General features: G+C 70.1%; 51 protein-coding genes (2 of these 51 cut by a window edge). 27 read left to right on the top strand and 24 right to left on the bottom strand.

What is annotated here, in order from left to right; all coding sequences use genetic code 11:
- A protein-coding gene (locus tag U9J66_RS22205) for a cystathionine gamma-synthase (RefSeq protein WP_017535852.1) crosses the window boundary here: on the top strand, window positions 1-475 show its end. Its footprint begins 671 nt before the window's first position; the window shows 475 of its 1,146 coding nt (coding positions 672-1,146); its start codon lies beyond the left edge, outside the window; it ends in the stop codon at window positions 473-475.
- 132 nt (window positions 476-607) lie between these two features.
- On the opposite strand, the gene U9J66_RS22200 is transcribed toward U9J66_RS22205, so the two are convergent.
- Window positions 608-865: a hypothetical protein gene (locus U9J66_RS22200; protein ID WP_017535851.1), complete on the bottom strand. Its 258-nt coding sequence runs from the start codon at window positions 863-865 to the stop codon at window positions 608-610.
- Between the two features lie 301 nt (window positions 866-1,166).
- Between U9J66_RS22200 and U9J66_RS22195 the strand changes: the two genes are divergently transcribed.
- Together U9J66_RS22195 and U9J66_RS22190 are read left to right on the top strand one after the other, a co-directional pair.
- Entirely contained in the window at window positions 1,167-1,898 is a 732-nt protein-coding gene (locus U9J66_RS22195; protein ID WP_017535850.1) for a GntR family transcriptional regulator, read from the top strand.
- An 8-nt stretch (window positions 1,899-1,906) separates the two neighbouring features.
- Window positions 1,907-2,701, top strand: a complete 795-nt coding sequence (locus U9J66_RS22190) for a GntR family transcriptional regulator (RefSeq protein WP_014908515.1) — start codon at window positions 1,907-1,909, stop codon at window positions 2,699-2,701.
- A 1-nt stretch (window position 2,702) separates the two neighbouring features.
- Here U9J66_RS22190 and U9J66_RS22185 read toward each other — a convergent pair whose 3' ends face one another.
- Together U9J66_RS22185 and U9J66_RS22180 are read right to left on the bottom strand one after the other, a co-directional pair.
- On the bottom strand, window positions 2,703-3,809 hold the full coding sequence (locus U9J66_RS22185) for a VWA domain-containing protein (protein ID WP_326338588.1): 1,107 nt from the start codon (window positions 3,807-3,809) through the stop codon (window positions 2,703-2,705).
- Window positions 3,793-5,214, bottom strand: a complete 1,422-nt coding sequence (locus U9J66_RS22180) for a sigma 54-interacting transcriptional regulator (protein ID WP_326338587.1) — start codon at window positions 5,212-5,214, stop codon at window positions 3,793-3,795. The genes U9J66_RS22185 and U9J66_RS22180 overlap by 17 nt, the downstream gene beginning before the upstream one ends.
- A gap of 133 nt (window positions 5,215-5,347) precedes the next feature.
- On the opposite strand from U9J66_RS22180, the gene U9J66_RS22175 reads away from it, so the two are divergent.
- Both U9J66_RS22175 and U9J66_RS22170 read left to right on the top strand, forming a co-directional pair.
- Entirely contained in the window at window positions 5,348-6,502 is a 1,155-nt protein-coding gene (locus tag U9J66_RS22175; protein WP_017535847.1) for an FIST signal transduction protein, read from the top strand.
- Window positions 6,503-6,644: 142 nt separating this feature from the next.
- Window positions 6,645-7,991, top strand: coding sequence for a hypothetical protein (locus U9J66_RS22170; RefSeq protein WP_326338585.1), 1,347 nt, complete (start codon window positions 6,645-6,647; stop codon window positions 7,989-7,991).
- Between the two features lie 243 nt (window positions 7,992-8,234).
- Here the strand turns inward: U9J66_RS22170 and U9J66_RS22165 are convergent, their stop codons facing one another.
- The 3 genes from U9J66_RS22165 to U9J66_RS22155 form a co-directional block, all read right to left on the bottom strand.
- The gene (locus tag U9J66_RS22165; protein ID WP_161111252.1) at window positions 8,235-8,771 is read right to left on the bottom strand and encodes an RDD family protein; all 537 of its coding nucleotides are present in this window, start codon (window positions 8,769-8,771) and stop codon (window positions 8,235-8,237) included.
- A gap of 208 nt (window positions 8,772-8,979) precedes the next feature.
- Window positions 8,980-9,480, bottom strand: coding sequence for a transcription elongation factor GreA (gene greA / locus U9J66_RS22160; protein ID WP_014913051.1), 501 nt, complete (start codon window positions 9,478-9,480; stop codon window positions 8,980-8,982).
- A gap of 154 nt (window positions 9,481-9,634) precedes the next feature.
- Window positions 9,635-10,051 carry a DUF4307 domain-containing protein gene (locus tag U9J66_RS22155; protein ID WP_026125238.1) on the bottom strand — a complete coding sequence of 139 codons (417 nt, stop codon included), beginning with the start codon at window positions 10,049-10,051 and terminating at the stop codon, window positions 9,635-9,637.
- 158 nt (window positions 10,052-10,209) lie between these two features.
- Here U9J66_RS22155 and mca point away from each other — a divergent pair, with 158 nt between their 5' ends.
- On the top strand, window positions 10,210-11,088 hold the full coding sequence (gene mca / locus U9J66_RS22150) for a mycothiol conjugate amidase Mca (protein WP_017535844.1): 879 nt from the start codon (window positions 10,210-10,212) through the stop codon (window positions 11,086-11,088).
- Between the two features lie 5 nt (window positions 11,089-11,093).
- The gene (locus U9J66_RS22145; protein WP_036568452.1) at window positions 11,094-11,360 is read left to right on the top strand and encodes a hypothetical protein; all 267 of its coding nucleotides are present in this window, start codon (window positions 11,094-11,096) and stop codon (window positions 11,358-11,360) included.
- 184 nt (window positions 11,361-11,544) lie between these two features.
- Here U9J66_RS22145 and U9J66_RS22140 read toward each other — a convergent pair whose 3' ends face one another.
- A complete protein-coding gene (locus tag U9J66_RS22140) occupies window positions 11,545-12,123 on the bottom strand; it encodes a TetR/AcrR family transcriptional regulator (protein WP_017535842.1) in 579 nt (192 codons plus the stop codon).
- Window positions 12,124-12,289: 166 nt separating this feature from the next.
- Between U9J66_RS22140 and U9J66_RS22135 the strand changes: the two genes are divergently transcribed.
- A complete protein-coding gene (locus U9J66_RS22135; RefSeq protein WP_326338582.1) occupies window positions 12,290-13,315 on the top strand; it encodes an NAD(P)-dependent alcohol dehydrogenase in 1,026 nt (341 codons plus the stop codon).
- A 60-nt stretch (window positions 13,316-13,375) separates the two neighbouring features.
- The gene (locus U9J66_RS22130) at window positions 13,376-15,409 is read left to right on the top strand and encodes a thioredoxin domain-containing protein (RefSeq protein ID WP_161111254.1); all 2,034 of its coding nucleotides are present in this window, start codon (window positions 13,376-13,378) and stop codon (window positions 15,407-15,409) included.
- A gap of 52 nt (window positions 15,410-15,461) precedes the next feature.
- Here the strand turns inward: U9J66_RS22130 and aztA are convergent, their stop codons facing one another.
- Entirely contained in the window at window positions 15,462-16,139 is a 678-nt protein-coding gene (aztA, locus tag U9J66_RS22125; RefSeq protein WP_014910477.1) for a zinc ABC transporter ATP-binding protein AztA, read from the bottom strand.
- Between the two features lie 73 nt (window positions 16,140-16,212).
- Here aztA and aztB point away from each other — a divergent pair, with 73 nt between their 5' ends.
- The 4 genes from aztB to aztD all read left to right on the top strand — a co-directional run bounded on the left by aztB (window position 16,213) and on the right by aztD (window position 20,464).
- The gene (aztB, locus tag U9J66_RS22120) at window positions 16,213-17,097 is read left to right on the top strand and encodes a zinc ABC transporter permease AztB (RefSeq protein ID WP_326338579.1); all 885 of its coding nucleotides are present in this window, start codon (window positions 16,213-16,215) and stop codon (window positions 17,095-17,097) included.
- A complete protein-coding gene (locus U9J66_RS22115) occupies window positions 17,094-18,278 on the top strand; it encodes an ABC transporter (RefSeq protein WP_326338578.1) in 1,185 nt (394 codons plus the stop codon). The genes aztB and U9J66_RS22115 overlap by 4 nt, the downstream gene beginning before the upstream one ends.
- Window positions 18,272-19,216 (top strand): zinc ABC transporter substrate-binding protein AztC, encoded by a 945-nt coding sequence (aztC, locus tag U9J66_RS22110; RefSeq protein ID WP_161111258.1) that lies wholly within the window; start codon window positions 18,272-18,274, stop codon window positions 19,214-19,216. The genes U9J66_RS22115 and aztC overlap by 7 nt, the downstream gene beginning before the upstream one ends.
- A gap of 72 nt (window positions 19,217-19,288) precedes the next feature.
- Window positions 19,289-20,464, top strand: a complete 1,176-nt coding sequence (aztD, locus tag U9J66_RS22105; RefSeq protein WP_326338577.1) for a zinc metallochaperone AztD — start codon at window positions 19,289-19,291, stop codon at window positions 20,462-20,464.
- Window positions 20,465-20,480: 16 nt separating this feature from the next.
- On the opposite strand, the gene U9J66_RS22100 is transcribed toward aztD, so the two are convergent.
- A complete protein-coding gene (locus tag U9J66_RS22100; protein ID WP_017535834.1) occupies window positions 20,481-21,845 on the bottom strand; it encodes a serine/threonine-protein kinase in 1,365 nt (454 codons plus the stop codon).
- Between the two features lie 311 nt (window positions 21,846-22,156).
- Between U9J66_RS22100 and U9J66_RS22095 the strand changes: the two genes are divergently transcribed.
- The 3 genes from U9J66_RS22095 (at window position 22,157) to U9J66_RS22085 (ending at window position 25,285) form a co-directional block, all read left to right on the top strand.
- A complete protein-coding gene (locus U9J66_RS22095; RefSeq protein ID WP_014908249.1) occupies window positions 22,157-22,771 on the top strand; it encodes an RNA polymerase sigma factor in 615 nt (204 codons plus the stop codon).
- 93 nt (window positions 22,772-22,864) lie between these two features.
- Window positions 22,865-23,626, top strand: a complete 762-nt coding sequence (locus U9J66_RS22090; protein ID WP_014910910.1) for an isoprenyl transferase — start codon at window positions 22,865-22,867, stop codon at window positions 23,624-23,626.
- A 306-nt stretch (window positions 23,627-23,932) separates the two neighbouring features.
- Window positions 23,933-25,285 carry a PhoH family protein gene (locus U9J66_RS22085; protein WP_014910017.1) on the top strand — a complete coding sequence of 451 codons (1,353 nt, stop codon included), beginning with the start codon at window positions 23,933-23,935 and terminating at the stop codon, window positions 25,283-25,285.
- A 93-nt stretch (window positions 25,286-25,378) separates the two neighbouring features.
- Here the strand turns inward: U9J66_RS22085 and U9J66_RS22080 are convergent, their stop codons facing one another.
- Window positions 25,379-28,612 carry an SCO7613 C-terminal domain-containing membrane protein gene (locus tag U9J66_RS22080; protein ID WP_326338575.1) on the bottom strand — a complete coding sequence of 1,078 codons (3,234 nt, stop codon included), beginning with the start codon at window positions 28,610-28,612 and terminating at the stop codon, window positions 25,379-25,381.
- 413 nt (window positions 28,613-29,025) lie between these two features.
- On the opposite strand from U9J66_RS22080, the gene U9J66_RS22075 reads away from it, so the two are divergent.
- Together U9J66_RS22075 and U9J66_RS22070 are read left to right on the top strand one after the other, a co-directional pair.
- Window positions 29,026-29,751 (top strand): lytic transglycosylase domain-containing protein, encoded by a 726-nt coding sequence (locus U9J66_RS22075; RefSeq protein WP_326338574.1) that lies wholly within the window; start codon window positions 29,026-29,028, stop codon window positions 29,749-29,751.
- 43 nt (window positions 29,752-29,794) lie between these two features.
- Window positions 29,795-30,481 (top strand): transglycosylase SLT domain-containing protein, encoded by a 687-nt coding sequence (locus U9J66_RS22070; protein WP_014913563.1) that lies wholly within the window; start codon window positions 29,795-29,797, stop codon window positions 30,479-30,481.
- 97 nt (window positions 30,482-30,578) lie between these two features.
- Here U9J66_RS22070 and U9J66_RS22065 read toward each other — a convergent pair whose 3' ends face one another.
- From U9J66_RS22065 to glpX, 7 genes are all read right to left on the bottom strand, one after another.
- On the bottom strand, window positions 30,579-32,333 hold the full coding sequence (locus U9J66_RS22065) for a serine/threonine-protein kinase (protein WP_026125234.1): 1,755 nt from the start codon (window positions 32,331-32,333) through the stop codon (window positions 30,579-30,581).
- Between the two features lie 164 nt (window positions 32,334-32,497).
- The gene (locus U9J66_RS22060; RefSeq protein WP_014913620.1) at window positions 32,498-33,886 is read right to left on the bottom strand and encodes a class II fumarate hydratase; all 1,389 of its coding nucleotides are present in this window, start codon (window positions 33,884-33,886) and stop codon (window positions 32,498-32,500) included.
- A gap of 223 nt (window positions 33,887-34,109) precedes the next feature.
- Complete coding sequence (locus U9J66_RS22055; protein ID WP_017535830.1) at window positions 34,110-34,541, bottom strand: RNHCP domain-containing protein; 432 nt, start codon at window positions 34,539-34,541, stop codon at window positions 34,110-34,112.
- A 2-nt stretch (window positions 34,542-34,543) separates the two neighbouring features.
- A complete protein-coding gene (locus tag U9J66_RS22050; protein WP_326338571.1) occupies window positions 34,544-34,909 on the bottom strand; it encodes an RNHCP domain-containing protein in 366 nt (121 codons plus the stop codon).
- 320 nt (window positions 34,910-35,229) lie between these two features.
- Window positions 35,230-36,153, bottom strand: a complete 924-nt coding sequence (locus U9J66_RS22045) for a lytic polysaccharide monooxygenase auxiliary activity family 9 protein (protein WP_161111265.1) — start codon at window positions 36,151-36,153, stop codon at window positions 35,230-35,232.
- Window positions 36,154-36,694: 541 nt separating this feature from the next.
- Window positions 36,695-38,209, bottom strand: coding sequence for a hypothetical protein (locus tag U9J66_RS22040; RefSeq protein ID WP_017535828.1), 1,515 nt, complete (start codon window positions 38,207-38,209; stop codon window positions 36,695-36,697).
- A gap of 443 nt (window positions 38,210-38,652) precedes the next feature.
- Window positions 38,653-39,678: a class II fructose-bisphosphatase gene (glpX, locus tag U9J66_RS22035; RefSeq protein WP_014912764.1), complete on the bottom strand. Its 1,026-nt coding sequence runs from the start codon at window positions 39,676-39,678 to the stop codon at window positions 38,653-38,655.
- A 171-nt stretch (window positions 39,679-39,849) separates the two neighbouring features.
- On the opposite strand from glpX, the gene U9J66_RS22030 reads away from it, so the two are divergent.
- Both U9J66_RS22030 and U9J66_RS22025 read left to right on the top strand, forming a co-directional pair.
- Window positions 39,850-40,464: a TetR/AcrR family transcriptional regulator gene (locus tag U9J66_RS22030; protein WP_014911597.1), complete on the top strand. Its 615-nt coding sequence runs from the start codon at window positions 39,850-39,852 to the stop codon at window positions 40,462-40,464.
- A gap of 221 nt (window positions 40,465-40,685) precedes the next feature.
- On the top strand, window positions 40,686-41,255 hold the full coding sequence (locus U9J66_RS22025; RefSeq protein ID WP_036568433.1) for a DUF4245 domain-containing protein: 570 nt from the start codon (window positions 40,686-40,688) through the stop codon (window positions 41,253-41,255).
- 76 nt (window positions 41,256-41,331) lie between these two features.
- Here the strand turns inward: U9J66_RS22025 and U9J66_RS22020 are convergent, their stop codons facing one another.
- On the bottom strand, window positions 41,332-42,303 hold the full coding sequence (locus U9J66_RS22020) for a 4-hydroxy-3-methylbut-2-enyl diphosphate reductase (protein ID WP_187294454.1): 972 nt from the start codon (window positions 42,301-42,303) through the stop codon (window positions 41,332-41,334).
- 295 nt (window positions 42,304-42,598) lie between these two features.
- Between U9J66_RS22020 and U9J66_RS22015 the strand changes: the two genes are divergently transcribed.
- Window positions 42,599-43,255 carry a hypothetical protein gene (locus U9J66_RS22015; RefSeq protein ID WP_326338567.1) on the top strand — a complete coding sequence of 219 codons (657 nt, stop codon included), beginning with the start codon at window positions 42,599-42,601 and terminating at the stop codon, window positions 43,253-43,255.
- A gap of 135 nt (window positions 43,256-43,390) precedes the next feature.
- Here U9J66_RS22015 and U9J66_RS22010 read toward each other — a convergent pair whose 3' ends face one another.
- Entirely contained in the window at window positions 43,391-44,014 is a 624-nt protein-coding gene (locus U9J66_RS22010) for an isochorismatase family protein (protein WP_326338566.1), read from the bottom strand.
- 77 nt (window positions 44,015-44,091) lie between these two features.
- Window positions 44,092-45,084, bottom strand: coding sequence for a GlxA family transcriptional regulator (locus tag U9J66_RS22005; RefSeq protein WP_326338564.1), 993 nt, complete (start codon window positions 45,082-45,084; stop codon window positions 44,092-44,094).
- A 146-nt stretch (window positions 45,085-45,230) separates the two neighbouring features.
- Between U9J66_RS22005 and xseA the strand changes: the two genes are divergently transcribed.
- Entirely contained in the window at window positions 45,231-46,655 is a 1,425-nt protein-coding gene (gene xseA / locus U9J66_RS22000) for an exodeoxyribonuclease VII large subunit (protein ID WP_442789867.1), read from the top strand.
- Between the two features lie 2 nt (window positions 46,656-46,657).
- Window positions 46,658-46,906: an exodeoxyribonuclease VII small subunit gene (locus tag U9J66_RS21995; RefSeq protein WP_014909480.1), complete on the top strand. Its 249-nt coding sequence runs from the start codon at window positions 46,658-46,660 to the stop codon at window positions 46,904-46,906.
- Between the two features lie 19 nt (window positions 46,907-46,925).
- Here U9J66_RS21995 and U9J66_RS21990 read toward each other — a convergent pair whose 3' ends face one another.
- The 3 genes from U9J66_RS21990 to U9J66_RS21980 all read right to left on the bottom strand — a co-directional run bounded on the left by U9J66_RS21990 (window position 46,926) and on the right by U9J66_RS21980 (window position 50,162).
- On the bottom strand, window positions 46,926-47,486 hold the full coding sequence (locus tag U9J66_RS21990; protein ID WP_014912325.1) for a DUF6542 domain-containing protein: 561 nt from the start codon (window positions 47,484-47,486) through the stop codon (window positions 46,926-46,928).
- Window positions 47,487-47,786: 300 nt separating this feature from the next.
- Window positions 47,787-49,022 (bottom strand): DNA recombination protein RmuC, encoded by a 1,236-nt coding sequence (locus U9J66_RS21985; RefSeq protein ID WP_161111268.1) that lies wholly within the window; start codon window positions 49,020-49,022, stop codon window positions 47,787-47,789.
- Window positions 49,023-49,190: 168 nt separating this feature from the next.
- The gene (locus U9J66_RS21980) at window positions 49,191-50,162 is read right to left on the bottom strand and encodes an FkbM family methyltransferase (RefSeq protein ID WP_326338561.1); all 972 of its coding nucleotides are present in this window, start codon (window positions 50,160-50,162) and stop codon (window positions 49,191-49,193) included.
- Between the two features lie 264 nt (window positions 50,163-50,426).
- Between U9J66_RS21980 and ychF the strand changes: the two genes are divergently transcribed.
- The 3 genes from ychF (at window position 50,427) to U9J66_RS21965 (ending at window position 53,921) form a co-directional block, all read left to right on the top strand.
- A complete protein-coding gene (gene ychF, locus U9J66_RS21975) occupies window positions 50,427-51,512 on the top strand; it encodes a redox-regulated ATPase YchF (protein ID WP_326338559.1) in 1,086 nt (361 codons plus the stop codon).
- Window positions 51,513-51,681: 169 nt separating this feature from the next.
- Window positions 51,682-52,125 (top strand): hypothetical protein, encoded by a 444-nt coding sequence (locus U9J66_RS21970; RefSeq protein ID WP_326338557.1) that lies wholly within the window; start codon window positions 51,682-51,684, stop codon window positions 52,123-52,125.
- A gap of 407 nt (window positions 52,126-52,532) precedes the next feature.
- Complete coding sequence (locus U9J66_RS21965) at window positions 52,533-53,921, top strand: NAD(P)/FAD-dependent oxidoreductase (RefSeq protein ID WP_326338555.1); 1,389 nt, start codon at window positions 52,533-52,535, stop codon at window positions 53,919-53,921.
- Between the two features lie 86 nt (window positions 53,922-54,007).
- Here U9J66_RS21965 and U9J66_RS21960 read toward each other — a convergent pair whose 3' ends face one another.
- Window positions 54,008-55,597 carry an MFS transporter gene (locus tag U9J66_RS21960; RefSeq protein ID WP_326338553.1) on the bottom strand — a complete coding sequence of 530 codons (1,590 nt, stop codon included), beginning with the start codon at window positions 55,595-55,597 and terminating at the stop codon, window positions 54,008-54,010.
- A 361-nt stretch (window positions 55,598-55,958) separates the two neighbouring features.
- Between U9J66_RS21960 and U9J66_RS21955 the strand changes: the two genes are divergently transcribed.
- Window positions 55,959-56,792 carry the 5' end (the start) of a BTAD domain-containing putative transcriptional regulator gene (locus tag U9J66_RS21955; protein ID WP_326338552.1) on the top strand. It continues 2,400 nt past the right edge of the window, so the window shows 834 of its 3,234 coding nt (coding positions 1-834); its start codon is at window positions 55,959-55,961; the stop codon falls past the right edge of the window.

Genomic DNA, 56,792 nt, shown 5'->3' with positions numbered 1-56,792 from the left:
GGCCTTCCACCAGAACACCATGGGCGCGGTCGCGGGCCCCTTCGACGCCTGGCTGACGTTGCGCGGGGTCAAGACCTTGGGCGTGCGGATGGACCGGCACAGCGAGAACGCCGAGCGGGTCGTGGCCGCGCTCGAAGGGCACCCGGCGGTGCGGCGCGTGTACTACCCGGGGCTGGACTCCCACCCGGGCCACAAGATCGCCGAGCGGCAGATGCGCGCCTTCGGCGGGATGGTCTCCTTCGAGCTGCGCGACGGTGAGAAGGCTGCGCTGGAGCTGTGCGAGCGGACGAAGGTCTTCACCCTGGGCGAGTCCCTGGGCGGGGTCGAGTCGCTCATCGAGCACCCGGGCCGGATGACGCACGCCTCGACGGCGGGTTCGGCGCTGGAGGTCCCGGCGGACCTGGTGCGGATCTCGGTGGGCATCGAGTCCGGTGACGACCTGGTCGCCGACCTGGAGCAGGCCCTGGAGGGCTGAGTCGTGGGCCCGCGCGGCGCTGCCGCGCGGGTGCCCCGGCTTTTCGGCCGGGCCCGGCGCGGCGTCCTCGGGGTTCGTCCCCCGCGTGGTCCCGGCGGGGTGGGCGTGGTCTCGGGCGGGGTGGTCCGGTGCTCAGGCCGCGGTCGGAGCGCGGTCCTCCGAGGGGGCCGTGAAGGGGGCCGCGGCGGGGCGTCGCTCGCGGAAGCGCAGGCCACAGATGTAGCGCCCGGTGTTGCCCAGGGTGCTGTCGAGCTCCTCATCGCGCAGGGAGCGGTAACCGCCTCGACGGTCCTGGCGGCGGATCCCGATGGAGATGGCCAGGAGGAAGCCGGCCGACAGGCCGAGCAGGACGATGCCGACGAGGATCAGAACGATGAACGTGGTCTCCACGGTGTTCTCCTTTGGGGAAGGGGTGGGGTCAGCTCCTGTACGGCCCCCTCGTGCGTGAGGGAGACGTGGCAGCGGTTCTCATCTTTTCCCTGTTCCAGTGGGGTGTGAGAGGCCTCTGTGGTGGCGGTGCCCGGTGGGGTCGGAACCGGGTCGTCAGGGGTGAACTCGGTGTGTACCGAGAGTGGCGTTCCTCTATAGGATGGGCTCGATCGAACCCGATGGACCTGTTCTGTTGGCAATACCGCTCAGCTTGTTGGTACAAGCTGAGGTGTTGGTCTTATACCCTCGAGGGGGCGGACTTATGCGGGCCGAAAGCCGATATCGACAGATCGCTCGAACCCTGCGCAGGGAGATCCAGGGCGGAAGCCTTCCTCCCGGCGGCCAACTCCCCTCGGAGAAGCAGCTGGAGGAGCGCTTCGAGGCCTCGCGCAACACCGTCCGCCTGGCCCTGGGAATGCTCCGCAACCAGGGGCTCATCGTGAGCAGGCCGGGGCGTGGACACTACGTCCAGGACGTCGTACCGGAGACCTTCTACGCCACCCGGGGCAAGGGCGGGCCCGGTGGGCTCAACGAGTCGAACATGAGCGGCCTGACCCTGGAGGAGCTCCAACTCCTCAGCGCCGACACCGCCGTCGCCTCCCGCCTGCGCGTCCCCGAGGGCACCATGACCGTCGTGCGACGCATGCACCGGTTCTCCGGCGGCCGTTCCGGATCGATCAGCTCCGCGTTCTATCCGATGGACCTGGTCGAGAACACCCCGCTCATGCTGCCTGAGGACGTGGAGAGCGCCCTGGAGGTCCTCATGGAGCACGGACACCGGCAGGTGGGCTACGTGGACGAGCTGGCCACCAGGATGCCCACTCCCCAGGAGGTCGACGAACTGGAGTTGCCGCCCGGCGTCCCCGTCCTGACCGTCCACCGGACCGACTATTCGACGGAGCGGCCCATCCGCCTGGTGCACACTGTGTACGCCGGGCACAGCATCCGCTACCAGTTCGAGCACGGCGACCTCAAGGCCTACCACCGGGATTGACACAGCGTATGAGCATGTCGAAGAAGACCCTTGTCGCCGATCATCTCCGCGAGGCCCTGGCCAAGGGCGACTTCGAACCGGGCCAACGACTGCCGGGGGAGGAGGAGCTCGCCGAGGAGCTGGGCGTCTCCCGGGCCACCGCCCGTCTGGGGATGCGCCTCCTCCAGGACGAGGGACGTATCTCCATCGTCGCCGGCCGCGGTGCCTTCGCCGCCGACCCCCGGCCGATCATCCACCTGGCCACCCCCCTCTCGGGGGAGGACTCCGAACGTTTCGAGAGCGGTTACCGCGCCCACCTCCGGAAGGCCGGTCACCTCGACGTCGACGAGAGGGTCAAGGTCAGCCTGGACACCATGCGGGCCAAGGTGGCCCGACGTCTGGGCGAGAAGCCCGGGAGCGGACTGGTCGTGATCCGCTCCTCGAACCGCTACGTCGACGGGGCCCTGTGGCAGTCCCAGATCACCTACCTGCCCTTCGGGATCGCCGGAGGCACCGTGCTGATGTCCCCGGAGCACCTGAACGAGGGGGTCGGGGCGGCCCTGCGCGAACTCGGCTTCCACGAGGAGTGGAACCGCGACATCGTGGGAGCCCGGATGCCCTCCACGAGCGAGGCCGAGACCTTCCGCATGGGGCCGGGTATCCCTCTGCTTCTCCAGGAACGGGTGGTCTACCAAGGGGAGCGCCCCCTGCGCTTCACCGTGACGCTCATGCCGGCCGATCGCCATCAGCTCCTCTACGCGGGCGGCGAGGTCCCCGAAAGCTCGTGGCTGCCGGACCCGGACGTCAACGTCTTCGAACGCTGACTCAGAAGGACCCGCGCGGATAACGGCCGATCACCGCGGGGCCCAGTGTCTCCGAGGTCGTGTCCACGACCCGTACGCCCGGCCGCTCGGACAGCGAGCGGCGGAAGGCGCGCGGACGCTCGTCGTCGGCCATGAGGAAGAACGTCACCTCGGCGCCCTCGGCCAGCGTCGCGTCCAGTTCGGCGCCGGTGACCTCCGCCGTACGAGGAGAGGGCGGCCAGGAGAATCGGGGCCGGCCCTCCTCGTCCAGGTGGGCCGTGGGCTCCCCGTCGGTGATCACCATGACCGCCCGGCGGGCGCCCCGACGCGACCGCGACCCGGTACGGGCCAGCCGCAGGGCGTGGTGCAGATTGGTGCCGGGTGTTCGAGGTCCCTCGTGCGCGACCAGGTCGACCGGGCCCATCTCCCGCGCGCGCTCCCCGAAGCCGATCACCGTCACCCGGTCCTCGGGGTGCCGGATCCGGACCAGGGCGTGCAGGGCCAGGGCGGTCCGCGCGGCGGCCTCGTGCAATCCCCGGATCGCCATGGAGGGGGACAGGTCGACCAGCAGGAACACCGACGCCGAACGCTCCGGTCCGGTCTCGGCGTACCGCAGATCCTCGGAGAGCAGCGCGGCCCGGCCCTCGGCCACGCCGCCCGCGGCACGGCGCAGGACCGCCTCGCGCACGCTCGCGACCGGGTCCAGAGGACGGTCGAGTTCGTCGCGGGGCAGGCTCGCCCCGGTCGGCTCACCCCCGGCTCCGAAGACGCCGGGACGGGAACCGGGGGCCGGCCCGGCGGCCGCCTCGATCTCCCGAAGAGCCTCCTCACCGAGTCGGCGCAGTTCGGCCGAGGTCGGTTCGCGTCCGGACCGGGCCCCGGGCCACAGGGGGACGGCGGGGCCGCCCGCCCCGCGGCCCGGTGGAACGGCCGCGTACCCCTCGGACGGGACCGAGGGGCCGCGATCGGTCGACGCCTCCTCTCGCGTCGAACCCTCGGCGGCGGAGCGGTCCTCGTCGGCCAGGGGGTCGGGCCCGCCCGAGTAGGACCGGTAACGGGACCACGTCCCTCCGGCCCCGAGAGCCCCGCCCCGCCGTGTCGGCCCGTACCGCTCAGAGACGGTAGACACCCCCGTCGGCCGAGGTGTCCTTGGACAACCGGCGCTCCAGGTACAGGCCCTCCAACGCGAACTCCAGAACGGAGGCGGCCAGCCCCGGTGTGGGCGGGCCGTCCTCCTCCTCGGGCGCCGCCCGCTCGATCAACCCGGACAGTCCGGGTACCGTCCCCACCCTGCGCAGCAGTTCGGCCGCGCCCACCAGGTCCCCGCTCTCCACCGTGCCCCCGCCGGAGAAACGGTCGCCGAGGGGGTCCAGGTCGGCCTCGCCCAGGCGCGACCGGAAGGTCTCGGCCACGGCCCTGCGCAGAAGGGTCTCCAGGACGTCGAACTCGCGCCCCTGGGAGCCGATCTCGAACTCGACCTTGCCCAACAGAGGTTCCACCACGCCGGCCAGATCACAGACCCGGGCCACCGGAGCGTCCTCGCCGGTCAGAGCCGCCCTGCGCAGGGCCGACGCGGCCATGGTCTCGGCGGCGGCCACGGTCAGACGCACCGAGACCCCCGATCGTCGATCCACCCGAGCGGAGTCCCGGACCAGCCGGGCGAAACGGGCCACCGTCTCCAACAGATGCGAGGGCACCACCGTGCCCTCCGGCAGCCGGGCCTCCTGCCCGAGCAGGGTCAGTTCGTGCTCCAGGTCGGGCGGGTAATGGGTACGCACCTGAGAACCGAAACGGTCCTTGAGCGGTGTGAGGATCCGGCCCCGACCGGTGTAGTCCTCGGGGTTGGCGCTGGCCACCAGCACCAGGTCCAGCGGCAGCCGCAGACTGTATCCGCGGATCTGGAGGTCGCGCTCCTCCAACACGTCGAACAGCGCCACCTGGGCCCGGGGCGGCAGGTCGGGGAGTTCGTTGACGCAGAGGACGCCCCGGTTGGCGCGCGGCAGCAGGCCGTAGTGGATCGTCTCCGGATCGCCCAGTGAACGCCCCTCGGCCAATCGACCCGGATCCACGTCGCCGACCAGCTCGGCGGTGCCGGTGTCGGGCGTGGCGAGTTTCTCTCCGTACCGTTCGTCCCGACCCCGCCAGCGGACGGGGAGCCGGTCCCCCTCCTCCGATAGCCGACGTACGCACACCGGACAGACAGGGGCGTAGGGATGGTCGTTGATCGGGCATCCGGCCACCGAGGGCGACCACTCGTCCAACAACCCCGCCAGGGTACGGATCAGGCGGCTCTTGCCCTGGCCGCGTTCGCCCAGCAGCACCACGTCGTGCTCGGCGAGCAACGCGCGCTCCAACGCGGGCAGGACGGTGCGGTCGAACCCGTGGATCCCCGGAAAGCGGGGCAGGCCCGCGCCCATCCGGGCCAAGAGGTTCTCCCGGATCTCGGCCGAGGTGGAACGATGGACATGGCCGGACTCTCGCAGGGCGCCACGTGTGCTCGGGAGCCCGCTCGGAGGGGACGGGGGGTGGATCACGGCAAGCAGTGTAGGCCCGTCGGGGGTTTGAGGGGGCGGCTGAAGGAAAGTCCCTGTCTGAAGCAGGGATGGAAGAATGGGACGACAAGGTCTCCAGAGCCGGCCGCGCGGTCGGTGAAGGCGGGGTGGCGGTGTGGCAAGGTTCGGCGATGCTCTGACGACGGGGGCCGACCTCGTGAACGCGGCCGAGCGCGCCGTACTCCAGGCCCTGGAGCAGGTGGACGGGCCCGCCGACCTCGTGTGCTTCTTCGTCAGCGGTGAGGACCCGGAGGAGGTCACGCTCGCGGGCACCCGGGTCATGGAACTGTCCGGGGGAGCGGTCACCCTGGGGTGCAGCGCCACCGGTGTGATCGGTGGGGGCCGAGGGGTCGAGGGTCAGGGCGCCGTCAGCGTATGGTGCGCCCGTCTCCCCGGGGTGGAGCTCACCCCGTTCTGGCTGGACACCATGGTCGAGGGGGACCACCTCGCCGTGGTCGGCATGCGCGAACCGAGCCCGAACGATCGGGTGGGCATCCTGCTCACCAACCCCTACGAGTTCCCCACCCAGGCGTTCGTCCGCGAGACCACCGCGGCCCTGGGAGGGCTGCCGCTGGTCGGCGGTATGGCCGACGGCCTGCGGGGCGAGGGTTCGGTCCGGCTCTTCTGTGAGGGAGAGGTGGCCCTCAACGGCGCCGTGGGGGTCCTGGTCGGCGGGGACGGTGTGCTGGGCACCGTGGTCAGCCAGGGCTGCCGTCCGATCGGACCCAACATGACCGTCACCAAGGCCGAGGGCAACCTCGTGATGGAACTGGCCGGGGTCAACGCCTACGAGAGGCTGGAGAGCCTGGTCGAGCGGCTCTCCGACGAGGACCGTGAACTGGCCGAGCAGGGGCTGCACCTGGGCATCGCGGTCGACGAGTACGCCGACCACCACGAACAGGGCGATTTCCTCATCCGCAGCCTGGTGAGCGCCGACGAGGAACTGGGCGCGCTCACCATCGGCGACATGGTGGAGGTCGGACAGACGGTCCGCTTCCAGGTCCACGACGCGGACACCGCGGACGAGGACCTCGCGCGTCGGCTCGCGGAGTTCGGGGCCGAGCACGCGGTCGGCGCCGGACTGCTCTTCTCCGGCGACGGGCGGGGCGCCTCCCTGTTCCCCCGGGCCGACCACGACGTCCTATCCGTCCGGCGCACGCTCGGGGCCGCCCCGGTCGCGGGCTTCTTCGCGGCGGGTGAGATCGGACCCGTCTCGGGCGCGAACCACGTGCAGGGCTTCACCGCCTGCCTCCTGGCCTTCGCCCCCTGACCGGGTACGGACCCTTCCGAGTCGGACTTTTACCGCCGTATCACCAACACCCCGCCGTGGGTTCCTTGAGTGTGCCCACCTTCAGGTGATTACTAAGAGTGACTGTTTTCATCACTTTGAGTGTTTGGCGAGAGAAGGAACGATGGCGCAGAACCGGCGCACCACCACACCTCTGTTGGCTCTCGGGGCGTTCGCCCTGTTGGCCCCTATGGTCACCCCGGGAACGGCCGCCGCCGAGGCGTCCTGGCTCGAACAGGACCTCTCCTCCGCGGACCGGATCGGGATGACCCTGGCGTCGGGGGCGCTGCGCCTGGACACGGCCGAGGACCTGGGGGCCTCACCACGCCTGGACACCACCAAGAGACGCACCGGCCTCGCGACCTTCCCCGAACAGGAACTGCCCGAACCGACCGACACCGTCGACGTGTCCGTCCGCACCACGGGCGAGGCCGAGGAGGTCCTCACCGAGGCGAGGGGCCACCGGGCCGACGGCATGTGGACCGAATGGCAGCCGACCCGGAGCGGGGGCGGCCGTGTCGTCCTCCCCGAGGCCGTCGACGAGGTCCAGGTGCGCGTCGAGGTGTCCTCGAAGGCCGAGAAGGGCGGCGCCTCCGTCGACGAGGTGCGCGTGCGCCCGGTGGAGTCCTCCGTCGCGACCACCGACGAGACCCCGAAGGGTCCCTCGGACTCCGAGAGCCCGGACGGAGGCACGGGAGAGGCCGCCAAGGGCGACGACGTGCCCCGACCGTTCTCCGCCCGACTCTTCGCCACCAGGATCGGACTCGTGGGCGAGACCACCGCCAACGGCCACACGGTGCGCCCCGACGACCACTTCGTCGCCCTGCCCTCGCGCCGAGGGCTCTCCACCCGAGGCGGCGGCGAATACACGGTCAGGGTGTGCAGCACCGGAGCACTGGGTCCCAAGGCCGAGGGGGACACCGAGAACCACGACCCGCGCTGCGCCTACCTGCCGGTCTGGGACGTGGGCCCCTGGAACATCACCGACGACCACTGGAACGACGATCGCGAGTCCTGGCGCGACCTCGACCGCGGTCGCCCCCAGGCCCAGGCCGCCTACACCGAGGGGCACAACGACGGCCTGGACGGCTTCGGCCGCCGCGTACAGAACCCCGCCGGCATCGACCTCGCCGACGGAGCCTTCAACGAAGGCCTCCAACTGCCCACCAACGGCTGGGTGGAGGTCGACTACCTGTGGACCGCCGAATACCGCGACCGCGCGGAGGTCACCACCGCCACCCAGAGCGACCCGGTGATCGTGCGCACCGGACCGGGGACCCACTACGACACGATCGGCCTGGCCGCGCACAAGGCCAACGTCGACGTGGCCTGCCAGGTCATCGGCGACCCCGCCACCGGCCCCAACGGCGTCAGCGACGTCTGGTACCGGATCGGTGAGGGCCACTACATCCCCGCGGCCTTCGCCCAAGGGGGATCCGAGGCCCCGTACTGCCTTCCCGGCAAGCCTTGATCTGTGTTCGCTTTGCGCCTCCGCCGGCGCTTCGGCGCGTGTTCGGGCGCCAAGGGAGGCGGGAACCTTCGGCACCTTCGGTGTGGTCACTCGTTCCTCGCGACCCCACCTGCGGCACCTCCAGAACCCCGCCGGCGCCCGAACGGGCGACCCCCCGAGGCAAGGTAGGAGACCGAGTGATGGTCACACCCCTGGGGGGTGTGGGAGGGCGGGTGCGGGTCACACCCCCTGGTCGGGGGCGCGCTAGCGGGTCTTGACGACGAGGGTGCCGGCGGCGCGGTCGTGCACGGCCCGCGCGCGGTCATCGCTGAGCATGCCCATGGCCAGGCCGAGGGAGACGATGTTGCCGAGGCAGGGGAGGGTCTGGGGGAGACAGAACAGGGAGGAACGGACGACCGCCTGCTTCTGCCCGAGGCGGTCGCCGCCTCCGGCGTCGATCACCTTGATGCCCACGATCATCTTGCCGAGCGTGCGTCCCCAGGTGACCAGATAGAGCCAGTCGTAGAAGAACAGCAGCACGCCCCAGCCGAAGAAGAAGAGGAAGATCCAGACGTTGACCTCGCCGTCGGTACCGTCCGGGTTCCCGGTCAGCACCGCCACGAGACCGGCCATCAGCATGAAGAAGAGGAGCGCGGTGAAGGCGGCCAAGAGGTAGTCGATCAGCCGGGCCGTCAGACGTAGTCCGAAACCCGCGGGGGTCGGGGCGTTCCCAGGGCGTCCGGGCTCCCCTCGAGGGACCGCGGGGTACGAGGGGCCCTCGGGGACCCGCCCCCCGTTCAAAGGGTGAGGTCCACCCTGGTGGGGGCCGTGCGGGTGCCAGTGGGGAGAAGACATACGGCTGCCGCTCTCTCGGTTCGGAGGGGTCTCAGCGATCGGGGGACGCCTCCGCAGAGTACCCAGAGCCGTGGTGGAGCGAGCACGACACATGCGCGGAGGGGCGGCCGGTGCCGCCCCTCCGCGCATGATCGGACCTCGTTCGGTCGTGGTCTCACATGCCGCTGTAAGGGACCGCGTCGATGATGTCCACGCCGAGGCTCTTGCCGTTGGGCAGGGTGTAGCTGACGCTCTCGCCCACGCGCTTGCCGTTGATGGCGGAGCCGAGGGGGGACTTGGGGGAGTACACGTCGATGGGGGAGCCGCTCTCCTCACGGGAGGCGAGCAGGAAGGTGACCTCCTCGTCATCCCCGTCGAACTTGACGGTGATGGTCATGCCGGGGCCGACCACGCCCTCGGTGTGGGGCGCTTCGCCGACCCGCGCGGTGCGCAGGATCTCGGTGAGCTGGAGGATGCGGGCCTCCATCTTGCCCTGTTCCTCCTTGGCGGCGTGGTAGCCGCCGTTCTCCTTGAGGTCGCCTTCTTCCCGGGCGGCCTCGATCTTTTCCGCGATCTCGATGCGCCCACTCCCCGACAGGTGGTCCAGCTCTCCCTTGAGCCGGTCATACGCCTCCTGGGTGAGCCAGGTGACGTTGTCATCGCGGGTCTGGGTCACGGGAACTCCTTGTGTACTCGTAGCAAAGGCCACCAGGCGGCCAGAGCTGAACTTACGAGAATATCACCGAGCGCGATCGCGCTCGGTGTCGTGTTCTCGGGGGTCCGGACCCCACCCCCGGTCGTCGATCAGAGGCGAGGGGCCGTTCGGTCGATCAGTCTTGCGAACCTTGTTCCCTGCATGAGGCCACTTCTACCGTGGCCGCCTGTCGAACCGTTTCAACGTCCGTCTGGACCATCCGGTTCCCGCCCTCGACCTCGACCCTCGCGGTACCGACCTCGACCATCTGGGCGTCCAGGGCCCGGAGCAGGCATTCGGCGCCGCCGCGGCTGTTCACCTCGAAGGAGATCCGTGCCTCGGAGGAGGAGGGCGCGGACACCGTGACCACCTGGTGGAAGACGTCTCCGCTCAGCCCGCTGTAGTTCATCACGGACATACCCCAGCCGATGGTGACCGCGACCGCGAAGATGGTGCCGACGATGAAGAAGAGAGGCCCGTTGCCGTGGTGTTTGCGTAGTGCCGGAGCTGGATCTGCACTGTTCACGGCGTCATCTTCCGGGGTCGCTGCCATTGGGAATCTCCGAGCAAGGGAATGGTGTTGTCTAAGATATCCCCGACCTGACAGCCCCCCTACGCGGCCCGCACGTGAGTCGTCCACGCCGTGACATCCGGGGTGGTGGCGGACGCCTGTGCCCAGTGGTCGTCGACAGAGCCAAGGAGAAGCCTTCGTTGTCCGAGCGCCTGCGGCTTATGGCCGTTCATGCCCATCCCGATGACGAGTCCAGCAAGGGTGCCGCCACGATGGCGCGCTACGTCCAAGAGGGCGCCGAAGTGCTGGTCGTCACCATGACCGGTGGCGAACGCGGTGACATCCTCAACCCCGCGATGGAGCGCCCCGAGATCCGAGAGAACATCGCGGAGGTGCGTCGCCAGGAGATGGACCGCGCCCGCGAGATCCTCGGCATCGAGCAGGAGTTCGCCGGGTTCGTCGACTCCGGCCTGCCGGAGGGCGACCCGCTGCCGCCCCTGCCCGAAGGGTGCTTCGCGACCCTTCCGGTGGAGGAGGCCGCGGCCCCGCTGGTCGCGGCGATCCGTCGCTTCCGTCCGCACGTGATCCTCACCTACGACGAGAACGGCGGCTATCCGCACCCCGACCACATCATGACCCACAAGGCGTCGATGCACGCCTTCGACGCCGCTCCCGAGCCCGAGGCCTACCCCGAGGCGGGGGAGCCCTGGCAGCCGCTCAAGCTGTACTACTTCGTGGGCTTCCCGCCCGAACGCTTCGACGCCCTCGCCCGGACCCTGGCCGCGCACGGGATGGAGAACCCGTTCGAGGAGTGGGCCGCCCGGGTGAAGGACATGGAGCGTCGCCGGTGGGAGATCACCACCCGTGTCCATTGCAGCGAGTACTTCGAGGTCGCCAACGACGCGCTTCGGGCGCACGCCACCCAGATCGACCCGAACGGCTTCTGGTTCGCGGTTCCCAACGAGATCGTCGCCGAGGCCTGGCCGACCGAGGACTACCACCTCGTCCGTTCCCTCGTGGACACGGAGGTCCCTGAGAAGGACCTCTTCGCAGGTGTCCGCGAGGCAGTGAGAGTATGAGTTCCATGAACACCCTTCTCGTGTCCGCTCCGGTGCTCGCCAATAGCTTCGCGCTGGACAAGGACACCGTCACGCCCGGTGTCCTCGGTTTCCTCGCCGTCTTCGCGATCGGCGTCGCCCTCTACTTCCTGATGCGCAGCATGACCGGCAAGCTGCTGGTCGTGCGCGGTGAGCAGAGCAGCGACGAAGCGATCCGCACCTCCTCCGAGTCCGCCTCCGCGTCGGCCTCGCGGGCGGCGGCCGTGGAGAAGCAGAAGGACACCGAGAAGTGAGGTGGACGCCCCCGCCGCGCACCTGCGGGGGCGTTTCCCTCTCCACGCTGTGACCCGCTTTCGGGCACGGATCGTCCGGGCCTCCTCGCGGGGCGGCCTGGCGGAGTGGGTGTACGCCCGATCGTCTGAGCGACACGACCGGTCCGCGCCACCGCACGCCGTGAGACGGCGTCGTGCGGTGGGTTCAGTGGCCGTCCCCGTGCTCGACGTCGGTGAGAGCGCGGTCGATGATGTCGGTGATGAACCCGGGAGGCACCGACCTCCCCTCGTAGGTCGCTCGAACGAGGACCGCGCCGACGAGCATGGCCAGGCAGGGCTCGACGTCGTCGCGCCGGAGGTGCGAGGTGAGGACGTCGCGGATCCCGGCCGTGGCGGTCTCGTACAGACGCTCTTGTAGCTCTCGCGCGTCTTCGTCATCGCCCGCGTGTTCGATGACACTCGCCATCAAACGGTCGTACCGACCTTCCGACAGTGTCCACGCGAGTGCGCTCAAAGAGGTGTGAAGGTCCTCACGGAGATCTCCACCCATCGGCGGTGGCGTGGTGTCCTCGCAGATTCGGGCGATCGTGTCCCGCATGAGGTCGACGGGTGTGGGCCAGTGCGCGTAGATGGTCGCCTTCGAGTACCCGGCCCGCCGCGCGACCTCGGCGTGCGTCGTCGCCGTCCATCCCCTCTCCAGAAGCGACGCGGCGCTCGCTCTGATCACGTCGCGTCGCGTGCGTGTCACACGCGGATCCTCGGGCTCGCCGGACGACTTCGTCATGCCTTGAGAATAGCCTCTCCCGATCCCAGGGCCCACTATTGAACTTCCTGTACAATAATGGACCATGAGTCGGTTATCTTCCCGGCGATCTCTCCTCCGGTCTCCTCCTCCACGCACCCCTCTCGTGTCATGTGACGGACCGGTTCTCGCTCAAGGAGTCCCCTCGATGCCCTCCCACCCGGCGCCCAGGACGCAGCGGGCGATCGTGCAGACCCGTTATGGAGCCGTACGCGATGTCCTCGCGTTGTCCGAGACGTTCCCCGTTCGGGCCCCCGGCCCCGGGGAAGTGCAGGTCCACGTGCGGGCGGCGGCGGTCAACCCCATCGATCGCCACCTGATCGAGGGGAACCGACGTCTCATCACCCGTCGTCGTTTCCCCTTCAGTCCGCTGTTCGACCTGGCCGGTGTCGTCACCGAGGTCGGAGACGGGGTCACCTCGTTCCGAGTGGGCGACCGAGTGCACGCCGACAACGAAGTCGATGGAGGCGGCGCCTCGGAGTACGTCAACGTACGCGCCGGGCTGCTCGCCTCCGTTCCGGCGGGCCTCGGCTTCGTGGAATCAGCAGGCCTCCCACTCGCGGCGCAGACGGCGATGACCTGCCTGGATCGTGGCCGCGTCACGTTCGGAACCCGCGTCGTGGTGATCGGGGCGTCCGGAGGCGTCGGTCACCTCGCCGTGCAGATGGCACGTGCGGCCGGGGCTTTCGTGGTGGGGGTGTCCAGCGCGCGGAATCGGGAGTTCGTGCGCTCCATGGGGGCGGACGAGGTCATCGACAGGAATGAGATCGACGTGTCGTCCGCTCTCGGGCCGGGCTCGTTCGACGTGGTGATCGACTGTGTCGGCGGTCGGGAGCAGTGGGTGCACGCGCGGTACGTCCTGAGGCCGGGGGGACGGTTCGTGACGATCGCGCGTGACGAGGACGGGGTGGTCACGGTGGCCTCCGCCGCCCGTCTCCTCTCGACGATCACCGCTCGTAGACTGCGGGGCGCGGGGCCACGAGGAACGAACTACGTCTCCGTCTTCCTCAAGGCCTCCGGAGATCTTCTGCGGCGGGTGAACGAGTCGGTCGAGAGCGGCCGGGTCCACGTCCACGTCTCTCGTACCCTCCCGCTGACACTGGAAGGCGTGAAGAACGCGCTGGAGGAGAGCGGAACGGGACGGACCGTCGGGAAGATCGTGCTCCGGCGCTGAGGCCCGAGTCCGGGAGGCACGGGACGGCTCCGTTCCGGAGCGGCCTGGCAGAGTGGGTGTATGCCCAATCGTCTGAGCGACGCGACCAGCCCGTACCTGTTGCAGCACGCCGACAATCCGGTGGAGTGGTGGCCCTGGGGTGAGGAGGCCTTCGCCGAGGCCCGCCGCCGCGACGTGCCCGTCCTGATCTCGGTCGGCTACGCGGCCTGCCACTGGTGCCACGTCATGGCCCACGAATCCTTCGAGGATCCGGCCACCGCGAGCCTGATGAACTCCCTGTTCGTCAACGTGAAGGTCGACCGTGAGGAACGCCCCGACGTCGACGCCGTCTACATGGAGGCGACCCAGGCGATGACCGGTCAGGGCGGCTGGCCCATGACCGTGTTCGCCTCGCCCGACGGCGCGCCCTTCTACTGCGGTACCTACTTTCCCAGGGATCACTTCCGTCGCCTGCTCGAAGGCGTGGCCGCCGCGTGGCGTGACAAGCGCGCGGACCTCCTCGACCAGGGCAGGCGGGTGGTGGAGGCGCTCGGCGCCCCCCGCCGACTGGCCGCCTCTCCGCCGCCGACCGCGGCCGACCTGGACCTGGCGGTCCAAGGGCTGATCCGCGACTACGACACCGCCAACAGCGGGTTCGGCGACGAACCGAAGTTCCCGCCGTCGATGCTGCTGTCGTTCCTCACCGCGCAGCACGAGCGGACCTTCCCCTTCCAGACCGCCGACGAGCCCACGCCGGCGGCGCTCATGGCGGGCGGGACGGCGGTGGCCATGGCGCGGGGAGGGATCTACGACCAGATCGGCGGGGGGTTCGCGCGCTACTCGGTGGACCGGGGTTGGGTGGTCCCCCACTTCGAGAAGATGCTCTACGACAACGCCCTGCTCCTGCGCGCCTACGTACGGTTGAGCCGACGACCTTCGGGGACGGATCCGGCCGCCGACACGGAACGCGCCCTGCTGTTGCGGGCGGCCCAGGAGACGGCCGACTGGATGCTGCGCGACCTGCGCACCCCCGAGGGCGGGTTCGCCTCGGCCCTGGACGCCGACAGTGAGGGGGAGGAGGGCGTCTACTACGTGTGGACGCCGGCCGAACTGCGCGAGGTCCTGGGTGACGAGGACGGGGCCTGGGCGGCCGCGCTGTTCGGGGTGACCGAGGAGGGGACCTTCGAACGGGGCGCCTCGGTGCTCCAGCTGCGGGTCGACCCCGACGACGTCGAGCGCTACGACCGGGTGCGGGCCGCCCTGTCGGCCGCGCGGGCCGAGCGGGTGCCGCCCGCCCGGGACGACAAGGTGGTCGCCGCCTGGAACGGGCTGGCGATCGCGGCCCTGGCCGAGGCGGGTGCCCTGCTGGGCCGCCCGGGGTGGATCAACGCGGCCCGTGACGCCGCGGATCTGATCCTCGACGTGCATCTGCGTTACGGGCGTCTGGTGCGGACCTCGCGTGACGGCCGTCCTGGGCCGAGCGCCGGCGTCCTGGAGGACTACGCGGATCTGGCCGAGGGGCTGATCGCACTCCACGGTGTCACCGGCGAGGCCCGTTACGTGCGCGAGGCCGGTGGTCTGCTGGACACGGTGCTGGAGCGCTTCGGCGACGGCGAGGGCGGGTTCTACGACACGGCCGACGACGCCGAGAGGCTCTTCAGCCGACCTCAGGATCCGACGGACAACGCCACCCCCTCCGGCCGTTTCGCCGCCGCGTCCGCGTTGCTGTCCTACGCCGCGCTCACGGGAAGCGAACGGCATCGGGCCGCGGCCGAGGGGGCGCTGTCGGTGGTCCCCCTGCTGGCCGAGAAGGCGCCTCGTTTCGCGGGATGGGGGCTGGCCACGGGTGAGGCGTTGCTCACCGGTCCGCGCGCCGTCGCGGTGGTCGGTGAACCGGGCTCTCGGGAGACCGAGGAGCTGGTGCGCACCGTTCTGCGCTGGGCCCCGCTGGGCACGGTCCTGTCCCAGGGTGACGGCAGGGACAGCGGTGGCGTGCCACTGTTGGAGCACCGGGTGCCGATCGACGGCCGGGCCACCGCCTACGTGTGCGAGGGCTTCACCTGCAAGCTCCCGGTCACCACCTCCGAGGAGCTGGTCCGACAGCTCATCGGTTGATCCCCGTTCCGCTGCCGGTCGCTCCATGAAGGGGCGGCCGGCAGCGGCCTTCTCACCCTCGGTCGGTGGGGGCGAGGGTGAACCGATCGAGGAGCTCCTCCGCGGCCGAGGGGCTCGCGACCCTGCCCCGGTCCAGGACCAGACGATGGTCCGCGGCCCGGATCTCCTCGGGGTCGTGTGTGGCGTGGACGACGGTCACGCCCTCGGCGGCGACCTCGGCGATGGTCGCGCGCATCCGTTCTCCCGCCTCGTGGTCCAGCCCCGTCGAGGGCTCGTCGAGTAGCAGTAGGTCCGTCTCCTGGGCCAGCCCTTGGGCGAGCAGGGCCCTTCGGCGTTGACCGCCGGACAGTTCTCCCAGTCTGCGTCCGGCGAGGTCGGCGATGCCGGTCCGTTCCAGGCAGCGGTCGATCACGGCGCGGTCGTGACGGTTCAGGGGACGCCAGAACCCGCGATGCGCCCAGCGACCCATGGCCACTGTGGCGCGCACGGTCAGGGGCAGGGAGTCGGGGGCGGCTCCGCGCTGCACCACGAAGGCGGGGCGGACCCTCCGACGCGGGGTCACGGTGCCCGTCCTGGGGGAGATCGTTCCGGCAAGGACGCCGAGCAGGGTGGACTTTCCGGAGCCGTTGGACCCCACCAGCGCGGTGACGGCCCCCTCCGGGATCTCGGCGTCGATCCCTCTGAGGACGTCCCCCTCCCCGTATCCCGCGCGCAGATCGTTCAGCATCACATCGACCACCCCTTTCGTCCTTTTTCGACCCTACTTGAAAACGATAATGGTTTTCGTTGTAGTGTGTCGCATCATGGAAGCACTGATCGAGCCCTTCGGGGTCGTCTTCGTCCAGCGCGCGCTGTGGGCCGGGGTCCTGGTCTCGGCGATCTGCGCCATCGCGGGCACCTGGGTGGTCCTGCGGGGCATGGCGTTCCTCGGGGACGCGATGTCCCACGGCATGCTGCCCGGAGTGGCCCTGGCCTCCCTCCTCGGACAGAGCCTGTTCCTGGGGGCCGCGCTGGCGGCGGGCGCCATGGCCGCGGGGATCACGGCACTGGGGCGTTCCCGCCGTCTCTCCCAGGACACGAGCATCGGTCTGCTGTTCGTGGGGATGCTCTCCGTGGGGGTGATCCTGGTCTCCCACTCGGCGTCCTTCGCCGTCGACCTCACCGCCTTCCTCTTCGGAGACGTCCTGGCCGTCCGGGAACGTGACCTGCTCCACCTGGGACTCTCACTGGCCGTGGCACTCGTGGTCGCGACACTCGGCCACCGGGCCTTCCTGGCCCTGGCCTTCGACCCGCGTAAGGCGCACACCCTGGGCCTGGCCCCACGGGTCGCGCACGCCGTCCTGCTCGGTCTGGTCACCCTCGCCGTGGTCGCCTCCTTCCACGTCGTCGGCACCCTGCTGGTGTTCGGACTCCTCATCGCCCCGCCCGCGGCGGCCCTGTACTGGGCGCGGAGCGTACCGACGATCATGCTCGGCGCCACGGCCTTCGGCGCCACCGCCACCGTCCTCGGCCTGCTCGCCTCCTGGCATTGGGAGACCGCGGCCGGGGCGACCATCACCGCGACGGCGGTGCTCCTCTTCTTCGCCTCGGCCTCCACCGCGGCGCTCCGGCGACGGGCCGTACCCCGGAGAACCTTTCGACCCCCCGAACCCGCCCACCGAAGTGAAGAGAGGTCGGTGACCCCTTGAGACAGGACAGGACCACCACGATCGCGGGGGCCGTCGGGCTGTGCGCCCTGCTCCTGGCCGGATGCTCCGGCCCGGACCCCGGAACGGACGTCGACGAGACCGAGGAGACGCCCCATGGCCACATCGAAGGGGCCGAAGAGCTCTCCGAACCCCACTACCGCCTCGTCGTCGCCGACACGGAGACCGGAGAGGTCGGCCTTCTGGACCTGATCACCGAGGAGACGACCGCTTTCGAAGGGACGTCGGGGGTCGACGGGATATCGGGGGACGGCCGCTTCGCCTACCTCCACGCCTCCGGACGGGAGACCCTCGACATCCTCGACAGCGGTGTGTGGACCGTGGACCACGGCGACCACAAGCACTACTACCGGACCGAGAGCGGTCCCGTCGGCTCGGTGGACGCCCCCGCCTCCCCTCTGGTGATCACCGACACCGCGCTGACCTCGCTGGCCGGCCCGGACGGCGCCTCCTCGCTGTTGGACCGCTCCGGGCTGGAGGAGGGCACGGTCGAGGAGATCGTCCCCGACCTGACCGGGAACGCCGTGGTCCTGCCCTACGCCGGACGGCTGATCGTGATCGAGGACGGCTCCGTGCGCGTCCACGAGCGTGACGGCTCCCCCTTGGAGGAGTTGGAGCCGACCTGCGTCGACCCGAACGGCGCGGCCGTCACCCGCAGGGGCCTCGTGGTCGGTTGTGAGGAGGGCACCCTCCACATCACCGAGGAGGACGGGGCCCCGATCGCCGAGACGCTCGCCCACCCGGAGGAGGGCCGGTCCGGAGCGCTGCGCCACCGTCCCGGCTCCGCCGTCCTGGCGACCACCTCCACCGAGGGGGACCTCTGGGTCCTCGACCTGGCCGCGGCCGAATGGCGGGCGTTCGAGGCCCACGACGTGGTGGACGCGGTGGCGATCGGGGAGGGCGCCCCCGTCCTGGTCCTGGAAGGGGACGGGACCCTGCGCTCAGTGGACCCGGAGACGGGAGAGGAGGACGCCTCCGTCCACCTCTTGGACGAGGTGGACGCGGCCCACCCGCCCGCCCTCCAGGTCGACGCCGGTCGCGCCTACGTCAACGACGCGCACGCCGGCCTCGTCCACGAGATCGACCACGGCGACGACCTGCGCGTGGCCCGCTCCCTCGATCCGGGCGTCACCCCGGACCTCATGGTCGAGACGGGATGGTGAGCCCCGTGAACACGTCCTTCGCGCCACGTGGGCGCGCGTTCTCGGCCGCGGCCGCCCTGGGACTGGTCCTCGCCCTCACCTCGTGCACCGGAGACGACGACGGTACGGGGATCGTGGTGACCACCAACATCCTCGGCGACGTCACCCGGGAGATCGTCGGCGACGAGGCCGAGATCACCGTGCTGATGAAGCCCGGCGCCGACCCGCACTCCTTCGGGATCTCCGCCCGGGAGGCGGCGATCCTGGAGAACGCCGACCTGGTCGTCCACAACGGGCTCGGCCTGGAGGAGGGGATCGCGCGCAACGTCGCCGCGGCGGAGGAGGCCGGGGTGCCGACCCTGGAGGTCGCGGCGGAGGTCGATCCGCTCCCCTACACCTCCGATGCGGACGAGGGGTCGCCCGACCCGCACTTCTGGACCGACCCGGTCCGAATGCTCACGGCGGTCGATCTGATCACCGAACACGTGGTCGCGGAGGTCGACGGTGTCGACGCCGAGGCGGTGCGCGCCGGGGCCGAGTCCTACGCGGCGGAGATCGATGAGCTCGACGGGTGGATGTCCGACGAGTTCGGATCCCTGCCGGCCGAGAGCCGCCGACTCGTCACCGACCATCACGTCTTCGGCTACCTCGCCGACCGCTACGACTTCGAGGTCATCGGGGCGGTCGTCCCCGGCGGCACCACGCTGGCCTCGCCCAGCTCCGCCGACCTCAAGGACCTGTCCGACGCCGTCGCCGAGGCGGGCGTCTCGGCGGTCTTCTCCGATTCCTCCCAGCCCGACCGCCTGGTCACCGTCATGGCGGAGGAGGCCGGTGTGGACATCGAGGTGATCCCCCTCCACTCCGAGTCCCTCAGCGCCGAGGGAGAGGGGGCCGCCACCTACCTGGAGATGATGCGCGCCAACACCGAGGCCATCACCGACGGACTCCGTGGCGGGTGAGCCCGGTCCCGGGCTTGAACCACGTCACGCACCCCCTGTACGGAACACGAAACGAGAAGAGAGCCGATCACCATGCGAGCGAGAAGATACGGCCGCGGAGCGGCCCTGCCCACCCTCCTGACCGCGGGACTCCTCCTGACCGCCTGCGGTACCGGCGAGGGCGGCGACGCGGACCCGGAGGCGGCCGCCGAGGCCACCGTCACCGACCCCCTCGTCACCACCTACGACGGTGGTCTGTACGTCCTGGACGGCAGGACCCTCGACGTGGTCGAGGACATCGAAATGGAGGGCTTCAACCGGATCAACCCGGCCGGGGACGACCGGCACGTGTTCGTCTCCACCTCCGAGGGGTTCCGGCTCTTGGACGCCGCGGTGGCCGAGACGACCGACGTCCTCTTCGAGGCGGACACCCCCGGACACGTCGTCCGTCACGCGGGCCGGACGGTGCTGTTCGCCGACGGAACCGGTGAGGTCACCGCCTTCGACACCGACGCGCTCGGGGCGGGACACCCCGAGGACGTCGAGGTGTACACGACGGAGGAGGCGCACCACGGGGTGGCCGTCGAATTGGAGGACGGAGGGCTTCTGGTGACCCTCGGGAACGAGGAGGAGCGGGTCGGCGCGATCGTCCTGGACGCCGACCGCGAGGAGATCGCCCGCAGCGAGGACTGCCCCGGGGTGCACGGGGAGAGCGCGGCGCGCGGTGGGGTCGTCGCCATCGGCTGTGAGGACGGGGCCCTGATCTATCGGGACGGCGCCTTCACCAAGGTCGAGGCCCCCGACGACTACGGGCGTATCGGCAACCAGGCCGGATCCGATCACTCCGCCGTCATCCTGGGCGACTACAAGACCGACCCCGACGCCGAACTCGAACGCCCCGAGCGGGTCGCCCTGATCGACACCGAGAGCGCCGAGCTGAGCCTGGTCGACCTGCCCTCCAGCTACACGTTCCGCTCCCTTGGGCGGGGCCCGGAGGGGGAGGCGCTGGTCCTGGGCACCGACGGCGCGCTGCACGTCATCGACCCGGAGAAGGGCGAGATCACCGAGAGCGTCGAACTGATCGACCCCTGGGAGGAGCCCCTGGAATGGCAGGAGCCCCGACCGGCCCTGTTCGTCCGCGGTGACACCGCCTACGTGAGCGATCCCGCCACCCGTGCGATCCACGCCGTGGACCTGCCCACCGGCGAGGTCACCGCCTCGGTCACCCTGGACGAGGAGCCCAACGAACTGAGCGGGGTCGCACCTTGATCCAGAGCGAGCCCTCCTACCGGAGCCGTACGCCGGCGATGATCTCGTCGACGAGGTCGGGCCGATAGTCGGGTTGGCGGATCTCCAGGTACACGGTCCTGGGGGTGCCCGGCGGGTGGACGGCGGCGGCGGTGAAGGCGCCGCCGTTGCAGTCGGGCCACTCCCAGAGGCCGCCCTCCCAATGGGGGGTGTCGACCATGCGTTCCTCGGGCGGCTTCGGACAGGGGTCGGTGTCGGCGACGTTGCGCAGGTCGGGGGCGCCGGGGACCACGGTGGCGTACACCCCGTAGGAGGGGACGTCGGTGTTGTGCCATTCGTCGGCACCGGTGGCCACGAGGAGCCCGGGGCCCGCTCCGGCCTCGGCGGCCGCGGGGCGGGCCTCCTGGTCGGTGTGGAACTCGCGCGCCCATGCCGTGGGCACGTCCACACGGAGTTCCTGGTCGGCGTAGCGGACCGTGGACAGGGAGACCCCGGGCACGCCGAGCGAGGTGGTGAGCCCGAGCGCGAGCAGGCCGCAGACGGCGGTGAGGGCCCCGGCCCTCGGCCAGGGCATGCGGTAGCGCTGCCACCAGGGGATGTCCTGCGGTAGATCGCTGGACATACGGATCGCCCTGACCCGGTCGGTGAAGGTCTTGGCGTCGGCGGGGCGGCTCTCCCGGTCCACGGACAGGGCGGAGAGGATCAGTTCGTCGAGCGCCGGAGGAAGACCTGGCCGGATGCGGCCAGGTGCGATCCGCACGGGGGGACGTGAGGGAGGTCTCCCCGTGATGAGTTCGTAGGCGACGGCGCCCAGCGAGTACACATCGGAGCGAACGTCCAGGTCACCACCGGGCATGCTCTGCTCGGGGGACATGTAGCCGGGGGTGCCCGCGGCGGCGGTGAACCCGGAGGCCTCGTCGATGGACTTGGCGAAGCCCAGGTCGGCGACGAGCACGCGTTGGCCCACGGGGGAGGACTGTAGGAGGACGTTGGAGGGTTTGATGTCCCGGTGGATGGTGCCGTGGTTGTGCAGGACGGTGATCCCCTGGCCGATCTCGGTCAGAAGGCGCAGTGCCTCGTCCAGGGGTAGTTGACCGCGGTGGATGAGGTCGGCGACACTGCCTTGGTCGGCGTAGGTCATCACCATGTAGGGGCGGCCGTCGGGCAGCACGTCGACGTCGTGGACCGCCACCAGCCAGGTGGAATCGGTCTGTCGGAGGATGCGCGCCTCCTCCAGGAACCGGTGCTGGATGTCCATCTGGTGCGCCCAGTTCTCGGCGAGTACCTTGATGGCCACCGGATAGTTCAGCAGGTCGTCCTGGGCGAGCCAGACGGTGGCGAACGAACCGGAACCCAGGCGTCGCATGACGCGGTAGCGTCCGAAAGCCTCGGGTTGGCTCATTTCCGCCTCGGTCTGTTGGGGGTTGATACGCGTTCGTTGCCCACTAATACACCATCTGGGCCTTGGCGTTGGCTTCCGCGGATATGATCCCCTTCCCGGGTAGCGCCGACGCCTTCGGGGCATGGAGACTGGAAGACCCCCCTTTCGGATACGGCCGTTCCGTGGCAACGGAGTGGGCGGTGTCATGCGTAGTGACGGATCCGAGCGGGGTTCGTAGACGTCCAACCGACGTGTGACCCTCTCGAACGTGGGAGCGAGACGCGCCCGCGTGGACGGCCGGACGTCTGTCGTAAGCCAGGAAGAGACGAACCATGCGCAGTAGTGATCATTCGGACCACGAGGAGACCCCCGCCGCACCCCGACGCAGGGTGGCGAGCAACGTCGACGAGGAGCTGGAAGAGCTCGCGCGACGGGCCAGGGACGGCGACGCCGCCGCCCTGGACGACCTGCTGCGTCGCATCCAGCCCGAGGTGCTGCGTCGCTGCGCCCGGTTCCTTCCCTACCGTCAGGACGCCGAGGAGGCCTGCCAGGACGCGTTGCTGCGGGTGGCCCGCAAGATCGACAGCTTCAAGGGCGACTCGCTGTTCACCACGTGGCTGTACACGGTGGTGTCCAACTCCGCGCGGCAGACCTACCGCTCCATGAAGCGTCGCTCCGCCGAGTTCCCGACCGAGGCCGAGCGCATGCCGCACCAGCGCGACCCTCGGACCACCAGTGTCATCGCGGGCTCCCGGATCGACCTGCTGGAGGCCCTGGAACAGTTGGAGAAGGACCGCCCCAACCTGGTGGCCCCCCTGGTCCTGCGCGACCTGTGCCAGATGGACTACAACGAGATCGCCTCCGAACTGGATCTGGCCTTGGGCACGGTCAAGTCCCGGATCCATCAGGGGCGCAAGCACGTGCGTAAATCGCTGGCCGTGACGTAGACCTTCCAGGCGAACTACTCTGGACCCATCCCCGTCGGCACATCCGTCACTGGAGTGCGCCGTCCTTTGATCCAGCTCTGAGAGGTTTCGCCAATGGGGCTCCGTGACCCCCTGTACTGGCTGTACGAACGGCGTCTGGAACGCAGTCTGACCAGCCAGGAGATTCCCAGGCACGTCGGTGTCGCCATGGACGGCAATCGGCGCTGGGCCAAGAGCAGTGGTCTTCCGGGCGCCGAGCAGGGGCATCAGGCCGGTGCGAACAAGATCTTCGAACTGCTGCGGTGGTGCGACGAGGTCGGTGTGCAGGTGGTCACTCTGTGGATGCTGTCCACGGACAACCTGACCCGTGACGAGGCCGAACTCGGCCCGCTCGTCCGCATCATCGAGCAGACCATCGCCCGGTTGCGAGACGAGGGGTGGAACACGCGACCCGTCGGCGCTCTGGACGTCCTGCCCGATTCGACCGCCCGCGCCTTGAAAGAGGCGGAAGAGGCCACATCCGGCAACCCCGGCCTGGTTGTCAACGTCGCCGTCGGGTATGGGGGTAGACGTGAGATCGCTGACGCGGTTCGGTCTCTCCTCCAAGAGGAGGCGGCCAAGGGCACCGATATCCAGGAGCTGGCGGAGCGCCTGGACATCGAGGACATCGCTCGGCATCTCTACACGCGCGGACAGCCCGATCCGGACCTGCTCATCCGCACCTCGGGTGAACAGCGTCTCTCGGGTTTCATGCTGTGGCAGAGCGTGCACTCGGAGTTCTACTTCTGCGAGGTCTTCTGGCCCGCGTTCCGCAGGGTGGACTTCCTGCGTGCACTGCGCTCCTACGGCGCGCGCAATCGGCGCTTCGGCTCCTGAGCTCCGACTCCCTTTCTCTCTCCGACCCTGGCTCGTGGGGATCGTCGTGTCCGTCGACGACGGGCCCGTCACACGAAGTTCACCGGGGGGCCGGTTCGGGATCTGGAAAACGGGCTCTCGGGCGCGTAGCGTCGATGAAAGCGGGTGGTGTTCGTCCACCCGTTCGGGAGGCCCCATCTCATTGATCTCCGGCTGTACTGCGGAACATCGACGAGGAGGGCCGGACCCGGCCCTCATGGGGCGGGTCCCGGTCCTCCATGATCCCGTGACAGCAGGGCACCCTCGTGGTGCCCAAGGGGAGAACGAGTGGCTAGTTCCTCGACCGATCGCCGTGACACCCAGCCCCCGGCCGTCCCCGAGACGACCGAGGGGACGCGCGTCTATGTGCTCGACACCAGTGTCCTGCTCGCCGACCCGTTGGCCATGACCCGCTTCGCCGAGCATGAGGTCGTCATCCCCGTGGTGGTGATCACCGAACTGGAGAGCAAGCGTCACCACCCGGAACTCGGGTATTTCGCCCGCGGCGCGCTGCGACTCCTGGACGATCTCCGGGTGGTCCACGGCCGTCTGGACGTCGCCGTACCGGTGAACGACCAGGGCGGCACGCTCCGGGTGGAGCTCAACCACAGCGATCCGGCGATCCTTCCGGCGGGCTTCCGGCTCGGCGACAACGACACCCGGATCCTGACGGTGGCCCGCAACCTTCGGGAGGAGCGGACGGAGGAGGACTCCGTCGTCCTGGTCAGCAAGGATCTGCCGATGCGGATCAAGGCCTCGTCGATCGGTCTGGTGGCCGACGAGTATCGGGCCGAGCTCGCCATCGAGCACGGCTGGACCGGTATGGCCGAGCTGGACGTGCCCGCCGCCGACATCCAGGAGTTGTTCTCCGACGGTGAGAGCGAGATCGAGGAGGCCAAGGAGCTGCCCTGCCACACCGGGCTGGTGCTCGTCTCCGACCAGGGGCGCGCCCTGGGTCGGGTCCAGGCGGACAAGTCGGTGAAGGTGGTGCGGGGCGACCGTGACGTCTTCGGTCTCAAGGGACGCAGCGCCGAGCAGCGGATCGCCCTGGATCTGCTCGCCGACCCCGACGTCGGCATCGTCTCCCTGGGCGGTCGCGCCGGTACGGGCAAGTCCGCCCTGGCCCTGTGCGCCGGCCTGGACGCCGTGCTGGAGCGTGGCCGCCACCGCAAGGTGATGGTGTTCCGCCCGCTGTACGCCGTGGGCGGTCAGGAACTGGGCTACCTGCCCGGGAGCGAGAACGACAAGATGACGCCCTGGGGTCAGGCGGTGCACGACACCCTGTCGGCCGTGACCAGTGAGGACGTCATCGAGGAGATCGTGGACCGGGGGATGTTGGAGGTCCTTCCGCTCACGCACATCCGAGGTCGTTCGCTGCACGACGCGTTCGTGATCGTGGACGAGGCCCAGTCGCTGGAGCGCGGGGTCCTGTTGACGGTGCTCTCCCGGCTGGGCGAGAACTCCCGGGTGGTGCTCACCCACGACATCGCCCAGCGCGACAACCTGCGTGTGGGCAGGCACGACGGTGTGGTCGCGGTCATCGAGAAGCTCAAGGGCCACCCTCTGTTCGCGCACGTCACCCTGACCAGGTCCGAGCGTTCTCCGATCGCCGCCCTGGTCACCGAGATGCTGGAGAACTGACCCTCGTCCCCGAGGTCCCCTGAACGACCGGTCCCCGACCCCGACGACGTACGTGGCCCCTCCACCCCGCCGGTGGAGGGGCCACGCCCCTTGTCAGCGGAGGCGTCCGAGGTAGTGCCCGGCCCGGCGCAGCCGGTTCAGCCCGGCCTCGTAACGTGCTCCGACGAAGAGCAGCAGTAGACCGATCACGGCGATCGGCACCCAGTTGGGCATCGCCCGGGTCAGATCCCACAGCGGAGGGCCGAAGGCGCGCAGCGAGACGAGGAACACCCCGGTCGCTCCGATCAGCAGGGGAGCGAGCAGCCGGGCGCGCATGCCCCACAGGGCCATGGCCAGGCCGACGGCCAGGGCCGCGGGCACCCGCCATTCCATCCCATCGCCGTCGAGAGCCGACAGCACCGTGGGCAAAAGGAGCAGGACGAGCCCGCCGCCGTGGGTCAGGAGGCTCGACACGGGCCTCTCGGCGCGGCGCGACCATTCGTGGCCGATGGCCACGAAGGCGAGCGCCGGAGGGACCGTGTACGCCTCGGGAACGGAGACGTCCCAGGCGTACAGCACGGTCCACAGCGCGCAGAGCATCAGGATCCCGCCGACCGCGGCCGTCCATCGGCGGTCGGGGTGGAGGGCGCGGGCCAGGGCCAGCACGCCGACCACCGCCAGGGAGGTCGCCATCACCTCGGGGCGGGTGCCGAAGACGAGGGCCGTGCCGAGGGCGAGCGCCGCCCACACGGCGGCGGGGATCTCGGTCGCCTCCAAGAGAGGGGAGGCCAGGCGCGGGGCCGCGGCGACGAAGGCGGCGACCACCAGGAGCGGACCGAAGGCCGCGTATTCGACCGATACGTCCAAGGTCAGGAGTAGGCCGAGGGCGAAGGCCCCGGTGGCGAAGGTCGCCGTGGCGGTGGAGGCGACGGCGATCGCCCGGGTACGGGCGAGTGCGGCGGACACGGAGGCGGCGACCGCGACCACCAACAGGACCCCCACGGTGGAGTAACGCTCCGACAGGGCCCAACTCGTCGCGAGCAGCAGGGTGAAGGCGCCGGCGGTCCACGGCACCAGGGCTACCCCGACCCGGCGGATCGGCCCGGCGCAGATCATCGACACCGATCCGACCAGCAGGGTCCACACCAGGGCGACCACGAAGGGCAGCCCCAGAGCGAAGGGCAACGGGACGAGGACACCCGGGGCGAGCAGCGCGGCGGCCCGGAGCAGAGGCCTCCGGTACACCAGCGCGACCACGAGCAGGGCCACCGCGCCGGAGATCAACGCTCCGAGAGCCACGGCCGGACCCGCCGCCGTGGAGTCGGGGAGCCCCACGAACTCGTGGGCCGGGCGGGTCAGGGCCTCGACCGGTGCCCCGTAGAGCGGGAAGGAGCGGGAGAGGAAGGCCACGACGGGGGCGCCGGGCGGCCCGACCACCAGGGGGAGCGACGTCAGCAGGGCCAGCCCGACGACTTCGAACACGTCGCGTCGCCCGGACCCCTCGGCCTTCGAGGAGGGGGCGGCGCGGAGCGGGGCTCCGGCGAGGACGAGGACGGTCACGGCCAGAAGGACGAGTACGGCCCCCAGAAGCCACCACTGGTCCGGAGCCCGGCCGGCCTCGATCCGGATCCCGACCAGGTGGACGAGGCCCATGACCAGGGCCGTACCCCAGGTCAGGGCGGTTCCCAGAAGCAGAGAGGGCACCGAGTGGGGGCGGCGTCCGGCGTATCGACGCGCTCCGAGGGCGCAGATCATCGCGGTGAGGGCGACGATCACCAGGACGGTGAGGGTCGTGTACCGCTCGGGCAGGGCCCAGACGAGGCCCGCCACCAGGGTCAGGGCGCCGGTGATCGGCGCGACGAGGCCGGACCGGCCGGGCAGTACGGCGGACAGCAGCACCAGTCCACCGCCGAGCACCGCCGCCCCCACCGCGACCACGGACTGGGAGGCCCCCGCCAACAGGGGGAGGGGCAGGAGGGTCACCGGGGCCAGGAGCACGGCGAGGACGGGCAGGGCCCGTCGGTGCGTGCTCCACAGCACGCCCAGGGCCAGGAGCGCGGCCACCGGGATCGCGATCAGGTGGGGCAGGCTCGCCGGGGGCAGGAGGTCGACCGCCCGGTCTCCGAAGGAGAGTACGACGGCGGGCTCGGCCATGTCGGAGAGGGACAGGCCTCCGGGGGAGGAGATCGTTCGGGGCAGGGCCGGAAGGATCGGCGGTCCCGCGGCGAGGGGGACCAGGGTCAGGGTGGCCAGGCCCGCAGGTAGGTGCCAGGAGAGGGGGGAGGCGGGCTCCGTTCTCGGGCGGGCCAGGAGAAGGACGGCCGCCCCGGCCGGGAGCAGGGCCGCCACGAGGCCCCACCCGTGCCAGGGGTCGAACCGTTCGAAGGTGAGCAGGGCCAGAGTCGGGACGACCATGAGAAGGGTGAGCGTCCACATCGCGATGGCGGCCGCGCGCAGAGTGCGGAGCGGTGCCCCCGGGTGTGCGGGACCGAGGAGGCGCAGGACGACGGTGTCCGCGAGCGCGGTGGCGGAGATCGAGGCGAGGATCCAGGCCGGGGACGAGGAGGTGTCGACGGGCAGGGCCAGCACCAGGAGGAGCGGGATCGGCTGGGCGAACAGGGCGATCAGCACCGACGGGGAGCGAAGGGGGACGAGCCGTCGGTAGAGAGCCAGGAGCGAGCCGATCACCGCGAGGGCGGCGGCCGTGTAACCGGCGGTGTTGGTGAGGCCGTCGGTGTGGAACCACAGGGCCAACGCGTCCAGGCAGAGCAGGCTGGCGGCCACGATGCCGAAGGTCTCGGCGGTGGAGCGCAGGCCGCGCCGGTACAGCGGCGGGGCGGGGAGGGCGAAGGCCAGGGTGATGGCTCCGAGCACGGTGGCCCGGGCCCCGGTCCCCATCGTGCTCCAGTTCCAGACGACGAAGACGAGCGCCGCGACACCGATGAGGAGGGCTCCGAGCCCGAGGATGACGTTCTGGGCCGAGTCGCGGATGCGACCGCCGGACGGGGCGCCTCCGGGCATCGGCGGTGGCCCCTGCGGGACGGGGGAGAGCCCCATGGCGGGGGCCTCGGACGGAAGGGGCCGCTCCGAGGAGCGTGCCGCCCCGGCTCCGACGGACGATTCCCGGCGCAGTCGCTCCAGGACACGGGGGCGTTCGGCGAGGAGGGTGTCTCGGCGTCGGTCCAGCGAGGCCAGTTCCGCGTCGATCCACCACAGACGCTGCGCCGTGGGCCCTACGAGGGAGAGCGCGCAGTGCGGGCAGGCGTGGGCCGAGGGCGCGAGGGCGATACGGCAGTCGGGACACTGGGGACCCGCCCCGGGCGGCCACGGGGTTCCTTCGGCGTTCATACGGTTCATCCTGGGCGTCCCGCCCGTGCGGGCACATCCGTACGGGTACTCAGACGGCGGACGCGGCCCGGGATCACTCCGGGGGAGAGACGTGACACAGACCTGTCCGGACATGATCACCCCTTGACCCTTCGTGTCTCTTCGCAGGTCAGAGCGGTGAAATAACCGTACATTCCGTGATGTGATTCAGGACACGGTAAAAACGGCGTTACTTTACCGTGACGATGGTGCAGGCTGAATGCGCTGCACCGAGCAACCCCCTCCCGTGTGGGTGCCCCACCCCGTGGTCGGTCGAACGGTCGAAACCGTCCCCTCCACGGCAGGTCGTCGAGGGCCACGCGGTCCGACGCGGCGACCCACACCACGCGCATTCCCCGAGCGGGACACGCGTGTGTCAACGTGAAAGGGCGATCTTGCTACTCAACCGCATCTCCTGGCGCCAGATGAGCGCCGTCGGTGCCGCCGCGCTGGTCGCGGGCGGCATGTTCACGGTCTCCGCCTTCGCGCAGACCGACGACGGTCTCGACCCGGAGAGGGCGGCCTCCACGGCGGCCCTCCCGGATCTCCAAAGCCCCGAGGCGGTGGACCTCTCGGACGACTTCTTCGTGAGCCCCTCTCCACAGGACGAGCGGGACCGCGAGGACCGGCGTGAGGAGGCCAGGGAGCGCTCCGGCGCGGCGGTCGCGGCCGCGGCGTCGTCGGGAAGCGGAACGGGGAGCGGGATCGCCGAGCCGGAACCCGAGCCCGACCCGGAACCGGATCCCGAGCCCGCCGAGAGCACCTCCACCGCCTCGTCGGCTCCCTCCGGTTCCTCCTCGGGCGGTTCGGTCCCCTCCGGCTCCGCGAAGGAGATCGCGTTGCAGATGGTGCTCGACCAGGGGTGGGACTCCGACCAGTTCTACGGATGCCTGGAACCGCTGTGGGAGAAGGAGAGCAACTGGAACGCCTCGGCCCAGAACCCGAGCTCCGGTGCCTACGGCATCCCGCAGTCGCTTCCCGGCAGCAAGATGGCCTCCCACGGCTCCGACTGGCAGACCAATCCGGCCACGCAGATCGCCTGGGGCATCGACTACATCAAGGGGCGTTATGGGACCCCTTGCGGTGCTTGGTCACACTCGCAGTCCGTCGGCTGGTATTAATAGGTTTTTCCCTGCCCTAAACCCCCTTTTGGGAAAGGCAAACGTGCTACTCAACCGTATGTCGCTGCGCAGTACCGCAGTGGTCGGTGCGGCGACCCTGGTCGCCGGCGCGACGTTCGCCGTCTCCGCCTTCGCGGACGACGGTCTGGACCCGGACGCCGCCACCAACGCGGCCACCGTCCCCACGTCCGAGGAACCCGCCACCGACACGGAGATCCGAGACGGTGACGAAGATTTCTTCGCCTCCGAGGAGTTGAGCGAGGACGAGCTCGCGGACCTGCGCGCCCAGGCCCAGGAACAGCGTGACTCGGCTCGAGGTGGAGGGGTGCTCAGCACCTCCGCCACCGGAAGCTCGATCCAGGAGGAAGAGGAGGAGGAAGAGGAGGAGTCCGACGAGGACGGAGGGTCCACCACGCCCCCGCCCAGCGGCGACCCCAAGGGCATCGCGTTGCAGATGGTGCTCGATCAGGGTTGGGGCGAGGACCAGTTCTCCGGCTGCCTCGAGCCGCTGTGGGAGAAGGAGAGCAACTGGAACCCCTCGGCCCAGAACCCGAGCTCCGGTGCCTACGGCATCCCGCAGTCGCTTCCCGGCAGCAAGATGGCCACGCACGGCTCCGACTGGCAGACCAACCCCGCCACGCAGATCGCCTGGGGCATCGACTACATCAAGGGGCGCTACGGCACCCCCTGTGACGCCTGGGCCCACTCCCAGTCCGTCGGCTGGTACTAGTACCGGTCACGACCCCCGGATCCTCGTAGGAGGACCGAACACGAACGGCCCCGTGCGGAATCACTCCGCACGGGGCCGTTCCCCGTTCGAGGGAAGGTCAGCGGACCGGGGAGAAGGTCTCGATGATGTCCTCGGGGATGTTGTCGAAGTCCCCCTCCTCGGAACGCGGCACGTTGACCGTGACGAGGTAGAACATCCGGTGGTCTCCACGCTCCTCGACGGCCGCGTAGGCCCAGAAACGGCGTTCGGGGTCGTTCCAGGTGTCGTTCACCAGGTCGGCCTCTACGTAGGCCACGTCCAGCCCGGCCAGGCCGTCGGAGAAGTCCTCCCGGTCGAAGTCCTCGGTGTCGAGGACCTCGTAGTCCCGGGTCTGTTCACCGTCGATGTCGGTGCCGGCGCGGCTCTGGTCCAGGAATTCGGCGCCGGTCCCGGTGAACTCCGTCTCCTCCCAGCCCTCCACCGTGATCTGGTGCTCCATGCCCGGGGCGACGAAGGTCGCGAAGGGCTCGTCGATCGCCTCGTTGGTGACCGTCCACCCGCCGGGGTAGGAGATCGAGAACCAGTCGGAGGTGTAGGGCTGGAGATCGTCGTCGTCGTACTGGGGCGGGGTCCCCTCGATCTCGATGGGCGCGTCCTGCTCACCACCGCCGTCACGCTCCCGGGGCGCGATGGTGTCCTCCGCGGAGAGGTCGCCACCGGCCTCTTCTCCCCCGACGAGCACTCCGATGACACCGAGACCCATCACCATCAGCAGGGCCGCGGCGGCGATGGAGAGCAGGGCGATCAACGGACCCTTGGAGGAGCGACGCCTCGGGACCGGACCGGAGGGGTGGCCCGCGGAACGGTGGCCGACCGGGGGAGGGCCGCCCATGTGACCCGCGCCGCCGGCTCCGGGGTAGGGGCCCTGGGCGTAGTATCCGGCGCCACCGGGGTGGCCGCCGCTGGGGGCATGGAGAGAGGGATGGGGCGTGGGGGATTCGACATGACCGAAACCCCCGGCCGCCATGGCGCCGGTCGGCCCACTGGACCCGCCACCGGCACGGCACCGCTCGAGCAGCTCCAGCGCCCGCTCCACGGTGAGTCTGCGGTCGGGGTCGCGTTCCAGCAGACCCGAGATCACCGGCTCCAGCCATCCGGCCCTCGTCATCGGGGGCAGCGGGGCGGAGATCACCGCGGCGATCGCCGCCGTGATGGAGTCCCGGTGGAAGGGGGACGATCCCTCCACCGCCGAGTACAGGGTCACACCGATGCTCCACAGGTCGCCCCGGTGTTCGGCCGGTCCGCCCTCCAGGCGCTCGGGGGGCATGTACTCGGGGGAGCCGATCAGGGCGCCGGTCCGCGTGATGCTCGGCCCGCCCTCGATCGTGGCGATGCCGAAGTCGGTGAGGATGACCCTGCCGTCGGAGGACATCATGATGTTGCCGGGCTTGATGTCACGGTGCAGGACGCCCGCGTTGTTCGCCGCTCGCACCGCCTTCAACAGGGACTCGGCGATGTCGGCGACCCGTTCCGGGGGGAGCGTGCCCTCTCGGGCCAACAGGTCCTGGAGGGAACCGCCCTCCACGAGCTCCATCACGACCCAGGGGTTGTTCTCGTAGTCGAAGACGTCGTGGATGGTGATGACCGTGGGGTGGGAGACCCGCGCCGCGGAGCGGGCCTCTCGACGCACACGAGCGTGCGCGTCGTCGCGCTCGGCGTCGGTGAAGTGGCCGGGGAGGAGCACCTGTTTGATCGCCACGACGCGGTCAAGGGCGGTGTCGTGCGCCTCCCAGACAATGCCCATGCCACCGCGTCCGAGCTCTCGGCGGAGCACGTAACGGTCGGCGATGGGGCGTTCGCTGTAACTCGACATCTGTCGCCCTCTCGAAGCGGGCTCTGTGCTGGGTGTTCTGGCAAGGATGTCCGATGTGCCCGACCGGCGAAAGGTTCCCGCGGACAAGAGGACGGAACCGAACCGGTACACAGCAGGGGGCACCCCGCGTGCGCGGGGCGCCCCAAGAGGAGTCCGTGGACGACCTACCGGGAGTTGGTCATCTTCAGGACGTCGAGGGCGGCGTCGAGCTGCTCCTCGGTGAGCTTGCCGTCCTCGATGTAACCACGCTCGACGACCACCTCGCGGATGGTCTTCTTCTCGGCCAGCGACTGCTTGGCGACCTTGGCCGCCTCCTCGTAGCCGATGTAGCGGTTGAGCGGGGTGACGATGGACGGGGAGGACTCCGCGTAGACGCGGCACTGCTCCTCGTTGGCCACGATCCCCGACACACAGCGGTCGGCGAAGACCGTCGAGACGTTGGCCAGCAGACGGATCGACTCCAGCACGTTGCGGGCGATCATCGGCAGCTGGACGTTGAGCTCGAAGTTGCCCGAGGCACCGCCGAAGGCCACCGCGGCGTCGTTGCCGACGACCTGGGAGGAGACCTGGAGCATGGCCTCGCACAGCACCGGGTTGACCTTGCCCGGCATGATCGAGGAGCCCGGCTGCAGGTCGGGCAGGAAGATCTCGGACAGGCCGGTGGTCGGGCCCGAGCCCATCCAGCGGATGTCGTTGGCGATCTTGCAGAAGCCGACGGCGATGGTCCGGAGCTGACCGGAGAGCTCGACCAGACCGTCGCGGGCGCCCTGCGCCTCGAAGTGGTCGCGGGCCTCGGTCAGCGGCAGGCCGGTGTTGGCGGCGATCTCGGCGATGACCCGGGCGGAGAAGCCCTCAGGGGTGTTGATGCCGGTGCCGACGGCGGTACCGCCGAGGGGCAGCTCGGCCACGCGCGGCAGGACGGCCTCGAGACGCTCGACACCGTAGCGGACCTGGGCGGCGAACCCGGCGAACTCCTGACCCAGGGTGACCGGGGTGGCGTCCATCAGGTGCGTGCGGCCGCTCTTGACGATGGAGGCGAACTCGACCGACTTGCGGGTGAGCTCCCCCTCCAGGTGCCGCAGCGCCGGGATCAGCTCGTTCTGCACGGCCGAGGTGGCGGCGATGTGGATGGAGGACGGGAACACGTCGTTGGACGACTGGGAGGCGTTGACGTGGTCGTTCGGGTGAACGTCCAGGCCGGTGCGCTCCTTGGCGACCGTGGCCACGACCTCGTTGGTGTTCATGTTGCTGGAGGTGCCCGAACCGGTCTGGAAGACGTCGATCGGGAACTCGTCGTTCCACTTGCCTTCGGCCACCTCGAGGGCGGCCTCGCGCACGGCCTCGCCGAGCTCGTCGGAGATCACGCCGAGTTCGGCGTTGACCTTGGCCGCGGCGGCCTTGATCTGGCCGAGGGCGGCGATGTGGGCGTTCTCCAGCCCCTGGCCCGAGATCGGGAAGTTCTCGACGGCACGCTGGGTCTGGGCCCGCCACTTGGCCGACGCCGGGACCTTGACCTCACCCATCGAATCGTGCTCGATACGGAACTCACTCATTGCAACCCAACTCTCCTGGGAAAACCTGTGACTAAAGCCTGCCAGACGCACGAGAGCACATCGCACCTCACCCGGCCTTCACGGTGTTGCGCACGTCATGTCGGCGTGTGAGCGCGTCCCTCCCCCCGGGCGTGGGACCTCGACGAACGGCCGCGATCCCCGCCCGCTCGCGCGCTCTCGGCGGACGGGGCGGGCCCGCCCCGAGGAGCGGGCCCGCGAGATCTCACAGACGCGTCAGAAGAGACCGGGTCAGAGCCGGATCGGACAGCGGTCGCACCGCCAACCGGACCAGGGCCCGGACGTTGTCGTCCCCGGCGACCCGGTTGGTGCCGAGCCCACCGCACGAGACGCAGCGATGGACCAGCATCCACTCGCCGTCCGAGCGCGCCGTCATCCCCACGGCCGTCATACGGCCACCGCAACCGGCCGACCGATCCCCGGGGAGCCGGCCGTCCACATGACGGCTGGTCAGACAGTTCGGACAGTGGTTGCGATGCGCGGTTCCCGGCGCGCGTGTGGACACGTCGAGTCGGCACTCCAGACAGCGGAAGGACTCCGCGGTCGGTCCGTGACGACGGCCCCGATCCCCGTGAGAGCGCAGGGAGGTCTTGGGACGCTGAGGGCGCCTTCCTCCCCGGTCGGAACGTCGGCCCACGCTCACACCTCCCCGAGGAGTTCGAGCGGGAACGGCGGTTCCGCCAGTGGCCGTACGGCGATGCGCATGAGTACGAGACGGTTGTCGTCGGAGGCGACGTCCCCTTCGGAGAGCCCGTCACAGTGGGCACAACGATGGACGAGCCGCCAACGATCGTGATCGGAGACGACGGCGATCGGCCCCATGGGGCCCCCGCAGTCGGAGCGTCCGCCCGAGCGCCGTTCGTGGACGTGGCGGCCGGTCAGACAGTTCGGGCAGTGGTCGCGTTCCGCCCCGTCCGGGGAGAGGACGGAGACGGAGGTGCCACAGCGTAGACAGGTGAAGGTGGACGTGTCGGCGATGCCGAAGGTGGGGTCGGTGTTGGACACCCGGAGACTCCTTGCCGAAGGATGAGAGGTTCATCAGCAAGAGCGCCGAGCGGGACTCGACGGAGGACGGTGCTCCGTTCAGCCGATCCGGAGGGTCCGGGACGGGCGGAGGACCGTGTTGTCATGAGGCGCGCTCGGCGCGTTCCGGGGCATACCCACCTGTCCTGATGTTCGTGGTCCGACCGTTCGACGGTAACCGGGGAGCGGAGACCGGGGCAACGGGTTTTCCGGGGGACGGAGCGCGGCCCCGTTCCGGAGCGAGTCCGTGAACGGGGCCGCGAGGACGTCGGGATCGACCGACACCGAGGGGGCGCCTCGGATCAGACGAGGCCTCGACGCCTACGGGACAGGTGCAGCGCGCCGGCCCCCGCGGCCATCAGCGCGATGGCGGTGGCGAACAGGGCGGTGACGGCGGTACCGGTGGAGGCGAGGGCCTCCTCACCGGCGGCGTGGGCGCCGTGTCCGTCGGAGGCCGTGTCGGCGGTCCCCGCGCCCTCGGAGTCGGCGGTGGTCGCGGCGTGGTCGTGGTCGAGGTCCTCGTAGGCCGTGAGGTCCACGTCGAAGGCCTCGGTCTGCGCCGCCGGCATCACGGTGGCGTTCGTGCCGCCGAAGGTGACGTCGGAGCAGGTGTAGAACGCCTCGGGGCTGTCGGTGCGCTGCCAGATCGTGTAGATCAGGTGCTCACCGCTCTTCTCGGGCAGGCGGGCGGTCATCGTGTAGGTGCCGTTCTCGGCGACCGGCTGGTCGTCGATCGCGAAGGGCTCCGGCTCCAGCTCGTCCCAGGTGAGCGGGGTGCTCGGGTCCCAGTCGTCGGTGGTCACGTAGTACTCGATGTAGCCGGCGTGGGGGACGGCGGCGGTGTACTCGAAGGTGTAGTCGGCTCCGGAGGGCAGCGGGGTGACGGCGGTGCTCGCCCAGTCGCCGGGGTTGTCCAGGGCCGAGTACTTGTCCCGGCCCGCGCTGCACAGCTGGCCGTCGGGGATGATCTCCCGGTGGCGTCCGTCGGCGTTGGCGAGGTTGACCTCGTGCCAGTCGTAGAGAGGCTGGGTGCCGTTCTCCTCGACGAGCCGGACGCACATCTCGGACTGCGGGGTCTCGGGGCCTTCGGCGTAGCAGGCGGCGATCCGGCTGATCGGGTCGCCGAGGGTGCCGTGGGCGGCGGCCGGGGTGACGGCCAGACCGGTGACGGCCACCGGAACGGCGGCCAGGACGGCGGCGGAGCGTGCGAGTCGTCCGAACCTCATCAGGGGGTTCTCCTCAAGTCATGGACAAGCGGGGGCACCGCGCGGGTCGCGAACCCGCGCGGTCGTCCGGGCTGGAGGGACGACCTTTCGGGCAGCCCGGTGGCACGGGGCCCACGGGGGTTCCAGCCCGCCCGAAAGGTATGGGTGGTGACTATTACAGAGATGTTGGTGAAAGGGAAGGTTTCCTGGAATAAAAGGCCGTGGCCTGCGGGGTTGACGAGTGATCCAGGCAACAGTAAGGTTTGTTTTCGGTTGATGGTGGATCACCCTGCCGAACAGGACCGATCCATGAGAAAACGTCTTCACCCTCCGTGTCCGCTTTATGCTCCGAGGCTCCCGAAAAGCGTTATCGCCTTTTGTCGTGAAGCCTCGTTCCTTTGTCATGCGCGAGGGCGATTTTCATGGAAAAGGACGAACGAGGGCGGAGCGGTCCCGCGCGCTTCGAAAAGGACGAGGGGCCGCCCACCGGACGGCCCCCACGACGACGGCGGCGCGGAAGGGGACCTCCCCTTCCGCGCCGCCGTGCGAACCCTTACGCCGGTCAGCCCCCGCTGGGCGCCCACCGCAGTTCGACCATGATGTGCTCGCCACCGTCGGCGACGGTCATCCCCATGCCCACGGCCCCCCACTGATCGGGGGCCGAGACCTGGCCGCTCGTGAGCTGTCGCAGGTCCACGAAGCCCGCGATCACGGCGTCGTCCATACCGGCCATCGTCTGCTGGAAGACCTGGTCCTCGGCCAGGGTGCCCCCGCCGATGCTCCCGTTGCTGAGCGTCACCGCGTCACCGTCGGACCCCACGGTCGGGGCGGTCGAGTACGGGCTGGAGACGTCGCCGAGGAGCTCGTTCCAGACGTCCTCGTCGGCGCCCACGGCCCGGAAGATGAACGAGGGCTCCGAGGAACCGTACGAACCGATCAGGGAGTTCATGTCGAGGTCGGCCACGCCGAAGGCCGAGGAGGTGCCGAGCAGGCTGGTGAACCCGTCCGGCAGCGGAGCCCCGACGGAGGCCATGTCCGACTCCATCTCCCGGAGCTCGTCCCCGTCCAGACCGGGGAACTCGTCGTTCTCCCAGGCCAGGCTCAACATCTCGTCCAGCCCGCTGCCACCGAAGGCCATGACGGAGCCGCCGGGCAGACCGCTCATCGCCTCCAGGCTTCCACCGGAGCCGACGGCCAGCCAATCGGTGTCGGCGCCCTCGACCTCCAGCCCGAGCACGTCCATCCGGGCTTCGAGGTAGTCGTTGTCGACACGGAAGGAGGCCGTCATCCGGCCGCTCACCGAGGCGTCGGAGCCGAGCTCGGGGGCCAGCTCGTTGCCGAGGTCCGCGCTGTCCGGCATGGCGCCCAGGTCGGCCCAGGCCAGGGCGATGCTGCCCTTGGGGGTGGTGTCCACGTCACCCTTGAAGGTCTCGTCGCTCTCCAGGTCGCCGTTGATCGACATCTGCTCGTCGTAGTCGGCGAGCGCGGCCTCGGAGTCGGTGAAGACCACGAAGTCGTCGACCAGGCGGTGATGGACGTCGTGGCTCTCCCGAAGCTCGTTGAACTGCGCGTCGGCCGCGCCGGTGTCCTCCACCCCCAGAGCGATGGCGAAGGCCATCCCGTCGGAGTCCCCGGCGTTCGTGTCATCGGTGTTCCAGGCCGCCACACCCGCCTTCCGACCGATCCACTCCTCGACCGAGGCCTGATCCAGGTCGTAGGTGTCGGAGAACAGCTCGGCGAAGGGGCTCTCGGTGTCGTCCTCGTCGAACTCACCGATCTCGTCGGAGATCTCGTCCGGGAGCTTGTCGACGAAGCGCAGCAGGTCGACGGCCTGGGAGCCGTTGATGTCGAGGTCGACCTTGGCGAACGCGGCCGAGTTCCCCGGAAGGACCGACTCGGGCTGGGGGCCCTTGAAGTCGGCCAGGGACATGGCGGCCCAGACGGTGCCGCCCATCAGGACCACGGCCACGCCCGCCGCCGTGGGGATCAGCCACTTGCGACGACGACCACCGCCTTCGGGGGGCGGAACCGGTGCTCCCTGGAAGTGACCGCCGTAGGGAGGCTGACCGGGACCCATCGGAGCCCCGGGACCACCGGGTCCCATGGGCGCACCCGGGCCACCGGGACCCATGGGGGCGCCGGGACCGCCCGGCCCCATGGGCGCACCCGGGCCACCGGCGTAGGGACCGGGCCCCTGGGGAGCGGCGAACCCGGGGTGCTGCGGGGCCCCTCCGGCGGGGCCCTGGGGCGGAGGGTACGCCTGCCCGGGTTGCTGCGGCGGCTGCCACTGGGGCTGCTGCGGGGGATCAGGGTAGGACATCGGACCTCCGACGCGGGTGTTCGAGACAGACGGCCGGCGGCTCGGCCGGTGACCTGTGTGACGCCGGCGGGGCACGAGAGGTTCCGAATCCGACATGTGAGCCGTAGGAGGCCTGAGAACGAAGAGGCCACCGGTACGTCCGTGACCCCTGGTCGAGGGGCTACGGACACCGGTGGCCGGACGAGTGGGAGAGGCGGGTCCTACTCCGGAGCGGAGGTGAGGTCGACCCCGCTGTAGGCGGACAGCTTGCTCAGACGGTGCTCGCTGCGGACCTGGCGCACGGTGCCGCTGCGGCCCCGCATGACCAGGGAGTCGGTGATGACCCCGGTGGACTCGTAGCGGACACCGCCCACCAGCTCGCCCTCCGTGATGCCCGTCGCCGCGAAGAACACGTCGTCCGAGGAGACCAGGTCGTCGGTGTAGAGCACACGGTCCAGGTCGTGACCGGCCTCGATGGCCTTGCGGCGCTCCTCGTCGTCCTTGGGCCACAGGCGACCCTGGATGACGCCGCCCAGACACTTCATCGCACAGGCCGTGATGATGCCCTCGGGCGTGCCGCCGATGCCCAGCATCAGGTCCACACCGGTGTTGGGCCGGGCCGCCATGATCGCTCCGGCCACGTCGCCGTCGCTGATGAACTTGATCCGGGCGCCCGCGTCCCGCACGTCCTGCACGAGCTGCTTGTGGCGGGGCCGGTCCAGGATGACGACCGTGACGTCCTGGGGCGACTTGCCCTTGGCGCGGGCCACGGCCTGGATGTTGTCGGCGACCGGAGCGGCGATGTCCACCACGTCGGCGGCCTCGGGGCCGGTGGCCAGCTTCTCCATGTAGAACACGGCGGACGGGTCGAACATGGTGTTGCGCGGGCTCATCGCGATGACGGCGATGGCGTTGGGCATGCCCATGGCGGTCAGGGTGGTGCCGTCGATCGGGTCGACCGCGACGTCCCAGTCGTGGCCGCCGCCGTCACCGACGAGCTCGCCGTTGTAGAGCATGGGGGCGTTGTCCTTCTCGCCCTCGCCGATCACCACGGTGCCGTTCATCGACACGGTGCTGATCATGTGGCGCATACCGCGCACCGCGGCGCCGTCCGCGCCGATCTTGTCGCCCTTGCCGACCCAGCGGGCCGCGGCGAGCGCGGCGGTCTCGGTGACGCGGACCAGTTCCAGCGCGAGGTTACGGTCGGGCGCCGACTGCTGCGCGGACGGGCTACTGGACTGCGACATGGACGTGACACCTTCCGTCAGGGAACAGGGTGGGGTTCACGTCTTAGGGTAGTCACCCCAAGTGACCTGCGGTCGTCACGGGTGGGCCGCGTCGGAACGAGGACGATCGACTCCGGACGGGGCGGGACGGTCTACGCTGGCGGGAACTCGGACAGGAGTGAGGGCGTGACAGTGGACAAGACGGACAAGCCCGCGCGGGTGTCCCCGCGTGGTGCGGCCACCCGCAGTGCCCTGCTGCGGGCGGCGGCCCAAGTGTTCCGTACGGTGGGGTTCGCGAAGGCCGGGGTGAGCGAGGTCGTCTCGCTCGCCGGGGCCAGCGTGGGCAGTCTCTACCACCACTTCACGGGTAAGGCGGATCTCTACCTCGCCCTGTACGAGGAGTTCCAGCAACGCCAGCAGGAACGCACCCACCAGGCGGTCAAGGACGCCAGGGCCCGGGGTGAGAGCGATCCCACACGGCTGATGAACATCGCGGCCCACGCCTATCTGCTCGGATGCATCGAGGAACGGGACACCGCCCGCCTCTTCTTCAGTGGAGACGGGCCTCCCGGGTTCGACCACCAGTTGCGGGACCGGCTCACCCAGTGGACCGACCGCAACGTGGCGCTCTTCCGCAAGGCGGACGAACCGGTCGACGAGGCGCTCCTGATCGTGGTCAGCGGTTCGATGCTGCTGGCCGTCGCCGAGGTGGTGCGCCGCGACGACCAGGACGCCCACGAGCTCGCCGACGACATCACCGGACTGCTGAGCCTCCTGGAATCGCGACGGCGCCCCGACGGCGACTGAGCGACGACGGCTCCCCCGACCCGCCGGGATCCTCCGCCCGGCGGGCGCGGCCGGTGGGAGAGGTGTCACACCGAAGAGCTCACGAGGTCGTCCCCGCCCCGCCACCGCCCGTTCACCGGGCGAACGGACACGGATCGGGACACGATCGGGGCCTCGGTGAACGCCGACTAACCCGACCCCGGGTCGAAGTGGCCCCGGACCTGCGGCAAGCTGGTCATGTCATGAGTGAGTACAGCCGGGCCAACGCCACTTTCAAGAACTACGCCATCTCCCTCGGGGTCGTGGTCGGCATCCTGCTGGTCATGTCGTTCGTGGTCTCCGCGCGCTCGGGTGAGAACATCCCCACCGTGGACTACCGCCCGGACATCGAAGTGCTGCGACAGGCGGCCGACTATCCGGTGACGGCGCCCTCCGACGAGCTTCCGGAAGGGTGGATCCCCACCAGTTCCACGCTGGACACGACGGGCCCCGTCGAGTGGAGCATCGGGTTCGCCACCCCCCGGGACAGCCACGCGATGCTGACCCAGAGCGACGCCGACCGCGACACGGTGGTCGAGAGCCGGGCCAAGGACGCCGAGCCGGTGGGCACCGTCATGGTCGGTGATCAGGAATGGGAGCACCTGGACTCCGACGACTGGGGCGCCCTCGTCCTGAGCGACGACGAGCGGACCCTGGTGATCTCCGGCAGCACCTCCGTGGACGAGTTCGCGATCCTCGCCGAACACCTGGAGAGCTTCCCCGTTCCCGAGGACGAGGACTCCGGTGCCGACGAGTCCGAGGACGACGCCTGAACCGCCTCCGCACACGTGAAAGGGGCCCCGCCGACCGGGAACGGTCGGCGGGGCCCCTCTTCGTCTCGGGTCCGGATCACTCGGCGCGCAGGTCGCGGCGCAGCTCCTTGGGCAGCGAGAAGGTCAGGGTCTCGTCGGCGGTCGTCACCGGGGTGACGGTGCCGTACCCGTGACCGGCGAGCTTGTCGAGCAGCTCGCGGACCAGGATGTCGGGGACCGAGGCGCCGCTGGTGACACCGACGGTGGTGACGCCTTCGAGCCAGGCCTCGTCCATGAGGCCGGCGTTGTCGATCAGGTAGGACGCGTCGGCGCCGGCGTCCAGGGCCACCTCCACCAGGCGGACGGAGTTCGACGAGTTGTCGGACCCCACCACGATCACCAGCTCGCACTCCGGGGCCATGGCCTTGACGGCGTCCTGGCGGTTGGAGGTGGCGTAGCAGATGTCGTCGCTGGGCGGGTCGAGCAGGTTCGGGAAACGCTCACGGAGCGCGTCCACGGTCTGGTTGGTCTCGTCCACCGACAAGGTGGTCTGGGACAGCCAGGAGACGTTGTTCGGGTCGCGGACCTCGACCTTGTCGACCTCCTCCGGGCTCTCCACGATCTGGATGTGCTCGGGGGCCTCACCGCTGGTGCCCTCGACCTCCTCGTGGCCGATGTGGCCGATGAGGATGATGTCGCGGTCCTCGGAGGCGAAGCGCTTCGCCTCCTTGTGGACCTTGGTGACCAGCGGACAGGTGGCGTCGATGGTCTTCAACCTGCGCTTCTCCGCCTGCTCGTGGACGGCGGGGGAGACGCCGTGAGCGGAGAAGACCACGATGGCGCCCTCGGGCACCTCCTCGGTCTCCTCGACGAAGATCGCGCCGCGCTCCTCCAGCGTGCGCACGACGTGCGTGTTGTGCACGATCTGCTTGCGCACGTAGATGGGGGCGCCGTACTGTTCCAGGGCCTTCTCGACGGTGATGACCGCTCGGTCGACACCGGCGCAGTAACCCCTGGGGTTGGCGAGTAGCACACGGCGTTGGTTCGTGGCAGTCGTCATCGCAGTCATGAACACATCCTAGGTGCGATCATGGGTCGTGGACCCGGGTGTGGCGTAGGGCATCGATCCGGGCCCGCCTCTCGGGGAGGGCACGGGAAGGTGACGTCGTCACAACGGAACGTACCCGGTCCGCCCGCGAAGTGGCGAAATCGTTCACATGCCCGCCGCTCGTGCCGTTCCCCCCTCATCTATCCTGGTTCACCATCGCATCTGTTATGAGGCGGTTCGCCCTCGGCTCGGCCTCGCCCGGTTTGCCGGCCGCGCCGCCCGCCCACCCGCCGAGATCTTCAGGAGCCCCCGCCCTATGTCGAATCCGACTATCACCACGAAGCTGATGTCCCTGGTCAAGGGGATCTTCGGGCGTAAGGAGACGGTCGTCGAGGCCGAACCGGAGAAGAAGGACGAGACCCCCGTCACGGAGACGGCTCCGGAGGTCGTCGACACCCCCTCCGTGCCCGAGGAGAAGACCCCGGCCCCCGCCGAGAAGAAGGCCGAGGAGAAGGCCCCCGCCGAGGAGTCGGTCGAGAAGACCCCCGCCCCCGTCGCGGAGAAGCCGGTCGAGGAGCCCGTCGCCCCGGTCACGTCCGAGGAGACCGCCGAGGCCGAGACCGCCACGCTGGTGGAGGAGCCCAAGGACGAGCCCGCCGCCCCGGCCACCGCCGATCTCCCCGAAGACGGACGTGAGCTCGCCGAGGAGCTCGCCGCCGCCGAGGCGCACACCACCGTCGCCGACGACGAGGTCCTGGAGAAGGTCCGCAAGGAGGCCGCCCCGGCCGCCGAGGACCTGGCCGTCCCCACCTACGACGAGCTCACGCTCCCCTCGATCAGGGCCCGCCTGCGCAAGCTCACCATCGAGCAGGTCCGCGATCTGCGCGCCTATGAGGTCGCCCACCAGGGCCGCCCCGAGTTCATCAAGATGTACGACAACCGGATCACCAAGCTCCAGAACGAGGAGAAGTAGCGTCCCGGCCCATGCCCTTCCTCATGTTCGCCCCGCTCGAGCGCGCCCATGGGCGGGGCGCGTGCCGACCGCGCGAGGCCGGAGAGGGCGTCGCGCGGCGGAGGACGAAGCCCACCGCGCGACGCCCGGCCGAGGTCAGGCGGGGAGGGAATCGACGGTGGGGACGACGATCCCGAACAGGTCGGTGATGGAGGTCAGGGCGGCCGTCTGGAGAGCGGCGGCGGTCAGGACCCCTCCATCGGGGGTGGGTAGAGCACGGGTCGCGGTGGTCTCGGCGACGACGGTCGGCCGATAACCCAGGTTGAACGCTCCCTGAGCCGTATGGTTCACGCACATATGCGTCATGAAACCTCCCATGACCAGGTTCCCACCGTCTCCAGGGGCGAACCCCAGCCCCCTCAGGACCTCCCTCAGGTCGGTGAGGTGGAAGGCGTCGGGGAACCCCTTGACCACGACCGGCTCTCCGGCCACCGGGGCGACCTCGTCGCAGACGGCGCCGATGTGGGCACGAACGTCGTAGGCGGAGCCCTCCCCGCCGTCGTTGACGACGTGCACCACCGGGACCCCCGCGGAGCGGGCGCGTTCCAGGAGGCGGGCTCCGGCGGCGAGCGCCTCCTCGGCCCCCTCCAAGGCCATGACGCCCGCGCGATAGGTGTTCTGGAAGTCGATCAGGACCAGCGCGGAGTCGCTCAGACGCGGCGGCCGGGCGTCCAGACCGATGACGTCGCGCAGAGTCGTGGACGTCGGGTGGATGTTCATTGAGGTCCTTTCGGGGTGAGAGTGGGCATGACGAGGTAGGCCCTCGTGCCCGGGCTCGGGGAGCGGTGTACGGGAGGTCAGTCGATCCGGGTGCGGAAACGGCGCCGGTAGGCCGCCGGGGTGGTGGCGAGCCGTCGTCTCATCGCTCGATGCAGGGTCTCGACCGAGCCCAGCCCGGAGGCGGTCGCGACCTGATCGAGAGGGACGTCGGTGGTCTCCAGGAGGCGACGGGCCGCCTCGACCCGGGCCGCCTCGACATAGGCGGCCGGGCCGACCCCGGTCTCCTGTTTGAAGACCCGGGCGAAGTGCCGTTCGCTCAGACACATGCGGGAGGCCAGGACCTCCGCCGACAGGTCCCCGTCGAGGTGGTCGGCGATCCACAGCCGCAGCTCGTCGATATCGCGGCGGGCGGAGGCGGGGCGGCTGAGAGGGACGGAGAACTGGCTCTGCCCGCCCTGGCGTTTGAGGTACATCACCAACTGTCGGGCGACCGCCAGCGCGGTGTCCTCCCCCAGATCCTCGGCGACCAGGGCGAGGGAGAGATCCAGACAGGCGCTGATCCCGGCGCCCGTCCACAGTCGGCCTCGGTCGGAACGGACGAAGATCGGGTCCGGGTCGACCGTGACCTCGGGATGCTCGGCGGCGAGCTGCGCGGCGGTCGACCAGTGCGTGGTCGCCGTCCTGCCCTTCAACAGCCCGGCCGCCGCCAGTACGTGCGCGCCGACACATACCGACGCCACCCTTCGGGCGTGCGGCGCGGTCCGCCGTACCCAGGACACGACGTCGGGATCGAGCCGGGCACGAGGGCCGTCGTCGGTCATGTCGACCGCGCCGGGCACCAGCAGGGTGTCCACCTCCTCGCCGACCTCGTCGAAGGCCAGGTCGGCCAGCAGTCGGATCCCGGCCGAGGTCCGCACCTCGCCGGCGACCGGCCCGGCGAGCCGGACCCGGTAACCGGAACGGCCTCCGGTCTCCCGGTCGGCCAGGGCGAACACCTCGGCGGGACCGGTGACGTCGAGGAGGTCGACGTCGGGGAAGACCGCGATGACGACGCGGTGTGCGATGGGCATGATCCCATCCTCACCACCGACACCTGTGGCCGCAATGACGATCCACTGTCACATTCGGACATGCCTTCCAGGGATGGACGGGGCCGTCCGGAGGACGGCGCTCCGCTGAACCGTCCTCACTCTGGCCTAGGCTCTGGGCCATGGGTATGGAGAGTTCCGCTGAGGCGCCGCAGCCGGTGAGGGCCGTGCTCCAAGCGGTCGGTGGTTGGATCGACCGGCTGGGAGCCATCTGGGTCGAAGGGCAGATCGCCGAGCTCAACTCGCGCGGTCGGATGAGCTACCTGACCCTGCGCGACCCGATCGCCAACGCCTCGGTCCGGGTCCTCTGCGAGACCTCGGTCCTTCGACGGCAGGGGACGCCCCCGGGCCCCGGAGACCGGGTCGTCGTCCACGCCAAACCCGACTTCTACCAGCTCAAGGGCACCTTCTCGCTGCGTGCCCGGGAGATCCGGCACGTCGGGATCGGTGAGCTGCTGGCGCGTCTGGAGCAGTTGCGCCGTACCCTCACCGCCGAGGGCCTGTTCGCGCCCGAGCGCAAACGCCCCCTGCCCTTCCTGCCCAATACCGTCGGCCTGGTCTGTGGTCGTGACTCCGCGGCCGAACGCGATGTGCTGGAGAACGGTCGTCGCCGCTGGCCCGCCGTGCGTTTCGAGGTGCGGCCCGTCGCGGTCCAGGGGGACCGGGCCACCCGAGAGGTCATCGACGCCCTGCGCGAACTGGACGCCCACCCCGAGGTCGACGTCATCGTCATCGCCAGAGGCGGCGGCTCGATGGAGGACCTGCTGCCCTTCTCCGACGAGGCGCTCGTGCGGGCCGCGGCCGAGGCCGCCACCCCCGTGGTGAGCGCCATCGGACACGAACAGGACACCCCGCTGCTCGACCACGTCGCCGACGTCAGGGCCTCCACCCCGACCGACGCCGCGAAGAAGGTCGTGCCCGACGTCGGCGAACAGCTGGAGATCATCCGGCAACTGCGCGATCGAGGCCGGCGGGTGATCAAGGGGGGCCTGGACCGGGAGTTCACGTGGCTGTCCGGAATCCGCTCGCGCCCTGTGCTCGCCGATCCGGTCCGGGAGACCGAGCGGCTCATGGACCAGGTCCTGGAGGCACGCGACCGGGCCCGGCGCTCTCTGACGATCTCGTTGGACCGGGCCTCCGACGAGCTGAGGCACACCGAGGCCCGCCTGCACGCCCTGTCCCCGGCCACCACCTTGGCGCGCGGTTACGCGATCGTGCAGAGGGAGGACGGGTCGGTGGTCCGTTCGGCGACCGAACCCGCGGTGGGGGAGAGCCTGCGCCTGCGCTTCGCCGAGGACGGCCTGACCGCCACCGTCGACTCGGTGGACGCGCTCGACGGCCCCACCGAGGAGGAACCGGAGACCCGCGAGCCCCGGACCTCCGGGCGGGCGACGAAGAGCGGATCGGGGAGGACGGCCTCGAAGAAGGCCTCCCCGTCCAAGAGGGCGGCGTCGAAGAAGACCGCCGCGTCCAAGAAGGCGGCGGAGCCTGGGGCCGGCGGGACCGGGGCCGACGACGATACGACGACCGAGAACATCACCGAGGGGGAGTAGATATGGCCGAGGAGAAGGTGGCCCCGGAACCGAGTTATGAGGAGAGCCGGGAGGAGCTGAACAACGTCGTCCGCAAGCTGGAGTCGGGAGGCCTCACGCTCCAGGAGTCGCTGGCGCTATGGGAGCGCGGCGAGGAGCTGGCGCGCACCTGCGAGCGCTGGCTGGAGGGGGCCCGGGCCAGACTGGCGGCGGCCGTGGACGAGCGTCGGGGTGACGGGGAAGGGGCTTCGGAGGCCGACGCGCCCTTCTGAACGGCCGAGACCGTTCGGCTCACTTGCGGCCGTTGAGTTCGTCGCCGAGGGTGCGGAGATTGCCGGGCAGCCCGCGGAACACCGCGATGACCAGGACCAGGGCGGTTCCCAGGAACAGCCAGGGGGCGACCTCGGCGAGCCGGGTGGCCAGACCGAGGACGAGCATGCGTCCGAAGCCGTCGTTGCCCGCGGCCAGGACGCTCTCGGCGGCGACCACGGCGACGAAGTAGGCGATCGGCGGGCTGACCGACAGGGACAACAGGTCGCCGGGGCGGACCATGGCGGCGGTGGCCAGGCAGGCGACCGTGAAGGCGATACCGGGCGCGGCCGGGGTCGACGTCAGGTTGGCGATCATCGTGCCGGCGAAGCTGAACAGGACGATCAACAGCACCCCGCCGCGTACGGTCAGGCGGGGCGGCCGGGTGCGACGGGGTCGAGGGGCCGAGGGTGAGCCGGTCCGGGGCGTGGTGGTCCGGCCTCGGGCGGCGGCCGGGCTCGACACGTTCCGGCCGCGACCCTCGGGCCGCACGAAGTACGGGGCCTGCCCGGGATCCGGGCCGTCCGTCCTGCGTGGGGGCATGGTCGTGCGCCTCCCAAGTTTGTTACTCACAGTGTTTAGTGTGTCACTTCTTGTGAAGATCCGGGTGTCTTTCCTGGGAACGTGTCGCCATTTCGGCCACTTGCCCCTTCCGGGGTCAACGCGCCTTCCCTCCCTTGGACGCCGAGATCGTCCCACCTGGTTCGGGTCGGTTTCGCGGCCTTGGGCGTTTCGTCACTCTCCGCGGAGAAACCCGCCGACTTCATTTCGGGTCGGGTCGTCGGGGTCGTTACTCCCACGCCGAATACCGTCTGACTTGGCCATATTCGATATATCCACTCCCTACATGTCCGACTCCGCGAATTTCGGTGTGGACTCGCTGAGTTCCGGGGCGGCCACCGTACGGGGGCGGTCCTCCAGACCCGACAGGCGATCCAGATCCGCGTCGACGAGCCCCAGCTCACCGAACCTGCGGGCGGTCACCAGGACCCGGCTCTCCAGGGAACCCACCGTCTGGTTGTAGGCGGTCACCGTCCTGGTCAGCGCCCGGCCCAGACCTTCGACGTGACCTCCCAGCGTCGACAGGCGGGAGTGCAGCTGTTTGCCCAGGTCGAAGACCTCGCGCGCGTTCTCGCTCAAGGCCTCCTGCTGCCAGGCGTACTGGGCCGTCCGCAACAGGGAGATCAACGTCGTCGGCGTAGCGATGTGCACCCGGCGGCCCATCGCGTACTCGAGGAGGTCCGCGTCGCGCTCCAACGCCGGAGCGAGGAAGGCCTCGCCGGGGATGAACAGCACCACGAACTCCGGGGTCGGGGTGAAGGAGGCCCAGTAGGACTTGGCGGCGAGCTGGTCCACGTGGGTGCGCAGATGCCCGGCGTGGGCCCGCAGCCGCTCCTCGGCCGTCGGTCCCTCCCCGGCCTCCACCGCGTCGAGGTAGGCGGCCAGTGGGACCTTGGAGTCGACGACGATGTTCTTGCCGCCGGCCAACCGCACCACCATGTCCGGCCGGTGCGCCCCGGCCACCGCCTGCTCCTGGAAGTCGCAGTGCGCGTCCATCCCCGCCAGCTCCGCGACGCGACGCAACTGGAGCTCGCCCCACCGGCCCCGCGCCTCGGGACGACGCAGCGCCGTCACGAGGGAGTTGGTCTGGTCGCGCAATCGGTCCGAGCCCTCACGAACGAGCTCCACCTGCTTGGCCAGCTCGGCGTGCGCGGCGGCGCGGCCGGCGTCGGCCTCCCGTAGACGGAGCTCGACCCGGTTCAGGGTCTCCGTCAACGGTTCGACCATGCGCTCCACGGCACGACGCCGTTCGTCCAGGTCGCCCCCGGCCTCGGCGCCCACCGCGCGCAGACGTCCCTCGGCCAGGTCGAGGAAGCTCCGGTTGGTCTGGTCCAGCACCTGGGTGGACAGGGAGCGGAACCGGTCGGCGAGCTGTTCCTCCATGTAGGCGGCGCGTTCCTCCGCGGCCCGGGCGTCGGCACGGGCCTGGGCGTCGCGTCCACGGGCCAGGGTCCACCCCACCGCGATACCGATCGCCAGACCGATGAGAAGCATGAGTACGAGTACGAGGCCGTCCATGGTGACCCATGTTCTCTCAGTTCCGGTCCCCACGGGGTCTCTCGTCGGAACGAGGGCGCGTCCACGTCCGGGACCCGTCGACGGTGCGATGCCGGGGCGGGCGGGATTCGCTCCCCGGTCGTTCGGCCGCGTGCGGAACGGAAGCGGAGCGAGGGGGCGAGGGGCGGCTCAGGGGGCGGTCGGTGTCGCGTCGCAGGAGCGCAGGGCCTCGCGCCAAGAGTTCATCGAGGACCACAGCTCCTCGGGCGGCTCCTCCGGGGTGAACATCCACATCCTCCCCAAGGTGGGGGAGGCCCGCCCGGAGATCTCGCCGCGGGCCTGGAAGGGCGGATCCCCCGTCACCGGGAACCACAGATACTCCAGGGGATCCAGGAGCGCCATCAGCCGCTCCTCGATCCCGCGGTCGGGGCGGACCTTCACCAGCAGCCAGGGACGGTAACGGCGCAGCACCTCCAGACCCCCGGCCACCACGTCCGGCTCGCTTCCGGCGGTGTCGATCTTGATCACGGTGGGGAAGATCGCCGCCGTCTCGTTCCACCGCGACAGGGTGGCGGTCCGCACGGTCGGACGGGACAGGCCCGGACGCGCGCTGTGCACTATCCGGTTGCACGTGTCGTTATGCGGGGCCCGGGACAGCCGTGCGGTCCCGTTGTGGTTGCTCAGGGCCAGATCGACCACGGTGAAGCCGAGGTCCCCCGACGCGGAGACCGCCCTCGCGGCGGAGGCGAGCTCGGGGGTCGGTTCGAAGGCGAAGACGGGGCGGCGGGAGCGGGCGGCCGCGAGGATCGAGTACACGCCGATGCCGGAGCCGACGTCGAGGACCGCCCCGGGGCGGGTGTGGTCGAGCAGGGCCATGAAGCTCGCGACGCTGTCGGGTTCGTGGCCGGCCAGCCCGGTCTCGGAGAGTTTCCGGGGCACGGTCAGGTCGCCGGGCATGTGCAGAGCGAGTCGGTCCGGACCCGGGCGTCGTCGCTCACCCTCCGGGCGGGGCAGGGAGAGCGTGAAGCGGCGGTATCGGGGAGGGACCCGGGCGGGGTCCAGGCCGCCGAGCCTTCTGGGCAGATGGACACGGATCCGTCGGGTGGCGAAACGGACGATCGGGTACCGGCGCACGAGGGCGCGCAACTGGTCGTGGACCATAGTGTCTTCTCCCCACGGAAAGGAACGGTGCCGTGGTGGCGGCGACCGGAAAAGAGCCAGGTCATCCGATGTGCACCCCTGGTGCGGGTCTTTCGCGCGCTCCCGCCCGGGGTGACCGGCGTCACTGGTCGAACCTACTCTGTGTAATGGTGTTCACGCACCGTGTTTCAGGGATCGACCTGGGGAAACGGGCCCGATGGCAGGATCCGCCTTTCGGTCGCCGAGGACTCGCCCACCCTCTCGGGCCGCATAGACTCTGGGCTTGTGAGTCTGTCTATCGGGATCGTCGGCCTGCCCAACGTTGGCAAGTCCACCCTCTTCAACGCGCTGACCAAGAACGACGCTCTGGCCGCGAACTACCCGTTCGCGACCATCGAGCCCAATGTCGGAGTCGTGGGTGTGCCCGATGCCCGGCTCGGGAAGCTGGCCGAGATCTTCGGCTCCGCGAAGATCCTTCCGGCGACGGTCGACTTCGTCGACATCGCGGGCATCGTGCGCGGCGCCTCCACGGGTGAGGGGCTGGGGAACAAGTTCCTCGCCAACATCCGCGAGAGCGACGCCATCTGCCAGGTGATCCGGGCCTTCGAGGACGCCGACGTCACCCACGTCGACGGCGACGTCGAGCCCTCCCGGGACATCGAGACGATCAACACCGAGCTGATCCTCGCCGACCTCCAGACCCTGGAGAAGGCCGTTCCGCGCCTGGAGAAGGACGCCAAGCGCAACGCCAAGGACAAGGACGCCCAGGAGCTCCTCGCCGCGGCCAAGGCCGCGCAGGAGGTTCTCGACGAGGGCATCTCGCTCTCCCAGGCCGAGGGCGTGGACGTGGCCCGGCTGCGCGAGCTGAGCCTGCTCACCGTCAAGCCGTTCATCTACGTCTTCAACCTCGACAGCGACGAGCTCGCCGACGAGGCCCTGCGCACCAAGCTCCAGGACCTGGTCGCCCCGGCCGAGGCGATCTTCCTCGACGCCAAGATCGAGGCGGAGCTGGCCGAGCTGGAGGACGACGAGGCCCAGGAGCTGCTGGAGTCGCTCGGTCAGAGCGAGTCCGGTCTGGCCCAGCTGGCGCGGGTCGGCTTCGCCACCCTCGGCTTGCAGACCTACCTGACCGCGGGCCCCAAGGAGGCCCGGGCCTGGACGATCAAGCAGGGCGCCACCGCCCCGGAGGCGGCCGGTGTCATCCACACCGACTTCGAGCGCGGCTTCATCAAGGCCGAGGTCGTCTCCTTCGACGATCTCGTCGAGGCCGGTGACATGCAGGCCGCCCGTGCCGCGGGCAAGGTCCGCATGGAGGGCAAGGAGTACGTGATGGCCGACGGCGACGTGGTGGAGTTCCGCTTCAACGTCTGACCTCTTCTTCGCCACGGGAGGGTGGGGAGCGCGCGTGGGCGCGTTCCCCACCCTCCCGTCGTCGTGTCAGGGGTCGTGCCTATGGGGCGCGTCCGGGGCTTGAACGGGGATCGGGGGCGTGGGAGGCTGTCGCCCACCCGAACCGGGGTGCGCGAAGAGAGGCGGGGCGATGGGCTGGGAGGTCGTTCTCTGCGTCCTGCTCGGAGTCGTCCTCGTGGCGACGGCGACCACCCTCATCGGCCTGACCCGGGTCACCTCCGCCTCTCTGCCCGCTCTGGACCGGAGTCCGAGGACGGGGACGGTGACGTCGATCCACACCTCCGACGAGACCGAGATCGTCATGGTGGAGTACGTCGACCCGGCGGGGGAGCGGCACACGGCGGGGCTCGCGGATCTCGTCCACGACTCCTGGATCGACAGGTTCGTCCCCGGGAGCCGGTGGCAGGTGTACGCCTTTCGGGAGCCGGGCCCGCGGGTCTTCCTGGCCGAGGCCCACGATGACGTGGTGCGCCGAGGCTACAACCTCGATGGTGTCCGCCTGGGGGGCGAGTCCGGGCCGGTCCACCCTCCACGTCCCGGGAACCTGCTGCTCAAGTGGCGGTTCGAGGAGTGAGCGGTGGCGCGCGCCTTCCGTGATCCGTGAGAAGGCCGCCCATGGTCACGCTTCGCGTCCCCTCCTGCCGCATCGGGATACATCCGATGAACCCATGCCCGGCTTCGTGACGTTTTTTGGGCTTTTGTACTCTAAAGTCACCACTGTCTCGACCACAGGTCCGTGAAGAGACCGTGCGGTCCCCGGAGGCGTCGACCCCCGACTCGCCCCGGACCGCCCCCCGAACAACGGTAGGGCCGACGCTCCGTCGTCGCCGAGGTGCGCCTCGGCCGTCTCCCCCGCCCACCGTCGAAGGACGTTCGCCTCTCCGGACCGATCGAGCCGTTCCGCTCGCGGTGACCGTACGGGCCCTGTGCCGTCTCGATGGTGGACGCATTCGATACATGACGAATATGGAGGACCCGTAAGTGGCGAACGGAGAACGAGTAGCGATCATCGGTGCCGGCCCCTCGGGCATGGCACAGCTGCGGGCCTTCGAGGCCGCGGCCCGCGCGGGGGCGGAGATCCCCGAGATCGTCTGCTTCGAGAAGCAGGCGGACTGGGGCGGCCAGTGGAACTACACCTGGCGCACCGGGCTCGACGAGTTCGGAGAGCCCGTGCACTCCAGCATGTACCGCAACCTGTGGTCGAACGGCCCGAAGGAGGCGCTGGAGTTCGCGGACTACTCCTTCGACGAGCACTTCGCCCGACCGATCTCCTCCTACCCGCCGCGCCCGGTGCTGTGGGACTACATCGCGGGCCGCCTGAAGAAGGCCGACGTACGCGAGTTCATCAGGTTCCGGACCATCGTGCGCTGGGTCGAGTACGACGCCGAGCGAGAGATCTTCACGCTCACGATCGAAGACCTCCCCACCGGAGAGACGACGACAGAGGAGTTCGGCCGGGTGGTCGTGGCCACCGGCCACTTCTCCTTCCCCAACGTCCCCGACCTTCCCGGCATCGAGACCTTCGAGGGGCAGGTGACGCACGCGCACGACTTCCGCGGCGCGGAGGCGCTCAAGGACCGCGACGTGCTCGTCATCGGTTCGAGCTACTCGGCCGAGGACATCGGCAGCCAGGCGTACAAGATGGGCGCGCGCTCGGTGACGGCGAGCTATCGCTCCGCACCGATGGGCTATGACTGGCCCGAGGGCTTCGAGGAACGCCCTCTCGTCGAACGCTTCGAGCGCGACACGGTCCACTTCGTCGACGGCTCCTCGAAGCGCGTCGACGCCGTCATCCTGTGCACCGGATACCTCCACAAGTACCCGTTCCTCCCCGGTGATCTCGCGCTGTCCTCGCCGAACAACGTCTACCCCGAGGGCCTGTACCGCGGCGTCGTGTGGCAGCGCAATCCGCGCCTGGCCTACCTGGGCGCGCAGGACCAGTGGTTCACCTTCAACATGTTCGACACGCAGGCCTGGTACGTGCGCGACCTCATCATGGGCCGCGCCGACCTGCCCGACGAGCGGGAGCGCGCGGCGTCCATCGCCGAATGGCGGGCCCGCTTCGAGAAGATCGCCTCGGACGCCGACGAGATCCGTTTCCAGGCCGACTACGTGCGCGACCTGCTGGAGCAGACCGACTACCCCGAATTCGACCTCGACCGGGTCGTGGAGATCTTCCTCGCCTGGAAGCGGGACAAGAAGGCCGACATCATGGGCTACCGCGACCGCGTGTACCGCTCGGTGATGACGGGGACCCTCTCGGCCGAGCACCACACCCCGTGGATCCAGGAGCTCGACGACTCGCTCGAGCGCTACCTCGCCGAGAAGCCCGGAGAGAGCCCGCGGAACGCTCCGAGCGCGACCGTCTAGGTCCCGGAGCCCGCGAGCATGGAAAAGGCGGGCCGGTGCCTCCGGCCCGCCCTCTCCACGGTCCCCGCGGCGGGTTCACCCGCCGATCAACGCTCGGGCCCGCTCTCGGTGAGCGCGGGCGAGACCTTCACACCGTCCGGCTCCTCAGACCCCTCGGACGTCTCTCCCGTCGGGCGGACGTGGCGCAGCGTCACCATGGTCAGCGCCGCCAAGGCCGCCACCAGGATCGCGCTGACGCCCCCCACGGTCGTCAGCCCCGCGGTGAACGCCTCACGGGCCGCCTCGATCGCCCACGCGGGCAGGTGGTCCGCGGCCGAGAGCGCGCCCTCCAGGGAGTCACGGGCGGACGCGACCGCCTCGGAGGGTTCGTCCGAGGTCAGGGCCGCGCCGATCCGATCGCGGTAGACCGCGGCGCCGAGGCTTCCCATGATCGCCACGCCCAGGGCGACGCCCAACTCGGTGGAGGTCTCCGAGACGGCCGAGGCCGAGCCCGCCTTGTCGGCGGGGGCCGAGCCGACGATGAGGTCGGTGCCCAGCACCATCAGTGGCATGGCGCCGACGAAGACGATGGCCAACCCGGCCGCCGTGGCCCAGACACCGTGCTCGGTACCGGCCAGGACGAACAGGCCGAAACCGAGGGCGCTGAGCGTCAGACCTCCGGCGATGACCGTCGCGGGACGGAACCGACGGGCCAGCATCGGAGCGGCCAGGGAGGCGACGACGGTACCGATGGTCTGGGGGAGCAGGATCAGACCGGCCTCCAACGGAGACAGCCCCGCCACCTGCTGGAGGTAACGCATGCCCAGCAGCAGGATGCCGCCGGTGGTGATGAGGGCGAGCACCAGGATCGCGACGGCGGAGCCGAACCGGCGATCACGGAAGAGCGCGGGGTCGAGCAGCGGGGTGTCCAGGCCCTTCTGTCTGCGCATGAACACCACGCCCATGAGCACGCCCACCACGATGGCGCCGAAGGACACCGTTCCCGGGCCGCTCTTGGCCAGTTCCTTGATCCCGTAGACGACCGGCAGGATCGTCACCAGGGACAGGAGCACGCTCGTGAGGTCGATTCGTCCGGACGTGGCCTCCCGGTGTTCGGGGAGCAGGAACGGGCCGGTGACCAGCAGCAGGACCATCACCGGGATGGCGATCAGGAACACCGATCCCCACCAGAAGTACTCCAACAGGGCGCCACCGACGATGGGGCCGATGATCGCCCCCACGTTGAAGGCGATCATCCACACCGCGATCCCGAGGGCGCGCTCGCGCGGATCGGTGAACATCGTGGTGATGAGCGACAGGGTGGAGGGCATCAGAGTGGCCCCCGCGACTCCGAGCAGGGCCCGGGCGGCGATGAGCGCCTCCGGGGAAGGCGCGTAGGCGGCCGCGAGCGAAGCCGCTCCGAAGGCCGCCGCGCCGATGAGCAGTAGCCTCCGGCGGCCGATACGGTCCCCCAGACCGCCCATGGTGATGAGGAATCCGGCGATCATGAACCCGTAGACGTCCATGATCCACAGCGTCTGCGAGCCGGTGGGGGAGAGGTCGGCGGCGAGGCTGGGCAGGGCGAGGTAGAGCACGCTCATGTCGAGTGCGAGCAGGACGGTCGGCAGGGTGAGCACGGCCAGGCCGGCCCACTGCCGGGGGCCGGCGCGCAGGCCGGTCGAGGTGGGTGCGGACACGATGGTTCCTCTCCGAAGGTGAAGGCGCGGTCGGGCCGGCGGAGTCGGTCGGGTCGCGTACGCCTCGCCGGTGGCGACCACCGACCCCGTCCTGTTCGTCTCCGAACGGCCCCTTGTCCCGCGGGGCTTCGCCAGAGTGACCGACCGTCCTCTCGGTTTCCTCACGGTTTCCTCATGAGGAGCCGAAGGCCGCCGATCGAGGGAGGGCTAGGATGAGCGCCTACCGTCCTTCGCGAGCCGTGGCGGGACCGCGGACGGGGTTCCGGTCGAGTGCGACGGACCTTCGACGCGGTGATGTCGACGCCATGAGCGAAAGGGGGGTGGGGAGCGGACCCGAACGGGGACCGACCCCTGACGTCCAATGCGTTTCGGAGTACTGGGGCCGCCCGCGGTGTGGACCGATGACGGAACGCCGGTGCGCGTTCCCGAGGTGAAGGTCCGTGCGCTCCTGACCGTCCTGCTGTCCCACGAAGGACGTCCGGTCCCCGTCGATCGTCTCGTCATCGACCTCTGGGGAGAGGACCCGCCACGGGACCCCTCCCACGCGATCCAGACGAAGGTGTCGCAGCTGCGCCGGACCCTGGAACGGGCGGAGACCGGCGCGCGAGGGCTCCTGGTGCGCGATCCCGCCGGATACCTGCTGCGCCTGGGACCGGACTCCCTGGACGTCGCGCGCTTCCGCGACCTGGCGGCGCGGGCGAGGGCCACCGAGGACCCGCGTGCCCGTGCCTCGTTGTCGGGGGCCGCCCTGGCGCTGTGGCGCGGCCCCGTGCCGGCGGACGTTGAGGAGATCGACTCGCTCCGCCCATGGGTCGCCCGCCTGGAGGAGGAACGCCTGGCCGTGGTGGAGGACCGGGCCGAGCAACGGCTACGCCTGGGCGAGCACGTCCCGCTCGCCGCCGAGCTGGCGGAGGAGGTCGCGGCCCACCCGTTCAGGGAACGGATGTGCGCCCTCCTGATGCGCGCCCTGTACGGCGCCGGCCGCCAGACCGAGGCTCTGGAGGTCTACCACCGGCTTCGTGAGCGTCTCGCCGAGGAACTCGGGGCCGACCCGCAGCCGGAGGTCGTCGCCGTGTTCCATGGGGTCCTCGGACACGATACCGCTCTGGAGGAGTTCTCCACCGCCCCGGACGCGCCTTCGACGACGGTGTCCCCGAGGCGGACCACCAACCTGGGAGCGCCGCCGACCACCCTG

Source organism: Nocardiopsis sp. LDBS1602, from assembly GCF_035818715.1.
Taxonomy (GTDB): domain Bacteria; phylum Actinomycetota; class Actinomycetes; order Streptosporangiales; family Streptosporangiaceae; genus Nocardiopsis; species Nocardiopsis alba.
The sequence above is the reverse complement of the archived record's forward strand: the minus strand, read 5'-3'. Positions and strand labels throughout refer to the sequence as shown.

Bases quoted from the DNA above. Each gene is read 5' to 3' on its own strand.
- U9J66_RS21985 (WP_161111268.1), bottom strand. From the start codon at position 49,022: ATGGACGGCCTCGTACTCGTACTCATGCTTCTCATCGGTCTGGCGATC.
- U9J66_RS22155 (WP_026125238.1), bottom strand. From the start codon at position 10,051: ATGGCAGCGACCCCGGAAGATGACGCCGTGAACAGTGCAGATCCAGCT.
- U9J66_RS22025 (WP_036568433.1), top strand. From the start codon at position 40,686: ATGAGTGAGTACAGCCGGGCCAACGCCACTTTCAAGAACTACGCCATC.
- U9J66_RS22135 (WP_326338582.1), top strand. From the start codon at position 12,290: ATGCCCTCCCACCCGGCGCCCAGGACGCAGCGGGCGATCGTGCAGACC.
- aztC (WP_161111258.1), top strand. From the start codon at position 18,272: ATGGTGAGCCCCGTGAACACGTCCTTCGCGCCACGTGGGCGCGCGTTC.
- U9J66_RS22010 (WP_326338566.1), bottom strand. From the start codon at position 44,014: ATGAACATCCACCCGACGTCCACGACTCTGCGCGACGTCATCGGTCTG.
- glpX (WP_014912764.1), bottom strand. From the start codon at position 39,678: ATGTCGCAGTCCAGTAGCCCGTCCGCGCAGCAGTCGGCGCCCGACCGT.
- U9J66_RS22145 (WP_036568452.1), top strand. From the start codon at position 11,094: ATGAACACCCTTCTCGTGTCCGCTCCGGTGCTCGCCAATAGCTTCGCG.
- U9J66_RS22065 (WP_026125234.1), bottom strand. From the start codon at position 32,333: ATGTCGAGTTACAGCGAACGCCCCATCGCCGACCGTTACGTGCTCCGC.
- U9J66_RS22045 (WP_161111265.1), bottom strand. From the start codon at position 36,153: ATGAGGTTCGGACGACTCGCACGCTCCGCCGCCGTCCTGGCCGCCGTT.
- U9J66_RS22080 (WP_326338575.1), bottom strand. From the start codon at position 28,612: ATGAACGCCGAAGGAACCCCGTGGCCGCCCGGGGCGGGTCCCCAGTGT.
- U9J66_RS22140 (WP_017535842.1), bottom strand. From the start codon at position 12,123: ATGACGAAGTCGTCCGGCGAGCCCGAGGATCCGCGTGTGACACGCACG.
- U9J66_RS21980 (WP_326338561.1), bottom strand. From the start codon at position 50,162: ATGGTCCACGACCAGTTGCGCGCCCTCGTGCGCCGGTACCCGATCGTC.
- U9J66_RS22005 (WP_326338564.1), bottom strand. From the start codon at position 45,084: ATGCCCATCGCACACCGCGTCGTCATCGCGGTCTTCCCCGACGTCGAC.
- U9J66_RS22060 (WP_014913620.1), bottom strand. From the start codon at position 33,886: ATGAGTGAGTTCCGTATCGAGCACGATTCGATGGGTGAGGTCAAGGTC.
- aztB (WP_326338579.1), top strand. From the start codon at position 16,213: ATGGAAGCACTGATCGAGCCCTTCGGGGTCGTCTTCGTCCAGCGCGCG.
- U9J66_RS22100 (WP_017535834.1), bottom strand. From the start codon at position 21,845: ATGAGCCAACCCGAGGCTTTCGGACGCTACCGCGTCATGCGACGCCTG.
- U9J66_RS21970 (WP_326338557.1), top strand. From the start codon at position 51,682: ATGGGCTGGGAGGTCGTTCTCTGCGTCCTGCTCGGAGTCGTCCTCGTG.
- aztD (WP_326338577.1), top strand. From the start codon at position 19,289: ATGCGAGCGAGAAGATACGGCCGCGGAGCGGCCCTGCCCACCCTCCTG.
- U9J66_RS22015 (WP_326338567.1), top strand. From the start codon at position 42,599: ATGTCGAATCCGACTATCACCACGAAGCTGATGTCCCTGGTCAAGGGG.
- U9J66_RS22090 (WP_014910910.1), top strand. From the start codon at position 22,865: ATGGGGCTCCGTGACCCCCTGTACTGGCTGTACGAACGGCGTCTGGAA.
- xseA (WP_442789867.1), top strand. From the start codon at position 45,231: ATGGAGAGTTCCGCTGAGGCGCCGCAGCCGGTGAGGGCCGTGCTCCAA.
- U9J66_RS22195 (WP_017535850.1), top strand. From the start codon at position 1,167: ATGCGGGCCGAAAGCCGATATCGACAGATCGCTCGAACCCTGCGCAGG.
- U9J66_RS22020 (WP_187294454.1), bottom strand. From the start codon at position 42,303: ATGACTGCGATGACGACTGCCACGAACCAACGCCGTGTGCTACTCGCC.
- U9J66_RS21990 (WP_014912325.1), bottom strand. From the start codon at position 47,486: ATGCCCCCACGCAGGACGGACGGCCCGGATCCCGGGCAGGCCCCGTAC.
- U9J66_RS22040 (WP_017535828.1), bottom strand. From the start codon at position 38,209: ATGGGTCCCGGTCAGCCTCCCTACGGCGGTCACTTCCAGGGAGCACCG.
- U9J66_RS21995 (WP_014909480.1), top strand. From the start codon at position 46,658: ATGGCCGAGGAGAAGGTGGCCCCGGAACCGAGTTATGAGGAGAGCCGG.
- U9J66_RS22170 (WP_326338585.1), top strand. From the start codon at position 6,645: ATGGCGCAGAACCGGCGCACCACCACACCTCTGTTGGCTCTCGGGGCG.
- U9J66_RS22190 (WP_014908515.1), top strand. From the start codon at position 1,907: ATGAGCATGTCGAAGAAGACCCTTGTCGCCGATCATCTCCGCGAGGCC.
- U9J66_RS22130 (WP_161111254.1), top strand. From the start codon at position 13,376: ATGCCCAATCGTCTGAGCGACGCGACCAGCCCGTACCTGTTGCAGCAC.
- U9J66_RS22095 (WP_014908249.1), top strand. From the start codon at position 22,157: ATGCGCAGTAGTGATCATTCGGACCACGAGGAGACCCCCGCCGCACCC.